Below are 41,961 nucleotides of genomic sequence, written 5' to 3'. Positions count from 1 at the left end.
GATCCCGACAACTGGAAGAACCGACAAGAGAACAAACTTTCCGGAGAGATTGGCATTAAGAGCAAGCTCAAAAACTTATCAGACGAAGACTTGCAAAACATTATAGATGGCAAAACTGAGTGACAGAGAGATACTCATAAGAAAAGCTAAAGCGGCCATCATACTGCGAAAGCGAGAGGCCCGGAGCGATTTCTGGGCTTATTGCTTATATATGGACCCTTCGTTTTTTGCTAAGCGTCACTTCTTAAAGAAAGTCGCTGCAGCATTTATGCGTGTTTATATGGCTTTCTCTAACAATATGATTTATCGACTGGCTGTGAGTATGCCACCTTGCGCCGGAAAGTCTTACATTTCGTCACTTTTCATCAGTTGGATATTCGGCCATTCCCCCGAATAATCAGTTCTGCGTAACTGTTGTGCCGATCCATTATATAATAAACTATCATATGATACAAGGGATATTGTCCGCTCTCGCAAGTTCAGCGAGATATTCCCGGAGATCAGGCTCAAAGGAGATAAACAAACGTACATGGTTGGAGTATAGAGAGAGCAAGACAGGTGTCTTATTTCGGTGCTGGTGTTGGCGGTACTGTTATCGGGTTCGGAGCTTCCATGCTTGCAATGACTGACGACTTGTATAAATCACTCGAAGATGCTTTGTCGGACAATAACAAAGAAAAGACCTGGAACTGGAAACAAGGTACGCACGATTCGCGTATAGAGGGTAATTGCTGTTCTATCGAATCGGTACTCGTTGGAGTGCAACTGATGTTCTCGGACGCCTAGAAGAATCAAGAGAGGGTAAGTACTACGACGAGATCATCCGTATTGCGGCACTTGATGAAAACGATAAATCTTTCTGTGAAGATGTATATACGACCGAATACTATCACGAGCTACGTAAAGAAATAGAAGACAGCATCTGGATGGCTGAGTATATGCAAGAGCCTATCGAAGCTAAGGGCTTGTTATTCCCTAAATCTGAGCTCAAACGATTTAAGAGATCGGATATCGAAGGGCGTGTGCCTGATGGTAAGATCGGAGCTACCGATGTGGCCGATGAAGGTAATGACGATTTCAGTTCACCTTTTGCCAGTGTATTCGGAGACCAGCTATTTATCACTGATGTACTATTCACCAAAGATGCTGTTGAGATAACCGTTCCTCGATTGGCTCAGATGATTATCGATATTTCACCCGATCGTATGCGCATCGAATCCAATAACGACGGTAAGATATTCTCTAATGATGTCAGACGCTTAGTCAAAGAGAATGATAGTTACAACAGGTGTCTTATTGAAGCTCGTCCAACCACCAAGAACAAAGAAACCCGAATCCTTATGAAATCGGGTTGGATAAAAGCACATTGTCATTTCTTAGCTGAATCAGAGTACGAAAAAGGTTCTGATTATTGGTGGTTTATTAAATGGCTTACTTCTAAGGTGGAAACGCTCATGACGATGCACCGGATAGTATGACAATCTTAGCCGAGTTCTTTGAATCGATAGCCGGAAATATTAAAGGTAATCGGGATGTGTCGGGAATATTTAGTTGGTAGAGAAGAGAGGGAATATATAATTTTGTATATTTGAGTAAAAAAATAAATATGGAAAACTTAAAGAATGAATTAGCTGAATATTGCGACTTAATCATTAAAGAAAGGATTGAAGAGAGTGTTAATACATCAGGTGGTTTACAAGGCTTGTCTGAAAAAATTCTATTCCTAAAAAATAACGTAGAATCTCTCCAAGAAGAAATCATACCATTAATAAATAGTAAAGCGAAAGAACTCTATGAGAAGTACCAAATTGAACCTACGGATGAGACGCAAAATGAGGTTAGAAATATAATTATGCCCAAATTAAGATCTATCATAAAGTTCTAATCGTTATTATTATAATCCGAGCAATTCTGTTCGAATTTTTTTATTGCGGAAAGGAAGAGATTCGAACTCTCGATACCCTTTAGGGGTATACACGCTTTCCAGGCGTGCCTCTTCAACCACTCGAGCACCTTTCCTTTTTTTTGGTTGTAGCGGGTGCAAAGATAGAATTATTTTTTCAATCCGAACAGTTTTATTGCATTTTCTGTTGTTATTTCTCCTACTTCGTTTAAACTGAGGCCGAATATTTCAGCCAGTTTTTCTGCAACCTTTATTGTATACGACGACTCATTTCTCCTACCCCGATAAGGTACGGGAGCCAGATAAGGAGAATCGGTCTCAACGATTATTTTTGACAAATCGGTCTGCTTCAGAACAGCCGACAGAGTGGAATTCTTGAATGTAACAACTCCGTTAATTCCCAATAAAAAGTTTTCTAATCCAAGTATTTCAGTTAGCTCGTTCTCACTTCCGCCAAAACTATGGAATACCCCTCTCAACTTTTCAGGGCCTACATTCTTAATACATTCTACACACTCCAATATAGCATCGCGTGAATGTATTGCTACCGGTAAATCATATTCTATACTCCAGCGAAGCTGCTCTTCAAAGGCCTGTCTCTGTTCTTTCTCATATGTCCTATCCCAATAGAGATCCAGCCCTATTTCACCAATAGCGATATAGGAACGTTTCGAAAATTGTTGTTTAATAATTTCTAATTGAAAAAGCCAGTCCTCACCTATACTTGTAGGATGCAGCCCCATCATAGGAATGCAATAATCTGTATATCTGTCGGCTATACTATGCAGACGCACTATTGAATCCACATCTACATTTGGAAGCAGAATACTTTCTACCCCCACTTGTTTTGCTCTCAGAATCACTTCTTCGATATCGTTATCAAATTCTTCGGAATAAATATGTGAATGAGTATCAATTATTTTCACGATTTTCTTTCTCTTTTTCGTCTTTTCTCAGATAATACACAACCCCGTATTCCTTACATCTTTCTAAACGTTCTTTAGCTGGAAGATTTGCAAAAGCCGATTCTATCTGGTTCCATAACGTAGACAAGACATTATCTATATCTTCCCTTTGTTCACCAAGTACGTCCAACTGGCGTGAAGTTGTATTCTGATATGTTTTTTGATTAAAATAGGCATCCTTAAATTGCGAAAAGGCTACGTTTACCCTCGCAATAGTAGGATTGTAAATAGGAGCCCCTCCTTGCCCCAATCTGGCTTGCTCTCCCTTCATAAGACTATCTCCCCAATATAGTAATGCATCATTACTCGTTAAATCGGGTACCGTGAAATTATCCGGATCGATATTATAAAGTTGCTTCTGCTCTTTTTTTATTTCGTTACGGATAACGCACAAATTCATAACCTGTATAAAATGCGATATATACAGTCTGGCATTCTTCACCAGTTTCTGAAATTTCCTATTCGATGCAGCCTGCGTCTCAAGGCTATCACGGTAACGAAGCTGTGCATTTTCAAAATTACGCAGCATCAGTTCCATTCTGCGGATATCAAGAGATATAACACCTTGCCCGAAAAGGGAATTATGCTTTTCAATTGCTGCTTTCAACGCCTTTATTCGTGCATTATCTGTATTTGGCAAACGACGATACGGCATAGTAGTTAAGGGTTAAAATTTAAAAATTCAAGATATTCGGGACGTCAGATTTTTCGCTAATTTATGCAATTCTGTCTTTCTATCATCACTTATACTGACTTTATCCAGACAGCCTACTGCTTTCTCATAATACTCACTGATAAGATTTTCAGACTTTGTTTTCAAGTCAAGCTTATCATATATCTTAGTTACTGCTTCTATTTTTTTATTTTCCTCAAAATCCGTTTTATCTATCCATGTCAGCAACTCTTTTCTGGTCAATGGCTCGGTTAATGCCGTAATTAACAGGAATGTCTTCTTATTACAAAGTATGTCGCCGCCAATTTTCTTACCGAAACTTTCACTGTTTCCGTATACATCGAGCAAATCGTCCCTCAACTGAAATCCCAGACCGACATTTATCCCGAAATCATACAGATTGTCCGCATCTGCATCCGAAGCGCCTGCCACAATAGCTCCTTCCTTTAAGGCACAACCTAACAATACTGCTGTCTTCAGCCGTATCATTTCCAGATATTCCGGAATGGTAACATCCAACCGTTGTTCAAACTCCATATCGTATTGTTGCCCACAACATATTTCTGTTGCGGTTTCAGAAAACAGGTCCAACACACGAGGCAATTGCTCCGGTTCTGTTTTTGCTATTTCCTTATATGCCTCAATAAGCATTGCATCACCCGACAGTACGGCCGTATTATCATTCCATTTAATATGAACCGTCGGTTTACCTCTGCGCATACCGGCCCTGTCCATAAGATCGTCATGCAGAAGAGTAAAATTGTGAAATACCTCTATAGCCAGCGCTATAGGGATAACCCGTTCCACATCCTCTTTATATAAATTATATGACATAAGGGCCAAAGCAGGGCGAACCCGTTTCCCACCCAGAGAAAGGATATAAGTTATAGGGTCAAAAAGTGACTGTGGCTTATTCTTATAATTTATCCGGGTGATTCGAGCATTTACAATATCTAAAACCTCATCGAAGTTATATAGGGACTTCTTCATTGATCTGTAGTTATTTATAATTACAATTAATATTCTATGAGACGGAGAACCTTTTCTTTTATTCGAGCACTCTAGCAAAGATAGTTTATTAACAACAAAAATCAAAATATTCAAAAATAGAACATTTTAATTTGAAATTATTCCTATTTTTATAGGTCATTAACAAAAAAGTGATTTTTTCAATGAAAAACAATTTACTCCTAATCATTGTAAGTATTCTTGCAATGCAAGCTTGTGCCCAAAACAAGCAATCAACCCAAAGTGTTAAAGAAACATCCGGGAATCCGATATTTGAAGGATGGTACGCCGACCCGGAAGGTATTATTTTCGACAACCAATATTGGATTTATCCAACTTACTCCGCTCCGTACGATGAGCAGGTCTTTATGGACGCATTCTCATCTTCCGATTTGGTTAATTGGACTAAACACGAACGCATAATTGACACATCAGCCGTAAAATGGGTTAAAAGAGCTTTATGGGCTCCGGCCATAATCAAAAAGGATAACAAATATTTCCTGCTCTTTGGCGGAAATGATATTCAGAATGATAACGAATACGGAGGTATAGGAATCGCCGTTGCTGATAAACCCGAAGGCCCTTTTAAAGATTATATCGGGAAACCCCTTATCGACAAGTTCTATAATGGAGCGCAGCCTATCGACCAATTTGTCTTTAAAGATAAAGACGGTAGTTATTATATATATTATGGAGGATGGAAACATTGTAATGTTGCCAAATTAAAGGATGACTTTACCGGTATTGTCCCATTCGAAGACGGGACGATGTATAAGGAAGTAACTCCCGAAAACTATGTAGAAGGCCCGTTTATGTTTATCAAAGACGGTAAATATTATTTTATGTGGTCGGAAGGCGGATGGACCGGTCCCGATTATAGTGTGGCATACGCCATTGCCGATAGTCCGTTCGGACCATTCAAACGTATAGGTAAAATACTGCAACAAGATCCGAATATTGGCAGGGGTGCAGGACATCACTCTGTGATCCACGAACCCAAATCAGATAAATACTATATCGTATATCACCGTCGCCCGCTGACAGAAACAGATGGAAATCATCGCGTAACGTGCATAGACGAAATGCACTTTGACGAAAACGGTTATATCAAGCCCGTAGTGATTACAAATGAAGGTGTAGAAATTAACTCATTAAAATAAAAGTAAATTATGAAAAGAATGTTTTTTGCAGCAATCGCTGCCAGCCTGCTTTTTGTAGGATGTAATGAAAAAGCCCCTGTAGGAAAACTTACGGAATCAGGCTTGGATAAAAAGAACTTTGAAACGGAAGTCAATGGAAAGAAAACAGATTTGTACGTACTTACAAATCCCGGAGGAATGGAAGTTTGTATAACAAACCTCGGAGGCCGTATCGTTTCTATTATGGTTCCGGATAAAGACGGAAACAAGAAAGATGTCGTATTGGGATTCGACTCTATTCAGGATTACATCAATGTACCATCTAACTATGGTGCTATTATCGGACGTTACGGTAACCGTATCGGAAATGGTACATTCCAAATCGATGATGTAAAATATGATTTACCAAAGAATAACTTCGGACACACTCTGCATGGTGGCGACAAAGGATTCCACACCGTAATTTTCGATGCTAAACTTGCGGCCGACAATGTATTGGAACTAACCTATCTATCGAAAGACGGAGAAGAAGGCTTCCCCGGCAACCTGAATGTAAAAGTAACCTATATTCTTGGCGACGACAACGCTCTTCAGATAAAATATGAAGCCGAAACAGACAAACCGACTGTAGTGAATCTGACTAACCATTCATATTTCAATATGGATGGCGACCCAACTTCTAAAAATACAGACTGGCTGCTGACATTGCATGCAGATCAATATACTCCAATTGATTCTACATTCATGACTACCGGCGAAATCCTTACCGTAGAAGGTACACCAATGGACTTCCGCACACCGACTGCTATCGGTTCAAGAATCGACGACGCATCTTTTATTCAACTGGTAAACGGTAAAGGATACGACCACAACTGGGTATTAAATACAGGAGGTGACATCAACAAAGTTGCTGCTACATTGGAATCTCCTAAAACTGGTATCGTATTAGACGTATATACCACCGAGCCGGGAATGCAGTTCTATGCAGGTAACTTCATGGAAGGCACAGATAAAGGGAAAAAGGGAATTGTTTACCAACATCGCACAGCCGTATGTCTTGAGACTCAGAAATATCCTGATACTCCTAACAAAAAAGACTGGCCGACAACTACACTCCGTCCGGGAGAAAAATATCAGAGTGAAACAATATTCAAATTTTCTGTAAAGAAATAATCCTGATATTGCAAAAAACAAAGCGGGAGGGCATCAAAATGCTCTCCCGCTTCTCTTTACAACTATTAAGGCTAGAAGACTACTTGTAGTCTGGCTTGTATCGCATTTATATTTTCACCTGCGGCAAGAGGATTATTGTTTCCCAAAGAAACATTCGAATAATCGAGCCTGAACATTATATACTTATTCAGGTAATAATTGGCAGCAAACGTCCAGTCACTCATCCGTCCACCGTTAATCCCTGAATTTTTATCATTAAGGTCTGTATAGTTATACCTCAACGCCAATTCCAGTGATTTAGGCTTAGGAGTCCCCATTCTTGCCCACGACGAAGAATATGTATAATTACCGCCTATCGCCAGAAAGCCAATCTGGGCATATGCACCACTAGCCTTATAGGCCGGAAGATCGTCTTTTCGTTCCACATTGCTGTGGAAATACTCTGCCTGAAGATGTACCGGGCCATAAGCTCCGATCAACTCAACCGCATATTTTGCCTGAAAATCGGCATTAGTAATAGGTGCATTTAAGAATTTACGCTTTTCAACATTGGTAATCAATGAACTACTATAGCCTATTGTCTTTGGTTTCTGATTGCCATCAGCATCGTATCCGCTGGCATCAGCCTTGCGATAAGACCCGGCCAAACCAATATGAAATATCTTTCCTTCCTGACGGATAGGATTGAATACCCAACGCCCTGTCACGGCATAACCATCATCGCCTTCTACAGAGTTGCTCATCGCATCCCCATCCCCAAAAACACCGCCACCTATCCACATATATTTATTCCATCCTATATATTCCACCCCTACTTTTCTTCCCGGTGAGAAGGCAAAGGAAGTGGCATTAGCCGTGATGAACTTAATATTTGCAGAACTTTCCATATGGTCGATACCGAAAGGTTCGGCAAAGTGACCTCCACGAATATATGACGATTTTCCCAGATTGTATTGCAGGAAAATATCCTTCGGACCTATCTTCCCCCCTGCAAACCCAATATCCGCCTTTATATCGAACATCTTGTATTTTGCTTTCAGACCCAGACGAAGGTCTGTCAATGCCACGCCATTACCCAAATCGGTTTCATCGTCAAGGTACATAGCCCCATCAAAGTAGAAACGCCCCATAGGAGTAATTTTTATTGTTTCATCTCCGACCTTTACGTCTACCGACTGAGCCGACAAAGATATAAATCCCAGCAACAACGAAGCTAAAGCAACACTCAATCTACGGGTAAACATAATTATTGCTTTTTATTGGTTTTATTTGCCTTCGTTCCCCATTCCTGAGTTACATACGTATGGTTTCCTTCAGGTACGTCATTGCAATATACGATTACGGCGTTAGAATCTTTGTCCCAGTATTGTTTTACGGTCATGCCCTCCATCTTGCCGGCATGCTCTTTTTCTATTTTTACATTGTCAGGATTAACCATCAGCTTAAGGCCAACCGATTCATCCATCATTTCCATATCTCCGCGACTGTTACCTCCAACAATTATCGGACGAGCCTTGATAAATGTATGGATTGTTTCGGCTTTCCCCCAGTCCTGAGGAGTAGGCAACACCAGTTCATCTGTCGTTTTACCGTCTCTTACAGCCGATTTTACGCCGATAATGCGATCTACCGGAATACCCAGCTGCTCATTCACAAAACGTTGATACAAGTATTCGGGAGAAGCGGTCAGCACCCAGATCTCGATGCCGTATTCTTCCAGATTAGCAAGAAATTCTTTCATTTCGGGATAGAATTTACCCTGAAATTTTTCATGGTAACAATCGTTACCGATATTGGATATCTCTTCTGGGGAAAGTCCTGCGAAAAACTTCACACGTTTCTGTACGTAGGCTATACCTACATTGTCTTTTCCATGAAGCATATCGTCTACTATAGCCATTTTATCTTTTGCTTCCTTATCCGTCCTGTTACCATATGTTTTCTTTGCATATGAATAAAGAGCTTCATCGGCAAGATAGTAAGGAACCTGGCCAAACAATGTACCATCACAATCAAAGATGGCCACTTTACGTTCTTTCATTGTTATTGTAGAGTTTAAGAAACTCTCTATACGGTCGTTAGCCTCTTTCGGCCATCCCTTGATATAACGGTAAGTCTGGGCTGTGAGAGCAAACGACGAAGTAAAAAGGATCACTACCGTAAGGCATAGGGCCTTACGAAAAAAACTGTTTTTTTTCATAATAAATAAATTTAGAAAGGGTTAGTACTTGTTTTTTCTCTGATTATTCGAATTTGTATATGTTTTTGGATTTCACATTAGCAGATTAGAAGAAATGACTATTTCACCACCAGATAAAGCAATGCCGCCAGGACAGCACCGACGACAGGCCCCAGAACGGGTATCCACGAGTATGCCCAATCGCTGTCCCTTTTGCCTTTGATAGGCAATATGGCATGAGCTATACGCGGCCCCAAATCACGTGCAGGGTTTATGGCGTAACCTGTGGTTCCGCCCAATGACATACCGATGGCGACTATCAATAATGATACAGGCAAAGGCCCGGCTATTTCAGCCCCGCCGACCATCAGGATTCCGAATACAAGGGCGAACGTACCTATGACTTCGCTCATGAAATTATAGAAGTACGCTCTGATAGCAGGCCCGGTGCAAAATACTCCTTTCTTGGCATCGGGGTTTTCTTCCGCATCGAAATGCGGTTTATACATAAGGTATACAAGGCTGGCCCCCACAATTGCCCCCAGAATCTGAGCAATAATATAACCTGCGATATTGCCTTTGAAACTCCCGGCAACAGCCAGTCCGATAGTAAGTGCCGGATTCAGATGCCCTCCCGAATACGGAGATGAAATAAATGCTCCGACAAACACTGCAAATCCCCAGCCGAAAGCAATCACCCCCCATCCTGCACCGTTTCCTAATGTCTTTTTAAGGGAAACATTCGCGCACACACCAGCACCGAACAGTATAAGTATGGCTGTGCCTATAAACTCGAATAGTATGTCTTTTCCCATGGTATCGTATTATTTTAGATTTAGATTGGTCTTACATTGTGGCGGATATACCCTTATTTTATCCAGCTTTGTGCACGGTATATCGCTTCAGACCACTTTCTCTTAGCCAGATGCATATCCACTTTCGGATCAGCTTCAAATCTGGCATCTGCATGCCATTGTTTTTTCACTTCTTCAATATTTTCCCAGAAGCCGACAGCCAATCCTGCCAGATAGGCTGCGCCTAAAGCTGTAGTTTCTGTTGTTTGCGGACGAATTACCGTTTGCCCAAGTACATTTGCCTGGAATTGCATTAACAAATCATTTTTTGCAGCACCACCATCTACCCGCAGCTCTTTAAGTCCAACTCCTGCATCCAGAATCATAGCGTTAATAACATCCATCGACTGATATGCAATACCTTCAAGTGCTGCACGTGCAATATGAGCAGCAGTTGTACCCCTCGATATTCCGACAATCGTTCCGCGTGCATACTGATCCCAGTATGGAGCACCCAGACCAGTCAGGGCAGGAACAAAATACACATCACCGTTGTCAGGTACCTGCATAGCCAGCTGCTCTATTTCGGAAGAGGAACTGATTATTTTAAGGCCGTCGCGTAACCACTGAACGATAGCACCTCCCACAAATATACTTCCTTCAAGCGCATAAGTCGTTTTTCCGTCAATTTGCCATCCGATAGTTGTTACCAGATTATTTTTCGATGCTACCGGTTTTTCTCCGGTATTCATCAGGATAAAACAGCCTGTACCGTATGTGTTCTTCACCATACCGGTATCTACACACATCTGCCCGAACAGTGCAGCCTGCTGATCTCCGGCAATACCTGCAATCGGTACTTTAGACGCGAAGATTGTGGTCTTGGTATGTCCGTAAACTTCGCTCGAAGCATATACTCTCGGCATCATACTTTTAGGGATATTAAACAGCTTCAGCAAATCATCATCCCATTCCAGCGTATGAATATTGTACAGCATCGTGCGTGAAGCATTGGAAACGTCAGTGGCATGTACTTCCCCTCTGGTCAGTTGCCAGACAATCCAGGTATCTACAGTGCCGAATACCAGTTGGCCTTTCTTGGCTTTTGCTCTGGCACCTTCCACATTATCCAGTATCCACTTCACTTTTGTTGCACTGAAATACGCGTCTACAATCAATCCGGTCTTGTCTTTAATATAAGGCAGAAGTCCTTCGTTTTTCAGCTTATCGCAATATTCGGATGTCCGCCTATCCTGCCACACAATTGCATTATAGACAGGCTCTCCCGTTTCCCTGTCCCATACAATCGTTGTTTCACGCTGATTGGTGATTCCTATCGCTGCAATATTAGTACCGTTGATGCCGATTTTAGTAATTGCTTCAGCCGCTACAGCAGCCTGCGAAGCCCATATTTCATGCGGGTTGTGCTCTACCCATCCGCTTTGTGGAAATATCTGTGGAAATTCCTTTTGTGCAACAGAGCATATTTCACCCTTATGGTCAAAGACTATAGCTCTTGAACTCGTAGTTCCTGCATCGAACGATAAGATATATTTTTCCATGTAGTTGATATTGATTAGGTTAAAAAAATGTGTCTTTTTACTTATCGGGATTATACGGAACCAGCAGATAATGTTGTGCAAGTTCCACGAACTCCTGCACCTGTCCTTTCTCCCATTCCATATCCTTTCCTGTTTCTTTTGCCATTATAGAAGCTACCTCCGGTGCAATATCGATGGCTGCGCGCGCATCCAGAAATGTGGCCCGTAACCTTCGGGACAAAACATCTTCGACTGTTATAGCCATTTCCTCCCTGACAGCCCACACAACTTCCGCCCCTGTATAGTCGAAACGCGGATGAAGCTTCCGTGCCAGCTCGGGTTTCTCTTGCTGTAGCTTCTGTATTTTTTCGTAATCACTGCCATATACATAACTAAAATTCGACCTGTCAACATTTTCTTTATAGCCATGTATTTTCAAGTCCCTTGTCACACACTCTTTCTGAGGCAGGTTTCCGATTGACAAGGCTCTGTTCACTACATCTTCGGCCATGTCGCGGTATGTTGTCCACTTCCCGCCGGTGATGGTAATCAGCCCGCTATCTGATATAACTATTTTATGACTGCGCGATATTTCCTTTGTTTTCTGTCCGTCGGTTCCTTTTTTAGGTGCCGCCAATGGCCTTAATCCCGCAAATACCGAAAGGACGTCTTCTCGTTTCGGTTGTTTTGCCAGATATTGACCGGCCGTTTTAAGAATAAATTCAATCTCTTCCTCCAACGCCTGCGGCTCAAGCACGAACTCTTTCAGCGGAGTATCAGTAGTACCCAGAACTACTTTTCCATGCCATGGCACACCAAACATCACCCGTCCGTCGCTGGTCTTCGGTATCATAATTGCGGTATCTCCTCCCAAAAAGGACTTATCTACAACAAGATGTACTCCCTGACTGGGACGCACAATATTATCTTTTTCCGGAGCATCCATCTTCATCAGGTCATCGACGAATATTCCGGTCGCGTTTATTACGACTTTCGCCTGAAGCGTATATTCCTGTTTACCTAATTCGTCATATACTTTCACCCCTGCAATCTTTCCGGTTTCGTTTTTCACCAAATCCGAAACTTTTACATAATTTACGACAGTAGCGCCCTGCTCCGCGGCAGTTTGCAGGAGGTTAATGCCCATACGGGAATCATCGAACTGACCATCATGATATACTACCCCGCCTCTTAGCCCACCGGTTGCTATTTGAGGTATTTCTTTAACCACAGATTTCTTACTCATCGGCAAGGATCGGCCCAATCCGCGTTTTCCGGCCAGTATATCATAGACAGTTAGTCCGATTGTATAAAATGGCTTCTCCCACCACTTGTAATTTCCTATAATAAATCGTTGATCTTTCACCAGATGCGGGGCATTCTGCTTCATCAGTCCCCTTTCCCGCAAAGCTTCTATAACCAGACTTACATCACCTTGTGCCAAGTAACGGACACCTCCGTGTACCAGCTTTGTACTACGGCTGGATGTTGCTTTCGTAAAGTCAGCTTGTTCTACCAACGCGACCTTAAACCCACGAGAAGCAGCGTCGATTGCTGTACCAAGACCAGTAGCGCCACCTCCGACAACAACAAAATCCCAGACGATGGATCTGTCTGCCATTTGTTTTATATAATTATTTCGATTCATAACTTTTAGCTTTAATATACACAAAGATAAATATGTATTTTAAATAAACAAACAAATTCGAAACTTTTTTTAAACAACAAACCAATAATTAATATATAATTCAAAACTAAATAAAATATTTCGAAACTATAAAATCAAAAACATTCCAAGGAAACAGTATCTATCAAACAATACACAATCCAAATCTACTTCATAAAATACAAAACGAAACTAAAATCTTTCAAGTTTTTAAAGCGTTCAGTTCTTAAAAATTTTTATATCTTTGTAATCAGTAATTGTAATCTTCAATTTGAAATATGGGAAATATTGCTAAACGACACAAGTTCATACTGGAACAGTTGAAGCAGGATGGATATGTAAAGGTTCAGGAACTTAGTGAGAAATTAGAAGTCTCGGAAGTTACGATTCGTAAAGATTTAAAATATCTCGAAAGCAAAAAAATGCTTTATCGTAATCACGGAAGCGCCAGCAGCCTGAGTTCTATTATTACTGATAAGCATATAGATGTAAAAGAGAAGATGCAGATGGAGGAAAAGACCAGGATTGCCAAAGCCGCCAATAGTCTGCTTGAGCCTAACGATAAAATAATCATAGCTTCCGGCACCACTCTGCTCACTTTCGCAAATGAGATTAACGTCGATCATAACATCACCGTTATCACATCTTCGGTAAAGGTATCCCTGACCCTGTGCTACAATCCGAATATTGAAATAGTGCAATTGGGCGGCAATATGAGAAAGAACTCTGTGTCGGTCATTGGCCACTATGCCGAAAATATACTGGAAAGCCTGTCATGTAACAAGCTGTTTCTGGGCGTGGATGGTATCGACCTCGATTATGGACTGACTACCAGCGACATGAGTGAAGCCCGCATAAACCAACAAATGATAGATGCCGCACAAAAGATAATCGTACTGACCGACTCTTCGAAATTCGGCAAACGAGGCTTCTGCAAGATATGTGATATAAATAAAATACACCATATTATTACAGATACCAACGCGCCTGCTCACATCATAGATATGCTCCGCGAACGCGATATAGAAGTTACCCTCGTATAAGGATATTTACACCATCGGCATTACCCGGCATATTTCCGCGGATAACGGAATATGATCGATGCCATTGCCGCAAGCCCTATCAGCAAAGGATAATACAGATAAGGCACAATCTGCATAGGACTTACATTAGCCAATCCTGCAGCTATAAGTAATTGTGCCCCGTAAGGTATCAAGCCTTGAACAAAACAAGAGAAAGTATCCAGCAGGCTGGCGATCTTCCTATTATCCAAATCGAATTTATCGCTGATATTCTTTGCTATCGGCCCGCTTATAATCAGGGCGATGGTATTATTCGCCGTACAAAGATTGGTTAACGAAATAAGTCCGGCGATAGAAAATTCAGCGGAACGCTTCGACCGTATATTACGTGTCATCTTGCCTATCAACCAATCGACTCCCCCATTGAAGCGTATCAGTTCGAACATACCTCCCGCCATCAACGATACAATAATCAGTTCTCCCATATCCACGACGATACCCTGACTCATGGCCGCAGTCCAGTCCCATACGCCAAAACCGCCTGTTATAAGACCTATCACACCCGAAAGAATAATCCCCAAAGCCAACACGACCATCACGTTAACCCCCACCAAAGCTGTAATCAATACCGCCAGATAAGGCAGCACCTTAACCCATTCTACCTGCTCTGCCGAAACAGACGCTCCGCCTGTCAGTTCCAGCCCCTGATAGATATAGAACAGAAGCATCAGAATGACAACAGGAAATACAATGCGGATATTTACTTTAAATTTGTCCTGCATCTGACAACCCTGTGTACGTGTAGCCACAATCGTTGTATCTGATATAAAAGAAAGATTGTCCCCGAACATAGCCCCGCCAACCACAATTCCCAGCATCATAGGTAAATCGAGCCCTGCCTGAGAGGAGACTCCTACTGCAATAGGTGCTAAAGCTGCAATAGTTCCGGTAGATGTACCCATAGACATGGATATGAAACAAGCTGCAATAAAGACGCTTGCCAATATAGATTGCTCAGGCAAGAGATAGAGAAGCATATTCACTGTAGCATCTACCGCACCCATCGCCTTGGCTGTACCGGCAAATGCTCCCGCCAGAATAAAGATGACAACCATCAGCATAATGGTTTCGTTGGCTGCACCCCGGCAAAACTGGGTGATACGATTTGCCAGCTTCCCCCCTTTCGAATATAAGACCGCCACCATGGATGCCGTCATAAATGCTACCGAAACAGGCATCTGATAAAGGTCTCCTGTAAAAATAAAGGTAAGGACATACAGCAGGAAAAATACTGCCAACGGCATCAATGCCCAGCCTTTTGAATGATGCCACTTTTTATCTTGATCCATTTGTTTAATCTTTTTTAATAACCGGATGCAAAGATAATATCATTTAATTAATTACAGCCCTCTTAAAACCTTCATAATTTTAACCTACATTCACAATATAAAGTTAAAAAGTAACAGATGTAACACATTTTCCTGATTTTACCATTGTTACTTTTTCTATTCTGTTTACCTATTGAATATTCCCATTCCAATATAAGCTGCAAAAAGTAACACCTCTTATCCTTTCCGATAATCCGGTTCACATCCGTATAGTATAGATAAAATATCTTTAATATCTTCAGAGAGAAAAAATAAAAATGATTCAATCAACGTAAACAAAAAAAGGGCATAAAGACACACAATTGCTTATGCACTTTACGCCCTCAATAATATTGACTGACTAAACTCAATTCACATCACTATCCTCATTATTAAAAGCAGATACCGGAGGAATCTCTTTCCTTTCATTATCTTGTTCTTCATCCTTATACCAATTCACCTTTCGCAGAACATACATCACTATGGCAAGGGCGACAAATAATCCGACCGCGCCGAATAATAAAGCCATATTTTCCTGTTGCAGGATAATATACAAATAAGTATAAAGCACCGTAAGGAAAAGCGCCATAATCGCCGTCTGTTTCACATTGCGGAACATGGTAGTGGAATAAGCCGTTATCAGCAATGTGGTTGCCGCCCCCGAAATCAGGTAAGAAAAGCCAAAGCCAAGATGCTCCGATATTGCCAGTAACAAGGTATAGAACAACACCAACGCACAACTGACAAGCAAATATTGCACCGGGTGAATCCGCTTCTTGCTTAGTAATTCTACAAGAAAGAATACTACAAATGTGAGAACAATAAACATAATCGCATATTTCACCGAACGCATTGTCATCTGATATTTATCTACCGGATACCGTAAGTCTACACCCAAAGAAGACGTTTTGATTACATCGTTACTCCCTGTCCACATCTGCACATAGTTCCGGTTGTAGTCGAAGACATTCCAGCTGGCATCAAATCCCTCATTATTAATTACACGGTCGGCAGGCAAAAAATCCCCATTGAAAGAAACCGTACTCCACGACGACTTCAGATGAATGCGATTTTCTTTACCTATCGGAGCAAAATAAAGACCTCCGCTACCATTAAGCCCCAGATCGAAACTAAACTCATAACTCTGTACCGACGGATCGACAGGCATACCGATCGTCACACCGGAATCGATAAGTGTGTTACTTTTCACACCGGGCTGTACGGGCAACGATTTGCCATTTACATTAAATTCGATCTTATTCTTTACACCTTGCAGGTATGGAATGCCGATCAGGACAAAAGCATCCTGCCATCTCACCTGTTCCTCTTTTATATTCAGTTTCGCATAATCAGGCAGGCTAAACTTTCCACTGATTTTCATATCCGACTGGTACACCAGCGTATGGAACAATGTCCGTGCACGCTCTTCCGCAGTGATATTGCCGTCTACATGGAAATCATCCGGAAGGTAGTAAGAGTAAGCGATAAGCGGATTACCGTTTTTATCTATACCGCTCTGATAAGGCAATACGAGTACAGGACCTGTCACTTGCTGGGCTCCTCCCCACTTGCTCACAATATCGTCCTGAGCTGCCTGCTGATTCTGTTCCCTCTCTTCAATCAGGCTTCTAATCATAGTAATAGGTAGTAGCATTACCACTACAAGGACAGCGACAACAACGATTTTGACGATAAGCATGTCTACATTTGTTCCAAAGTTTGTTTTCATAAGTTCTAAGTTAATATTTAAATAAAAGTTCTTTGAATTTCAAAGTATATAAATAAAAAAATTTACGGCAAGGGATTAATTAATTTTTCAAGCGCGTCGATATGTTCTTTAAACAGCTTTCGCCCCAAGGGGGTAACCTGATAAGAAGTATTAGGTTTGCGTCCTATAAACTGTTTCCTGACTTCTATAACTTTTTCTTTTTCCAATGCTTTGAGATGGCTTGCCAGATTGCCGTCGGTAACATCAAGCAACTCCTTCATCATATTGAAGTCCACGCTGTCATTTACCATCAGCACCGACATTATCCCCAAGCGTACACGGCTGTCGAAGACCTTATTCAATCCTGATATAATATCTTTCATAATCAACCGTTTTTTACAGATTTCATGTCATATTTATAATAAATAAGGATACCATATACTATATGTAAAACACCAAATCCAAGAGTCCAGAACAGCAACCCATTATATACAAATATACCGGCCAGAAGTCCCAGTATGATTTCACAGGCACCTAAAACCTTTATATCACGATAGGTACGAGATCCGGCCGCTATCAGCGCCAATCCGTAAAAAATAAGCATAGATGGGGCAACCATTCGGATTGCATGCTGAAAAATAAGAACTATACAAAACAATCCGCCTATACACATTGGCACCGAAAAATCTTTAAGTATCTGGATTGTTACAGGCATCCATAGTTTCGAGCCGTTCTTTTGGGCTTTACGCATACAGAAGTATAATCCTGAGCCTCCTGCACAAATAAGAACAAGTACTGCAAGGATAATAAAATCATACAGCAGACTATTGGTAAATGTAAATTGCCCCGACATAATAAGATGTCCTATCAATGCGCCAATCAATGCAAATGTTCCAGCCGATATGCCCGACATTCCACTCAACGACAAGAACTTGCTCGACCGCTCCATCATGGAACGGATGTGTTTTATATCATCCAGATTTGTATCCATAACATTTCACTTTGAAACACAAAGTAAACTGTTATATTTGGGATATGCAATAAGTTGAGGTAATATTTTTTCAGGAAACAGGTAAACTAATACGAATTACTTAGCAGCCTGTCAAATGGCAAGGCTCCCATATAAAATCGGCAGGTTTGTATAGCGTAAAGTAGTTATTAAAATGGTGATATATAAAGATGTTATTCTTTCAGCAACTTATCGAGAAATTCATCGAATTCGCGATCAAACTTTTCCATCAGGTCATTGTCTATTTTCACAACATCGTCTTCACTGATAAGCAGAAGTTCTTCCATCACAACAAAGTTTTCATCGGTATAATTGACAGAAAACGGTTTAAACAAATCCAGAGAGTCAAACATATTTTCTTCATCCAAGCGTTCGGTTACCTTACGCAAGACGGAAACTATGGTTTCATCTGTTAATTCGTCGACTTTGTCTACCCAATTGAAAATAACGATCTCGGCTATCTTGTTTTCCTCATCGTCATAAAACGCTACTTCCCCACTCTCTTTATCCACTGTGATAAAGATATCGGTCAGAGAACTGCCTTTATAATCCTTTGCTAAACTGTCGATCGCCTGTTTGAATGTATCTTTTATCAGAGTAGATGTGTCTCTGTTCGCTCCTGTTCCCATATAAATGATAGATATTAAGGCCACAGACCTATTTTATTACTTTGGTAAGTAAAGCAGCGATAATGGATTATGTTTTTTATAATATATCATTAACTACTCTCTTTTGCTTACTTATGCAAAGTTAGAAAAATATTGCATTATTTCCTGCTTTCTTCTATTTCTTTTATAAAATGTAAGGAGTAATAAATCGATGATAATCAAAATAGTTCTTCGATCTATGCTTTCATATTTTTCGTACCCATGATGAGATTTATATATTGAAATCGATAATATGCTCTCCCGCATTAAGTGTATTGTGTATCTTTATCTCTGAATTCTGCTGAACAAGCGAATAGGGTACCACACTTTTTGTCAGCCAGGCATTACCCCCGATTGTGGAATCGTGGCCAACAACTGTTTTCCCCCCCAATATAGTCGCTCCGGCATAGATAACCACATTATCCTCGATGGTCGGATGCCGTTTTTCATTGGCAAGGCCTTTGGTTACAAATAATGCTCCGAGAGTAACCCCCTGATAAACTTTCACATTATTACCGATAACCGTGGTCTCCCCTATCACAATACCTGTCCCGTGGTCAATATAGAAGGCCCGTCCTATCTCCGCTCCCGGATTTATGTCTATACCCACTTTCGAATGAGCATACTCGGAAAATAACCGGGGAATAATAGGCGTATTCATCTTATAAAATTCGTGGGAAATACGATAGACGACCTGTGCGAAAAAACCGGGATAGGTAAGAATAACTTCCTCTATCGATTTGGCGGCTGGATCATTTTCAAAGTAGACAGCCGCTTCGTCATACAGCTTATCCTGAAGTTCCGGTAACCCGGATATGAATTTATCAACCATCGACTCCGCAGTTTCGCGATCCGACAATGCGGCAATGTTTTCCACCAGAATGGAGTAAAAATAATACAGTTTTTTCTCCCTCGATTTCTCCTGATCGCAGATGGGGAACAGTACTCTGTGGATCAGTGTATTGAGCGCATCTTCCAGTTCAATTCTATTGATCGGCAAGTGCTTTGACTCGGCTCTCAGTTTATTCGCAATTTCGTATATATTAGTCATAACTTTAGCTTTGAAAACAACAAATGTAATAATTAAATACAGAAAATCAGGAATTATGATTCTCCTTAATTTTTGTATGTTTTAAATCATGTATTTCTATGTGAAAAATAAAACAAAATATTACCTAAAATCGTTGTTTATTTATACATTTGTATAGTCAAGAACCGATTTAATAGTTAAATCATGAAAATAAATAACATTTTATCAGAGCTGGAGGCGAAACACCCCGGCGAGCATGAATTCCTGCAAGCTGTAAAAGAAGTGCTTGTATCAATTGAAGATGTATATAACCAGCATCCCGAGTTTGAAAAAAACCGTATTATCGAACGTCTGGTGGAACCCGACAGGATTTTCACATTCCGTGTAGCATGGGTAGACGACAAAGGCGATATTCAGGTAAACCTGGGATACCGTGTACAATTCAATAACGCTATCGGCCCTTACAAGGGAGGCTTGCGGTTCCATGCATCTGTCAACCTATCCTCACTCAAATTCTTAGGATTTGAACAAACTTTCAAAAATGCATTGACGACACTGCCTATGGGTGGCGGCAAAGGAGGTTCGGATTTCAGCCCGAGAGGTAAGTCGAATGCCGAGATTATGCGTTTCTGTCAGGCTTTCATGCTTGAACTCTGGCGCAATATAGGCCCCGATACGGATGTTCCTGCCGGAGACATCGGCGTAGGCACACGCGAAATCGGTTATTTGTATGGCATGTACAAAAAGCTGGCAAGAGAAAATACAGGGACTTTCACAGGCAAGGGACTCGAATATGGAGGTTCGCTAGTCCGTCCTGAAGCTACAGGTTTCGGTGCGCTATACTTTGTGAACGAAATGCTCAAAGCCAAAAATATAGACCTGAAAGGAAAAACCGTTGCCGTTTCGGGATTCGGCAATGTAGCATGGGGTGCCGTCACAAAAGCGACAGAACTCGGAGCTAAAGTAATTACCATTTCCGGACCTGACGGATATATTTATGACCCGGATGGCGTTAGCGGCGATAAAATAGAATACATGCTCGAACTTCGCAACAGCGGTGACGATATTGTAGCCCCATATGCTGATAAATATCCTAATTCTAAATTCTTTGCAGGTAAGAAACCATGGGAACAGAAAGTAGATATTGCTTTGCCATGCGCCATACAGAATGAACTGAATCTGAAAGATGCGGAAACATTGGTTGCCAACGGTGCTACCTGTATAGCCGAGGTATCTAATATGGGATGTACTGCCGAAGCTGTGGATTTCTTCATCGAGAAGAAAATCCTGTTTGCTCCGGGTAAGGCTGTAAATGCCGGAGGTGTTGCCACATCGGGACTGGAAATGAGCCAGAATGCGATGCATCTGCAATGGACAGAGGAGGAAGTAGATCAGAAGCTACACCAGATAATGAAAAATATACATTCTCAAAGCCTGAAATACGGAAAAGAGGATGGAGGATATATCAACTACGTGAAAGGTGCTAATGTTGCCGGGTTTATGAAGGTAGCCCGGGCAATGATTGCGCAGGGAGTTGTATAACTTAATTTAATCAATCAAGAGAAAAGCCCTTTGGACAGAGAAATCCAAAGGGCTTTTTGAATTATAAAGAGACTGGCTATATACTACAATATTTATCCGATTTTTTACACCATATATTTTTGCATATCTCAAATAATTGTCATTAACTTTGTGTTTCAAAGTAAAATATATAATCTTCCCTTTTTTATATAAAGAAATATGCTGAAAAAGATTTTTAAATGGATAAAGAGAATCGTAATATTTTTGTTTATATTCAGCATATTACAGGTTATCGTATTCAAATTTGTCCCTGTGTATTACACCCCGCTCATGATATGGAACAATGCAACACAACTCTTTTCGGGAGAGGAGGTTGTTTGCAGGCATACATGGGTTCCTCTCAATGAAATATCGAAATACCTGCCACTGGCTGTAGTAGCCTCTGAAGACAACTTATTTTTAGACCATTCGGGATTCGATTTCGATCAGATAGAAAAGGCTATGAACGAAGCCGAAAAGGGCAAGCGCCAACGGGGAGCAAGCACAATCAGCCAGCAAACGGCAAAAAACGTTTTCCTTTGGTCCGGCCGTTCCTATGTCCGCAAAGGACTCGAAGTCTACTATACATTTCTCATAGAAACCATCTGGGGCAAAGAGCGCATCATGGAGGTATATCTTAACTCCATAGAAATGGGTAAAAATATTTATGGCGCGGAAGCCGTTGCACAAGCTCACTTCAAAAAGACAGCGAAAAAACTGACTGCAGGCGAATCTGCTCTGATAGCCGCTACATTGCCCAATCCCATCCGGTTCAGCTCGGCAAAGCCGTCGCCTTATATAATAAAGCGCCAGACAAAGATACTGGATTTGATGGGAAAAGTAAATCCTGTCGATTTTGACAAGGAACCCGAGCCGAAGAAAGATGTGAAGAAAAGTACTAAAAAGAACTCTAAAAAATAGCATCGTTATGGAAACACAAACAGAAAGAAATTGGAGAAGCTAACCGGATACGTATCTTCTAAATATTGAGGTTTCTCTCAAATTTTACTGACAGGAATATATATTTCTGTCAGTAATTCACTTTCAGTAACCAGCACGGGGCTATTCAGGAATTTGCAGAAAGACATATTGTCCCTTAGCTCATATTCACTCTTCGGTATCCAATACCGGTAAATATTACAATACACCTTATCCATATACTTATATGCTCCCCGGTAAGTAAAAACCGCATACAAGCCGCCTTCTATTGTTTGCCGCCCCAACCGCCCTTTGGGTTTAATTGCACTCTCAGCGTTTATGCATGTGTATATCCTGCAATTTTGGGGACTTGTTATGGTCGAAATATCCCGGCTCAATAACAGATATTCATGATCTCTATCCGGTATCCCACTCACACCGACAATACTAATCAGTTTATCCCACGATTTGAGAAATGCATCTGACTGCTTGTAAGGATTTCCCACACGCAGGTAGAACACTTCTTTCGATGCTATTTGAGTTATTTCAGGTTCCAAAAAAAGGTTCTCCACGGGGCTATTGATCCCCACCGTAAGATCGTCGGGCTGTATGCGATACGCCGATGGTGTAATTCCATATCTCTTTTTAAAAGCTTTAGACAATGCCTGAGGACTTTGATAACCTGTTTGTTCTGCAATATCAGCCAGAGAAAAACGTGTAGTATGTAATTTAAACGCAGCCTTTTCTAATCGCAAACGCTGTACATAATCGCCGGGACTCTCATTCATCACAGCCTTAAATATCCGGTGAAAATGAAAATCAGAAATACCGGTTACCCTTGCTAAATCAGACAGGTTAATAACCCTGGACAAATTATCATTTATATAGTCTACAGCCTTATTTACCGATTTGTAATATTCCAGATGTGTAAACTGATGAGATTGCCAGCGCTTTAAACCGGGCAGTTTTACAGTTGTTTTCAAGCTCACCTCATCCAGCGTAAGAGTACGGCCATCTAGTTTTTCGGCTTCGTCATAATATTGCAAAGAATCCTTGACAAATTCATCAAAACTGAAATCATCGGTATATTTTCCATTCTGGAAGCAAAAACAACAAAAATCTTCATTCGGACTTTTATCTCCATTTGTACCAAAATGCTCTGCTGCTGCCATCGGCATACCACAGCTTTGACATATGTCGTTTCTCATATCAGACAGACTTTTTTATTCAACGCCCAAAATTTGTATTACCTTACATTACACAAAGATAATTCCAAATAAGCAGGATATATGTTTATAACTTGGTTTATTCAACTATATATCCGGATAGAGCACTCTTCAGACAAAAGTATAAGATATACTAGCATTTTCATTTGTCCATTCTTGCGAAATATGAAGGTTAGCAACAAAAATTTCAAGCAATAAAGTTAAATAAAGTTAATTAATAAGACTTTCAATAAACTCAACGTATTGATTACAAATAAAATACATATATGAATTACAAATAATATAGTATTATGTATTGCATAGTACTAATATTTATTTATATATTTGCAATACAAATAACAATGCATAGTATAATAAATGGCATAAAACAATAGTAGGTTATGAAAAAAGTTATAGAAGTTAGCATAGGAGGAATCAACTTCACAATGGAAGACGATGCCTATTACAGACTAAAAGAATACCTGAGACGTTTCGAGGAAACTATTTCCGACAAAAAAGAAGCGCGTGAAGTAATGGAAGATGTGGAAGCGCGTGTTGCCGAAATATTCCAGAAAGAAATGAAATTTTCGAATCAGGTGGTAGACATGAGGCTTGTACAAGTTGTCATTGACCACCTGGGCGAAGTGGAAACTAAAACCCAAAATGAAAATCAAAGTTCATCACAAAGCAACTACGATCCGGGAGAGGAATACACCAGGGGAAATAAAAAGTTTTATCGTGATATGGATGACAAAATGCTGGCTGGTGTATGTAGCGGAATTGCAACATATACAGGAGTAGATGTTACCATCATAAGACTAATATTTGTCGCACTGGCTTTTGCCTATGGCAGTGCCATTCTTGCTTATTTCATCCTGTGGATTGTATCACCGAGGGCCGAAACCATAGCGCAGAAGCTTGAACTAAGAGGGTACGCCCCGACAGCAGATAATATCAGAAAATTTACATCACAACGCAAATAATATACAATATGGAAACAATAAATGTAGACAACATAAAAGCCCAGATGCGCAAAGGAATACTGGAATACTGTATCCTCAGCATCCTGTCGAAAGGCGACGCTTATGTATCAGCCATTATCAACGAACTGAAAGAATCGGAAATGATCGTTGTGGAAGGAACACTTTACCCTCTGCTTACACGCCAGAAAAATCAGGGTTTGCTCAGTTATCGCTGGGAGGAATCAACACAGGGACCTCCGCGAAAATATTATACAATCACAGATAAAGGCCGTGCCGTATTAGATGAACTCGATACCGTATGGACAGATCTGGTCAGGGTTATAGACAATATCAGAAACAAATAAAACCTAAATACGATGAAACCAACTGTAAGAGTGAGCATAGGCGGATTGGCATTCAATCTTGAAGAAGATGCTTTCCATGTTCTCGACAGCTATCTGAAAGCTTTGAGAAGGCATTTCAGCGGAAATCCGGAAGCAGATGAGATTATTGCAGATATAGAGTCGCGCCTCAGCGAGTTACTGCAAATGAGAGTCAATGGAAGTGACGGCGTGGTATCGATAACCGATGCTCAGGAAATCACAAAGATAATGGGTAATCCGAAGGATTTCGATGAAACCGTATCCGGAGAAACGGAAGAAGGCATGCCTAAAAACGAACCCTACCATGATACTGAAAGCAGAGATGATTCTTATAATTTCTTTAAAAAGAAACTGTACAGGGATGAAAATAACAAGCTCATAGGCGGTGTATGTAGCGGCTTCGGTCATTATTTCAAAATCGACCCTACGGCAATACGAATCCTTTTAGCAGGCATCGTATTCCTATTCAGCTTCCTTTCGTTCAAGGTAGTAGGAACAATCATACTGGCATATATTGTACTATGGGTAGTCATGCCGGTGGCAAGGACATTCAATCAGAAATTATCCATGACCGGAGCCGACCCCTCGATTGAAAATATAGAGGATCGTTCACAGCCTTCTCCCAAGAAATATAAAGGAAGCGCTATAGGAACCATACTTAATGTATTAATAAACATTTTTGTAGGAATTATTGCCGTTGCCGTTTTTCTCACCATGCTGGGTATTATCACCACACTGGTATGGCTCTACATGGATACAGAATTATTTGGCCTGAACAATTATCTCGTCCTGCTCGGGTACAACTCAATCAATCTGAAAATAGCCTTCGTTCTGGCAACTTTAATTCCTATAGGAGCCTTATTCAGCCTGTTGCTAAAAATATTACGTCGCTCATCATTCACATCACAAACGCTGGTCAGTTTCATTATCGGACTGGTGATCTGGATAGGGGCAGTAGTATATATCAGCAACAAAAGCATCAAATTTGCCCAATTACACAAAGAGCGGGCAGAAGCGGTAGAGAATCTGCCTGTTAATACGAAATCCGACACCCTGATTATAAAGCTTGGGGATGAATACCTGACTGCAAATCCTCAACCGCAAAATCCGATTATGTTTTACAAGGGGGAAAGAATGAGGGACAGACAGGTATGTATCCTTCCATATGTAAAAGTCAGACAAGATACATCTTTGACGGATTACAAAGTGGAAATACTCAAAAAAGACTATGCCGACAACAAGATCACAGCAAAAAGAAAAGCTGAGGCATTACACCTGGATTATAATGTAACCGACTCACTGATTACCGTCAACCCGAAATGGTATAATAATAAGGATAAGTGGAACCTGGAATCATTTGAGATTATTGTTACAACTCCGAATAATAAGAAAGTGGTCATGGAAACACCCCTTAAAGAGTCCTATCATATCAATTCTATAAGATTCAACCGCTATGATTGCTTTGGTTATCATTATGATTTTGATTTTGATTGAGCTGCTCGACAAAATCCTCCGGTGAGATATTTTTTATTTCGATGATAAGCAGGATTTAGTTCCATCTGTTAAATCGGGCAAAAAGTGGAAATTTTTGTCCGATTTTCATTAAAAAAACACAACAAAATTCGAGTTTTCTCGTTTATAATATATAATTTTGTGAAATAACCTTAATTATTTGGGTTATGGAAGGTAAATATCTAGCGTACATTTTAATATCAATATTGACTCTGGGGTTTCTGCTATCGTCGTGCGACAGAGAAGACAATGCCTATACCAAAAGCATAGAAGGGCACTGGGTATATACAGAAACAAAGGCCGAAATATATGTCACTGAGCCTTCTCTAAAGAAGACAATAGAAGATTACATCAATGACAGAAACAAGGCTTATAAGGTAAGTTATGAGTTTAAAAATGATAAAACCTATTATTACTATAAAAACTATGCCGAACCACTAAAAGGCATATACAAAATAATAGATAAGAACTATTTTACAATGGATGATCTGCAAGGAGTAAAAACTCTTTCCTACAAAGACTCTGTTATTTATATAGTATCTGACATCAAAGACGAAGTAGCCCAGGAATTGAAAATAGACAAAAACAAGATACTGAAGGCCAATACCATGGATATTTTTGAACGTGGATTGTTTTCCCATTAATACCCTGAAAATATTTCCGGTTTATTACAAGATAAAAAAGGTTATAAACAGACCTCTTTTTCCTCTTCATGGTAAATACTTAAATAATTAAGTAACAATAAGACTTTTATTAAAAAATCACAAATAATATATCTGACGTAACACTTCCGTCTTTTTTACGTTAAATATATAAAGAGCATAATACACATATTACTTTTTATTTTAGATAAAAATAACACTACTAATCAGAAAGCATTTATCCGAGAGGATAGATGCTTTCACTTTTTATACATCCCCGTACAATAGTAAAAATCCGTATAATGAAATATTTGGCTCCACCGATCTTCAGTTCAAAGAGCGATTAGCTATCAGCGAATGGCTCACAGATTTATGGTATAGATAAAGTTTCTGAAATATCATTTATAGATACGATAATATCATTATTATCACATTATACATTTTTTTTAATATCTTTGTTCTGCAATATATCGGATAAGGCATGCTTATTAATTTCAGGTATGAGATATGATAAAGATAATAAACGCAACATTACAAATATTCTTAAAATCACGTTTGACTATCGCGATCCTTCTGTTTTCGGCATGTGTATCATCATGTGGGCTTTTCGATAAGGAAATTAAGCAGGACAAACATATAGCTGAATTCAGATACCGGATGAACCGGATTATGGACAGTCTGGATAATCACAAGGAACGCATAAAGGCCTTCGAGAAAATTATCGAACATATAGAGGCTGATGAAGACCTTATTACCCCCCGGAAAAAAAATATATTACTAATAGAAGGAAATACTTTCATTAGCAATGAATACCTCAGTCTGGAGAACTATAAAAAGGCAATTAAATACGCCAATATCATAATAGGGATAGACTCCACATCCCCCAAAGGATTCTATAACAGGGGTTGCATATACCAGATACTGGATGAGGACAGCTTAGCCATACTTGACTATAACAAAGCGCTAAAGCTAAACTCCGATTATTCAGATGCCTATTATAACCGCGGTATTATCTACGAAGAGTCAGGCAATTATGACAAAGCCCTGGAAGATTATAACAGAGCCATTAAACTGAATCCATCCTATATTATCGATATATATACTAACCGCGGAAATACTTATCTGGCTAAAGAAGCATATGATAAAGCCATCTCCGATTATGATAAAATATTAAGTATAGACTCCACCAATATAAAGGCATATAGCAACAGGGCCGGAGCGTATATAGTGCAAAAAGAATACGACAAGGCATTGATAGACTGCAATAAGGTCATAACCCTAGACTCTACAAATATAAATATTTACAAAAAGCGTGCATCGATCTTCGAAGCACAGAAAAAATACGGCGAGGCATTAGATGACTACGAAAAAATTCTTGCTCTTGACCCGCATAATAAGTTTGACACACACGAAACCGTAAGAAAAGCAATAAAAAAACTACGACCTCTCTCTAAGCGCAAATAATCCGGTTATTTATATCGGTAATGCCCTGTTATCTTAAAACTAAAGAGACAATCTTCCAAAATCTGGCCTCTCCCTATATTGTGAACAATCAGGGGGCGTTTACTATCTGAAGACATGCGGTCGGTAACTATTCCAATATGCGTGATACCTCCTCCCAGATCCCATGTAACTAAATGCTTTTTATATTTCATTATCAGGATAATCCATAGGAAGACTCAACCTTATTTAGTATAGAACACGGGTGCAAAGTAAGGCCTGTTCACCCATTTTCCGTTAAATGGATTCAGTTCGCGTATTACTCCGCCTTCAATTCCAATGTTTTTGGTTATTTTCACTTCTATAGTGCCTCCATAATAAGTTTGCGGATACATATTCATCAACGGCCCGGCTACTCCGTTACGATCTCCATTGACAGAATATCGTCCGTAACCGTTCAGGCGAATCCGGTCATGTAGAATAAATTTGACAGCACCATTAACACCCACATCGTTATAAGTAGCACCAAACAGATTATACTTTGCCCCGTAAGGTCCGGCCGAAACAACCAGCCAGTCGAGAGGCTGATAATTAAAATTCATTCCGACATTTCTTGTTGCCCCTACCAGAGGATATGTATTATAAGATGATGATGAAGATAACCACATCTGATCTGAAATAACCTGGCCTCCGTAAAAGCTAAAATCATTAGCGAACGGGAAACTTGTGAATGTATTGCTTTCGAGTGGAGGCCCCAGATAAACATCTAATGGGGGTAAACTTATGTCCGGCAGCTGGTACATTTCATCCTCATTTATCAGAGGATAATAAAGTGAGGCTTTTGTCTTAGCTTGATTAGTTGCATTCTGATTGTTAAGCTGCAAATAATTATCAAGCTTTTCATTCAGGTTCAGCGACTCTTTTTTCAAAGGAGGGAAACTATCTTTGGGCACTTCTGTCTGACTATACGCAGTAACTGAAATTGCCAGTAGTAATATAAAAACCAGTTTTTTCATAACCTTCCGTATTTAATTACTTTAACTGTAAAATTAATAATTTATTGTTGTTAAAAAAAGGCTATTTATTATTAAATATCATAGTACATGACAAAAAATCAGCAACCCAATCGTCGCATTGCGAGAACGGCCTTTGTTTCTAAGGCGGGCACCCAATCGGCAAGTGTAGGCGAAGAGCAAAATACGGTAGCTGCTATACAAACCGGATGATGAGCCGGTATTTATTTTGCTCCGCCGAAGCTGCGGTTTTGGGTCGCCGTGAAATGCAGCCTTGAGTTTTTGTAACTTTTTGGTCAAGCAAAAAGTTAATAAAATAATTTAATAACAAGGTATACAAAGCATTACGCAAATAATACAAAGAGAATAAGAAATTTTTACCATGTATTATGATTAAATATATGTTTTTCATATTTCCGGAAAATTCAAAAAGTGACAAAGGAAAATTTTCGCACACAAATATAAATATATCAATACATGTATATAATTTTTATTATTTTACAAATACATAAATAAGCCTTATCTTTGTAGTGTAAAAAAACATTTTACAATTTAAGATGTTTATATTCAAAAGATTTACACAATAAACAGAAAGGATCATTTTATGAAAACAACATTATACCGTGCATCTTCGAGAGGACATGCTTATCATGGATGGCTGGACACCTACCATACATTCAGTTTTGCTAATTATTACAATCCTGAACGGATCAATTTCGGTGCACTTCGTGTAGTGAACGACGATATAGTAAAAGGAGGTGAAGGCTTCGGCACACATCCCCACGACAATATGGAAATCGTATCCATACCCTTATACGGTGATCTTGAACATAAGGATAGTATGGGACATACCGAGGTTATACGCGCCGGAGAAGTACAGGTAATGAGTGCGGGAACAGGTATCACCCATAGCGAATATAATTCGAATGAGGACAAACCTGTCAATTTCTTTCAAATCTGGGTTTTCCCTGATAAGAGGAACGTAACACCACGCTACGACCAGAGGGCTTTTGACTACATACATAGCAAAAATCAGCTTGTACAGATAGTAGGGCCAAAGGATGACGCCAATAATAGAGGTTTGTGGATACACCAGAATGCCTGGTTCAATATCGGTACATTCGAAAAAGGAAAAGAGATTGAGTATAAAATAAAAGGAAAAGGCAACGGTGTTTTCGCTATGGTAGTAGAAGGTGAGTTCACAGTCGAAGGACAGAAGCTGCACCACCGCGACGGTTTTGGTATACAGGATACCGATACGGTTAAAATAACAGCCAATTCTGATAATGCACGCATCTTACTAATAGATGTGCCAATGGAATTTTAATGGTAGGTAATGTATAAGTAAGCGAGATGAATAGCCCGGAAATAAAACTCCGGGCTTTTTTTTATTTATCCTTATCCGACGCTATATAATCATCATTCAGCCTTTTTACCTTACTTGTCTTTACTTTCGCATCATGGCAATAGACCAGCGTATATCCTTTTTTTTCGGCATCAGCCAGAAACCGCTCTTTCTCAGACAATGATGTAAGCGCACAAATATCATAAGCCGAAATCCATTCCAGCGGCACATGAGCCGATGTCGGTACCAGATCGCCGGGAAAGGCATATACTCCGTCATCAGTATTGATACATACAACCAGCTGCCCTTCGCTATGTCCGTCGAAAAGTTGCAACTCAACCCCATCGCATAATAGCGTATCTTCATCTATTAAATGTAATTGCCCCGAATCGTATACAGGCAGGATATTATCTGCAAAAACAGAATCTTTCTCCAAACGGTTAGGCTTCAGGAAATTTGCCCATTGTTTACGGCTAAGCCAGTAACGTGCATTTGGAAAAGATGGGACAAGCCGTCCGCTCTCATTCTTACGGGTAGCGCCTCCGCAATGATCGAAATGAAGATGCGTAAGTACAACATCTGTTATTTCACCGGTCGTATATCCTAATTCTTTTACAGACTCGTCTGCACACTTCATATCATATGGACGGTAATAAGAGACCTTGTCGAGATGCTTATCTCCCATACCGGCGTCTATCAATATCCGGCGGTCAGCTGTGGTTGCCAATACACACCGCATAGCCAGCGGACACAGGTTATCTGCATCGACTGCATATTTTCGCAGCCATGCACGTTTAGGTATGGCTCCGAACATGGCCCCACCATCGGCCATAATGTATCCTGCTTCTATAATCTTTATATCAAACATATGCCTAAAGATATAAAAAAGAAAGAGACGGTTCTCACAACCACCTCTTCCAGACCTTAACACTAATATAAAACTAACATATACTATGATTAAAAAACAGGTAATAAAAAATCAACTAAACAATCTATCTAACACACTATGAAAAAAGTAAGAACCTGTTTTGTAGATAGAACACTGATTAAGATATCTTTGTTCAATCTTACTCTTATATATTTTATTTATTAAAGAATAAATCCTGTCTGCACACATATTTAGGCTATTTATTTAACATTCGCCATATATTATTTACCTTTGTACTGAATTCATAAAATTGAAAACTGCAATAATATCAGCACTCAATTCATAACTTATAATTCATAATTACCATACAATGCTTATAGCTAAAAAACTGAAAGAGGAAAATATAGGCGAATACCTTTTATATATGTGGCAGGTAGAAGATATGATACGTGCCAACGGACTCGATATAGACAAAATAGATGAACAGATTATATCCCGTTTCGGTCAGCCGGACCATGTAAAAAAAGAAATCAGGGAATGGTACCAAAACCTTATCGAGATGATGCGCCGGGAGAATGTTGCTGAAAAAGGGCACCTGATTATAAACAAAAATGTGATTTCGGAACTCACCGATCTGCATCTCCGCCTGTTGAAAGCACCGGGTGAAAGCGACTATTCGGCAACATATTACAAAACATTGCCATTCATTGTGGAATTGCGGTCTAAATCCCCTGACAAGACTATTCCGGAACTGGAAACATGCTTTGCAGCATTATACGGCTATTTGCTGATGAGATTACAGAAGAAGGAGATTTCAGGAGAAACGCAAGCCGCTATATCACAAATATCTTCATTCCTCCGCATCCTGTCGCAGAAATATAAGAGTGACAGGGATGGCAGTCTGGATATTTAGCAATCTAATCCTTCTGTTTTTTCTCCCATATACGCCGGCGGATCAGCGTGTCGCTGATTAAAAGCAGTAATACTACGAATGCTATAGAGATAATCAGCGGATCGAATTTCATCTCGGGCATAGTAAACGTCAAATCGATTTCTACCGGTTTCAGTTCCGGCTCGAATGCAAAACCTAATTTCCAGAAGATAAAAGCCGGAATACCGAGCATCCCCATAATGCCTCCGGCAATTGCCAAAATCGATTTAAGGCTTCTTCTTTTAGTTTGCTTTGCAGCGGCTATATGTATATGCTTCATCAAGTGGCTTTCGAAGTCTGCCGATGGTTCGTCTAATTTCACTTCCTGAAATAAACTCCTGAGCTTATCTTTTTCTTCTGCTTTCATAATCGTATGAGTTTATTTATTTCAAAGTTCATAAATTTTCTTATTCTGTGCAACTTTACTTTCACATTTGCGATGCTGTTGTTCGTTATATCACTTATCTGCTGTATGCTCTGATCGTTCAGATAAAACATCGAAATCAGCAAAGCATCGTCGGGAGGCAGCTTTTTAAGCACTATATCCAGACAATGTAATTTATCTTCAACACTTATTTCGTCAATTGTATCAGCTATCTCCGTGTCGGGCATATTGGCAAAATTATCTTCTATAGCCGTAAATTCATGTTTTCGCTTCCGCAACTCCGATATCGTTGTATTATAAGCAATGCGGTAAAGCCAGGTAGCAAATTCAGATTCTTCACGAAATTTATTCAGGGACTGAAATGCCTTGATAAATACTTCCTGCGTAATATCTTCAGCCTCTACCTTGCGGGAAACGATTTTGCTGACAATGGTAAATACCATTCTCTGATAGCGGCGTACTATATGCACGAAAGCATCAGTATGACCATCTTTGATCCGGCGTACATAATAAATGTCATCAAAATCTGCCATACCCGTATGACGCAACAAGGTTGAATAGGTTACAAATGTAAATGAAAATATTTCAGAAAAATATATTAAAGTTTATAGCCTCCATTCAAGTATAACAATTATTACCCAATATAATATTGAAATCCAACAGTAAATATTTTTTCATTTATTTTGTAACCTTTCTGTAACCCCTGCGTCAAAATGGACAAACAAACAAAAACAAAAATGTTTAACTTCTAAAAATAGAAAATTATGGAAATGATAGGAATTGTATGCGTAGTAGGCATAATCACTTATGGAGTCTACCGCTTATTCGAACTGTTTGCACGCCGCCGTGAACGTATGGCAATGATAGAAAAACTTTCGTCGGGTATAGATCCGCAGATATTAAATAATCCTCTGCATATACAGAAATACAGGGATATTATGGTTGGTTCATGGGCTATCCGCATCGGATTGCTGCTTGTGGGTGTGGGACTAGGCGTAGTGACCGCTACTGTTGTAGATCTCCTAGCTGTAGCGCCGGCTGACACCGACAGCAGAATATATCACGAGTTCAGGAATACCATATCAGTACTTTATCCTGCATGTGCAGCTGTTTTTGGTGGTATAGGGCTGGTTATAGCTTACTTTGTAGAGCAAAAGAGCGAGAAAAAATCGAAGAAAAATGATGAATAAGCTGAAAATTGAGTATCTAATGATATAATTCCAATATAACCGCTTGTTGCATTCAATCTTAACAAAGTAATAAACAGGTCTGCGACCTTAATATCTATTGACAATGAAAGATAGATTATCTCCGATATTATTCACTCTCATTATTCTGGCAATCGTTTTCGGCGCATGGTTTGCTGGAAACCGTCAGGGCTGGTTTATCCGCAAGACGTCAGATGACTTCAAAGTCTCCTTCAATAGAAATGATACCGTTATATGCATCCAATGCAAGATTCCCGGATATGGCATTACAGGTTGGAGTACAAGCAGGTACAATGATAATATACTGCATATCGACCTGAATGTATCCAGGGACTACCGGAACGATATGACATTTAAGATTGATACGGTAAACGTTCAGTATCTTGAACTTTACGGCAAAATGTATCCGGTCAAAGAACTACCTGCCTGTCAATAACATTTATAACTATATAATACTTAAAGCGCCAAACTTTGTTTACGGGCGCTTTTTTTATATAACAATTGCATTATTTTGTTAAAAAGAATAAAATAAACCGGCGCTTAGTGATAAAAATATAATTATTACGACAAATTCGTAGAAGGTGGATCGATAAGTAAAATCAATTTATATCTTAGCCACCCGGAAAAAGAACTAAAAAAACAATAAAAATCTTTGTATGAAAATCCGTATCTTGCTAATCGCCCTGTTTATCACAGGTTTTTCATTTGTTTCGGCACAAACGAATGCCCCGACTGCCAATATCGTAAATGTTCTTGTGAAAGGGCAACTGGTAGATTCCCTGACAAATGAGACAGTACCTTATGCCACAATTAAAATAACAGACAAAGGAACGACTCCCCAGCTGCTAAAAGCCGTAGCTACCGACGACAATGGAAAGTTCCAGTTGACTATGAACAAAAAAGGCGAGTATCTTTTCACGGCCGAATTTATTGGCAAAAAAACAGTTACAAAAACGATTGAGATTGGAAATGCAAAAACACTTGACCTCGGCACAATCCTTATGCCTGATGATGCCCAAGCTCTGTCAGAAGTGGTCATATCGGCTCAGAAACCATTGGTGAAGGTAGATCTGGATAAAATCACTTATAGCATGGAAGATGATCCGGAAGCTAAAACCAACAATGTATTGGATATGTTGAAGAAAGTACCTATGGTGACTGTCGACGGAGAAGAAAATATTCAGCTTAAAGGTTCTTCTAATTATAAAATATACCTCAACGGCAAACCATCGAATATGATAACAAGCAATCCGAAAGATGTGCTGCGCAGCATGCCGGCGAGCTCTATAAAGGATATAGAAGTTATCACTGATCCGGGGGCGAAATATGATGCGGAAGGCGTTGCAGGGATTATTAATATTATAACTCAGAAAAACTCTTCTATGGGTGGCTATACCGCTACATTAAACGGACGTGTAGATGATCTGGGCGGATTCGGAGGCGGCCTTTATTTGCAAATGAAATATGGGAAATTAGGATTTACAGGAGGGTATAATTATTATGAGTATAAGCGCCCATGGGGAAGCTCAAACTCATTTACAGAAGATTACACGAGCACCAATAATAAATACCTGTATCAGGACGGAGCCTCGAAAAACAATGGAAACGGCCAGTACGGAAATGGAGAGATAAGCATTGAACTGGACACTCTCAATCTCATCAATGTCGGTTTCAACCGATATTACGGGAATGGTAAATCCCAATCGGATCAAGTCGTGGAAATGCTGAATAAAGATCGTGATTCTCAATATAAATACAACAACGACAGTTATTCGAAGCAAAACTACGGAGGCACTGATATCAATGTCGATTACCAACGTACCTTTAACAAGAAAGATCAGCTACTGACCGCATCTTACAGGTTCAGCCTCAGTCCCAACGATCAGGAATCGAACAGCGATATAAATCTCATAAGCGGGACAAAACCAGCAACGGCGGTTACTAACCGTCAATATACTGATGCCGATATGAAAGAGCATACTTTCCAGGTAGACTTTGTCTCACCGTTCGGCAAAATACACAATCTTGAAGCAGGCGCTAAATATATCATACGACTCAACCAGAGTAACAGCGGCTATGATATCCTTAATGGATCAGGTCAATGGGTAAATGTGCCACAGACCTATGACGAATTCAGACACGAACAGGATATCCTTGCCGCTTATGGTGGTTATAGCGCTAAATTCCAGAAATGGGGAGTTAAAACAGGTCTGAGATACGAAGCTACTTGGTTGGACGCAAAGTTCCCCCAAAAAGACGATATGGACTTCAAAGTAGATTATTCCAATCTGGTTCCGTCTGCAACCCTTACATACCAAATAAAACCGGCGCAGAATATTCGCTTCGGATATAATATGCGTATACAGCGTCCGGGGATTTATCAACTGAATCCTTATGTAAATACAACAAATCCCAATTATATCCAGCAAGGGAACCCAGCACTGGATGCCGTAAAGAATCATAACTTCAGTTTAAATTTTGGTTCATTTAGCCAAAAGTTAAATTTCAATGCAAATCTGTCTTATGATTTCGAAGACAACGGCATTGAGAATATTACTACACGCGAAGATGGAGTTTCTACAACAACCTATGAAAACATAGGCGAACGAAAAAATCTTGGTTTGTCGGCTTATGTGAATTGGAGTCCGAATGACAAGATCCGTATATACAGTAACATGTCGGGCAGGTATGTAGATATAAAATCGAACAGGACCTCTATTCTCAATGAAAAAACAAGCAATAACGGTTTTGCAGGTAATATATTCGCCGGAGGACAATACTCATTCCCTCAAAACTTTAAAGCTTATTTAAACACCGGATTTTTTAGCCGTCAAATAAACCTGCAAGGTGAAGGCCCGTCTTTCTTCTTTCACAGCATTTCCTTCTCGAAAGGATTTATGCAAGATAGATTGCAATTCCGTGCCTATGCACAAAATCCATTTAAGAAAGACAATGAGTTCAAAACTAAAACCATCACAGATACATTCCATACAGAGTCAATAATGAAGGGCAGGATGCGCCAGTTTGGAATATCGGTTTCGTTCCGTTTCGGGGAGATGAAAGCCCAGATAAAAAAAGCTCAACGAAGCATCAATAATGATGACAACATGGGCGGTGAACAAGGTAATCAGGGTGGTCAAGGCGGACAAGGCGGCGGTCAGAACTAATCAAAAATCTTAATAATACAGATCAGGGGTTCTTCAGGTTCGGAGAACCTCTTTTTATTTTATGGCAAATTATGCGAATCGAGGGTTAGAACCACATAAATTCAGTTTTTTATATTTAGCGGTGTAAATAAAAAGTAACATCTTTATATCTGACATCTCCTCAACTTTAACAACATATCTGCCATAAACGATATAAAATTAACCTGTATTTACATTACATAGTTAAAAAGTAACAGAAGTAACACATGTTTCAGCTTTTAGCTGATAGCTATTAGCCGTTAGACTTTTAGTCTTGTAACTACCCGAAGGGCGCAGTAACTTGTAACTATTAAAAAGGTAACAAAGGTAACACAAATCAATATGCCGATTGACTAATATACCAATATGTCAATGGCGCGAAGCGACTTTACAGTTAACAGTTAACAACTCGTAACCCGTAATTGCCCAAAGGGCGAAATAACTCGTAGCTATTAAAAAGGTAACAAAGGTAACAACTTTTCCAGCTTTTTTATTTTTCATTCTTCTTTCGTTTCCCCCTTCGGAGACCATGGAGCTTATTCAATACTTCAAAGAACTATAAGCTAATGGCTGATAGCTTACTCTATAGATAAAATCTTTGATAAATTATACTAAAAAAGCAGAACCAAAGCCCTGCCGAATATTTATACCTACCATTAACCCGCATTTCCCATCGTTATAGTGTACCGTATTACACGATAAAAGTATTAATTATTTGTAAAATTCAAAGTAATTTTACCGTTTTACTATAAACTTGTATGTAATAACCTAAATACGGAACGGGGGCGATAATATTCGTCCCTTTTATTTAGGTTAGGGCATACATATTCCCCGGCAGGTTCTTTATCAGGCCTTTCATTTCCAACTCCAGAAGAGTGGTAAATAATTGATAAGCCGGAATGTTCAGTTCTCTGGCCAGCTGGTCTATATGAAGTGATTCTATTGTAGCCAGCTTATCCGTAACAACCTGTTCTTCATCTGTCAGAACGACAAATAAGTCTTGCTGACGCGGCATTTTCTTCTTTTTCTGCGATTCATCGTCCCAACCCATTTGCTGAAGAAAGTATTCTGTCGATTGGAACAAATCCGCTTTATGCGAAGCTATCAGCTTATTGCATCCACGCGAATACCTGTCCGACATCCGGCCGGGCACAGCGAATATATCTTTACAGTATGAGCCGGCAATCTCAGCAGTTATCAGCGAACCTCCTTTTTCGTCCGATTCCACGACTATAACAGCATCAGCCATACCTGCCACAATACGGTTGCGGCGAACAAAGTTATAACGATCCGGTTCAGTCTTGCTCGGGAAATCGGAAAGCAGTCCTCCTTTTTCCAACATCTCTACCGCGGTTTGCCTGTGTACAGCCGGATAAATCATATCCAGACCATGCGCCAGCACTCCCACCGTGGACAGATTATATTTGAGAGCCGCCCTGTGGGCATGTATATCTATCCCATAAGCAAGTCCGCTAACAATAAGTGTATCGGGTAATACTGCGGATACTTTCTCTAAAAATGTATCGCAAAAGCTATTACCATAATTCGTTGAGTTGCGGGTACCGACAATACTTATTATCTTATCTGCATTAAAATCAGCTTTTCCTTTGAAATAAAAGAGTACCGGAGCATCAGCGCAATCTTTCAGACGATGGGGATAATACCTATCACTGATAAAGTAGGTAGAAATATCATTCTTTTCTACAAATTCCAGCTCTTTCTCCGCTTTATCCAGTACTTCGGGATTTAATATCTCCCCTACAAGTTTGGACGAAAGCCCCTGAATACTTAACAACGATTTTCTGCCCGACCTGAATATTTCTTCTTCATCACCAACTACCTGCAACAGATTACGCGCGGTAATATCCCCTACTCCCAATATTCGGGTAAGGGCAATCTGATAAAGACGTTTATCAGCAGATATACTCATTTATATTTATAATATTACAGGCTGATTTTCCAATATTATACCATCTTTCATATGAATGGTACGGTCTGTTATAGAAGCCAGGTGTTCATCGTGGGTCACAATAACGAAAGTCTGACCAAGTGTATCACGCAGTTTAAAAAACAGTTGGTGTAGTTCGTCTTTATTCTCAGTGTCAAGACTACCTGACGGCTCATCCGCAAGTATCACCGCCGGATCGTTAATCAGCGCACGCGCAACGGCTACCCGTTGTTTTTCCCCTCCCGACAGCTCATTTGGTTTATGCTCCGTACGGGACGATAAACCGAGCATATCAAGAAGTTCTTTCGCCTTGGCTTTGGCCTGCGATTCTTTTACTTTACCGATAAGAGCCGGGATCATTACATTTTCCAATGCTGTAAATTCCGGTAATAGCTGGTGAAACTGAAATACAAATCCGATATTCTTGTTACGGAAATCCGAAAGACGGGAATCATTCAGCCTGCTCAGGTTCTCATTATTAATATAAACAGTTCCGCTATCGGCTTTATCCAGTGTTCCCATGATTTGCAACAGAGTAGTTTTGCCTGCACCACTTGCTCCCACTATAGAGATTATCTCACCTTTTTCTACACGCAAGTCTATCCCTTTCAATACTTTCAGAGAGCCAAAGCTTTTAGTAATTCCTTCTACTGCAATCATTTTATCTCGAATTTGCTAATTTCCGAAACAACGTTCGGCGGAGCCAATTTGCTAATCTGCTTATTATAATCAGATGCCTATCCCGAAATAATCGAAACCGGCATCGTTCATTTCCTGTTTATTATAAATATTACGCCCGTCAAAAACAACAGGTTTATTCATCGTTTTTTTAATCACTTCCCATGTCGGCAAACGGAATTCGTTCCATTCTGTTACCATCAGTATAGCATCAGCATCAAGCGTTGCATCATAAATATCTTTTGCATACACGATAGTATCACCGAGCCTCTGATGTTTCGCTTCCTCCATCGCCACCGGATCATATGCCCTTATTTTACCTCCTGCTTTTAATATCTTATCTATCAAGACAAGAGACGGAGCTTCGCGCATATCATCTGTTTTTGGTTTAAATGCTAATCCCCATACAGCGATAGTTTTCCCTTTGATATCCCCATTGTAATATTTCATTAGTTTATCAAAAAGAATATTTTTCTGACGTTCATTCACATTTTCTACAGCTTCAAGTATTTCCATTTTATACCCGAGCTTATTAGCTGTTTTAATAATCGCTTTTACATCCTTAGGGAAACAACTGCCCCCGTATCCACAACCGGAATATAAGAATTTAGAACCGATACGGGCATCTGAACCGATACCCTTACGTACCATATTTACATCCGCGCCTACAATTTCGCAAAGATTCGCTATATCGTTCATAAAACTGATGCGCGTGGCAAGCATGGCGTTAGCTGCGTACTTAATCATCTCCGCGGAAGGAATATCTGTATAGATAATACGGTAGTTATTCAATGTGAATGGCTTATATAGTTTCTCCATCAATTTCCGCGCTTCTTCCGACTCTACACCCACAACCACCCGGTCGGGCTGCATAAAGTCTGTAATAGCGGCTCCTTCTTTCAGAAACTCGGGATTAGAAGCCACATCAAATTTCAAATCGGACAAACCTCTTTTATCCAATTCTTCCTGTATAGTCTTTTTTACCAATTTAGCTGTACCCACAGGTACAGTACTTTTGGTAACGATCACCATATATTTATTCAGATTCTCACCTACTGTACGGGCTACATCGAGTACATATTTGAGATCGGCACTACCATCTTCGTCAGGAGGTGTACCCACTGCTGAAAACACAATATCAACATCATTAATTATAGAGCTCAGGTCGGTAGTGAATTGCAAGCGTCCTGCTTTATGATTACGTTCCACCATTTCATCCAGTCCGGGTTCGAAAATAGGTATAATGCCGTTCTTCAGATTATCTATTTTCTTCTGGTCTATATCCACACAATAAACTTCTGTTCCCATTTCAGCAAAACAAGTTCCTGTAACAAGACCCACATACCCCGTACCTACAATTGCTATTTTCATTAATGATATTTTTTTACTTCTGTTTTATAAATACTTGTGATAATATACAAACTTAACCGGTTTGATTTTCTGGCACAAAGATAATATATTTTTAGTAAATCCGTACGCATAATGATTAATGTACAAATTCAATTAGCCAATCAGCTAATTTATATTATGCCCACTTGTAACTTTCCCAAAAAGGTAACAAAGGTTACTTATTTCAATTAACAGTTAGCAGTCATCAGTTAACAACTAGCACTCCATGTCTTATCTACTTGTAACTCGTAACTATTAAAAAAGTAACAAAGGTAACACTCTTTACAGTCAACAGTTATCAGTCAACAACTGGTAAGATATAAAACCTTTGCGTCTTTGCGTGAAACAAAATAAACAGGCAGCCTTTCCCGCAACTTGTAACTACCCGCAGGGCGAAGCAATCCGTAACTATTTCAAAAAAGTTACAAAAGTTACACTTTTTCCACTATTTTTTATCTGTTACTTTTTTCCCTCTCTGTAAGTCCACCTTGGGTCTGTCATCCTGAGTGGAACGAAGGATCTCTTTCGATTAAAGAGATGTTTCACTTCGTTCAACATGACAAAGA

At 39.9% G+C, this 41,961-nt stretch carries 43 protein-coding genes and 1 tRNA gene; 20 read left to right on the top strand and 24 right to left on the bottom strand.

The annotated features are described in order from the left end of the window. Nucleotides 1–106: 106 nt before the first annotated feature. The 4 genes from B3317_RS02970 to B3317_RS02955 all read left to right on the top strand — a co-directional run bounded on the left by B3317_RS02970 (nt 107) and on the right by B3317_RS02955 (nt 1,885). Complete coding sequence (locus tag B3317_RS02970) at nt 107–397, top strand: hypothetical protein (protein WP_291108462.1); 291 nt, start codon at nt 107–109, stop codon at nt 395–397. A gap of 161 nt (nt 398–558) precedes the next feature. Continuing rightward, on the top strand, nt 559–786 hold the full coding sequence (locus B3317_RS02965) for a hypothetical protein (protein WP_291108461.1): 228 nt from the start codon (nt 559–561) through the stop codon (nt 784–786). Further along, on the top strand, nt 729–1,478 hold the full coding sequence (locus B3317_RS02960) for a hypothetical protein (RefSeq protein WP_291108460.1): 750 nt from the start codon (nt 729–731) through the stop codon (nt 1,476–1,478). The genes B3317_RS02965 and B3317_RS02960 overlap by 58 nt, the downstream gene beginning before the upstream one ends. Before the next feature lie 128 nt (nt 1,479–1,606). Then, on the top strand, nt 1,607–1,885 hold the full coding sequence (locus B3317_RS02955; RefSeq protein ID WP_291108459.1) for a hypothetical protein: 279 nt from the start codon (nt 1,607–1,609) through the stop codon (nt 1,883–1,885). A gap of 46 nt (nt 1,886–1,931) precedes the next feature. Here the strand turns inward: B3317_RS02955 and B3317_RS02950 are convergent. From B3317_RS02950 to B3317_RS02935, 4 genes are all read right to left on the bottom strand, one after another. After that, nucleotides 1,932–2,019: transfer RNA gene (locus B3317_RS02950), tRNA-Ser, on the bottom strand. 33 nt (nt 2,020–2,052) lie between these two features. Then, complete coding sequence (locus B3317_RS02945) at nt 2,053–2,829, bottom strand: TatD family hydrolase (RefSeq protein WP_291108458.1); 777 nt, start codon at nt 2,827–2,829, stop codon at nt 2,053–2,055. After that, a complete protein-coding gene (locus tag B3317_RS02940) occupies nt 2,816–3,523 on the bottom strand; it encodes a hypothetical protein (protein WP_291108457.1) in 708 nt (235 codons plus the stop codon). Before B3317_RS02940 ends, B3317_RS02945 begins: the two co-directional genes overlap by 14 nt. Before the next feature lie 27 nt (nt 3,524–3,550). After that, nucleotides 3,551–4,531, bottom strand: coding sequence for a polyprenyl synthetase family protein (locus B3317_RS02935; protein ID WP_291108456.1), 981 nt, complete (start codon nt 4,529–4,531; stop codon nt 3,551–3,553). A 182-nt stretch (nt 4,532–4,713) separates the two neighbouring features. Between B3317_RS02935 and B3317_RS02930 the strand changes: the two genes are divergently transcribed. Together B3317_RS02930 and B3317_RS02925 are read left to right on the top strand one after the other, a co-directional pair. Beyond that, nucleotides 4,714–5,709, top strand: coding sequence for a glycoside hydrolase family 43 protein (locus B3317_RS02930; protein WP_414647425.1), 996 nt, complete (start codon nt 4,714–4,716; stop codon nt 5,707–5,709). Nucleotides 5,710–5,718: 9 nt separating this feature from the next. Then, the gene (locus B3317_RS02925) at nt 5,719–6,861 is read left to right on the top strand and encodes an aldose epimerase family protein (protein WP_414647423.1); all 1,143 of its coding nucleotides are present in this window, start codon (nt 5,719–5,721) and stop codon (nt 6,859–6,861) included. Nucleotides 6,862–6,932: 71 nt separating this feature from the next. Here the strand turns inward: B3317_RS02925 and B3317_RS02920 are convergent, their stop codons facing one another. The 5 genes from B3317_RS02920 to B3317_RS02900 all read right to left on the bottom strand — a co-directional run bounded on the left by B3317_RS02920 (nt 6,933) and on the right by B3317_RS02900 (nt 13,023). Then, nucleotides 6,933–8,105 (bottom strand): OprO/OprP family phosphate-selective porin, encoded by a 1,173-nt coding sequence (locus tag B3317_RS02920; protein ID WP_291108455.1) that lies wholly within the window; start codon nt 8,103–8,105, stop codon nt 6,933–6,935. A gap of 2 nt (nt 8,106–8,107) precedes the next feature. Beyond that, entirely contained in the window at nt 8,108–9,061 is a 954-nt protein-coding gene (locus tag B3317_RS02915; RefSeq protein ID WP_291108454.1) for an HAD family hydrolase, read from the bottom strand. A gap of 98 nt (nt 9,062–9,159) precedes the next feature. Next, a complete protein-coding gene (locus B3317_RS02910; protein ID WP_291108453.1) occupies nt 9,160–9,855 on the bottom strand; it encodes an MIP/aquaporin family protein in 696 nt (231 codons plus the stop codon). 53 nt (nt 9,856–9,908) lie between these two features. Beyond that, nucleotides 9,909–11,396, bottom strand: coding sequence for a glycerol kinase GlpK (gene glpK / locus B3317_RS02905; RefSeq protein ID WP_291108451.1), 1,488 nt, complete (start codon nt 11,394–11,396; stop codon nt 9,909–9,911). A 37-nt stretch (nt 11,397–11,433) separates the two neighbouring features. After that, the gene (locus B3317_RS02900) at nt 11,434–13,023 is read right to left on the bottom strand and encodes a glycerol-3-phosphate dehydrogenase/oxidase (protein ID WP_291108449.1); all 1,590 of its coding nucleotides are present in this window, start codon (nt 13,021–13,023) and stop codon (nt 11,434–11,436) included. Nucleotides 13,024–13,319: 296 nt separating this feature from the next. Between B3317_RS02900 and B3317_RS02895 the strand changes: the two genes are divergently transcribed. Beyond that, complete coding sequence (locus tag B3317_RS02895; RefSeq protein WP_291108447.1) at nt 13,320–14,084, top strand: DeoR/GlpR family DNA-binding transcription regulator; 765 nt, start codon at nt 13,320–13,322, stop codon at nt 14,082–14,084. A 20-nt stretch (nt 14,085–14,104) separates the two neighbouring features. Here B3317_RS02895 and B3317_RS02890 read toward each other — a convergent pair whose 3' ends face one another. From B3317_RS02890 to epsC, 6 genes are all read right to left on the bottom strand, one after another. Further along, nucleotides 14,105–15,412 carry a Na+/H+ antiporter NhaC family protein gene (locus B3317_RS02890; protein ID WP_291108445.1) on the bottom strand — a complete coding sequence of 436 codons (1,308 nt, stop codon included), beginning with the start codon at nt 15,410–15,412 and terminating at the stop codon, nt 14,105–14,107. A gap of 385 nt (nt 15,413–15,797) precedes the next feature. Next, the gene (creD, locus tag B3317_RS02885) at nt 15,798–17,159 is read right to left on the bottom strand and encodes a cell envelope integrity protein CreD (RefSeq protein ID WP_291108443.1); all 1,362 of its coding nucleotides are present in this window, start codon (nt 17,157–17,159) and stop codon (nt 15,798–15,800) included. Between the two features lie 62 nt (nt 17,160–17,221). After that, a complete protein-coding gene (locus tag B3317_RS02880) occupies nt 17,222–17,521 on the bottom strand; it encodes a winged helix-turn-helix domain-containing protein (RefSeq protein ID WP_291108441.1) in 300 nt (99 codons plus the stop codon). 2 nt (nt 17,522–17,523) lie between these two features. Continuing rightward, nucleotides 17,524–18,129 carry a hypothetical protein gene (locus tag B3317_RS02875; RefSeq protein ID WP_291108439.1) on the bottom strand — a complete coding sequence of 202 codons (606 nt, stop codon included), beginning with the start codon at nt 18,127–18,129 and terminating at the stop codon, nt 17,524–17,526. A 191-nt stretch (nt 18,130–18,320) separates the two neighbouring features. Beyond that, nucleotides 18,321–18,800: a hypothetical protein gene (locus B3317_RS02870; RefSeq protein ID WP_291108437.1), complete on the bottom strand. Its 480-nt coding sequence runs from the start codon at nt 18,798–18,800 to the stop codon at nt 18,321–18,323. Nucleotides 18,801–19,026: 226 nt separating this feature from the next. Then, nucleotides 19,027–19,845 (bottom strand): serine O-acetyltransferase EpsC, encoded by an 819-nt coding sequence (gene epsC, locus B3317_RS02865; protein ID WP_291108435.1) that lies wholly within the window; start codon nt 19,843–19,845, stop codon nt 19,027–19,029. A gap of 183 nt (nt 19,846–20,028) precedes the next feature. On the opposite strand from epsC, the gene gdhA reads away from it, so the two are divergent. Both gdhA and mtgA read left to right on the top strand, forming a co-directional pair. Beyond that, entirely contained in the window at nt 20,029–21,366 is a 1,338-nt protein-coding gene (gene gdhA, locus B3317_RS02860) for an NADP-specific glutamate dehydrogenase (RefSeq protein WP_291108433.1), read from the top strand. A 198-nt stretch (nt 21,367–21,564) separates the two neighbouring features. Beyond that, entirely contained in the window at nt 21,565–22,305 is a 741-nt protein-coding gene (gene mtgA / locus B3317_RS02855; protein WP_291108430.1) for a monofunctional biosynthetic peptidoglycan transglycosylase, read from the top strand. Nucleotides 22,306–22,382: 77 nt separating this feature from the next. Here the strand turns inward: mtgA and B3317_RS02850 are convergent, their stop codons facing one another. Beyond that, on the bottom strand, nt 22,383–23,510 hold the full coding sequence (locus B3317_RS02850; protein WP_291108428.1) for a GyrI-like domain-containing protein: 1,128 nt from the start codon (nt 23,508–23,510) through the stop codon (nt 22,383–22,385). Nucleotides 23,511–23,908: 398 nt separating this feature from the next. Here B3317_RS02850 and B3317_RS02845 point away from each other — a divergent pair, with 398 nt between their 5' ends. The 5 genes from B3317_RS02845 (at nt 23,909) to B3317_RS02825 (ending at nt 28,469) form a co-directional block, all read left to right on the top strand. Next, on the top strand, nt 23,909–24,490 hold the full coding sequence (locus tag B3317_RS02845) for a PspC domain-containing protein (protein ID WP_291108426.1): 582 nt from the start codon (nt 23,909–23,911) through the stop codon (nt 24,488–24,490). Between the two features lie 8 nt (nt 24,491–24,498). Further along, the gene (locus tag B3317_RS02840) at nt 24,499–24,834 is read left to right on the top strand and encodes a PadR family transcriptional regulator (RefSeq protein WP_006798402.1); all 336 of its coding nucleotides are present in this window, start codon (nt 24,499–24,501) and stop codon (nt 24,832–24,834) included. Between the two features lie 12 nt (nt 24,835–24,846). Then, entirely contained in the window at nt 24,847–26,346 is a 1,500-nt protein-coding gene (locus B3317_RS02835; RefSeq protein WP_291108423.1) for a PspC domain-containing protein, read from the top strand. 185 nt (nt 26,347–26,531) lie between these two features. Beyond that, nucleotides 26,532–27,008 (top strand): hypothetical protein, encoded by a 477-nt coding sequence (locus B3317_RS02830; protein ID WP_291108421.1) that lies wholly within the window; start codon nt 26,532–26,534, stop codon nt 27,006–27,008. A gap of 504 nt (nt 27,009–27,512) precedes the next feature. Then, nucleotides 27,513–28,469: a tetratricopeptide repeat protein gene (locus B3317_RS02825; RefSeq protein WP_291108419.1), complete on the top strand. Its 957-nt coding sequence runs from the start codon at nt 27,513–27,515 to the stop codon at nt 28,467–28,469. 5 nt (nt 28,470–28,474) lie between these two features. Here B3317_RS02825 and B3317_RS02820 read toward each other — a convergent pair whose 3' ends face one another. Together B3317_RS02820 and B3317_RS02815 are read right to left on the bottom strand one after the other, a co-directional pair. Then, nucleotides 28,475–28,660, bottom strand: coding sequence for a DUF1287 domain-containing protein (locus tag B3317_RS02820; protein ID WP_291108417.1), 186 nt, complete (start codon nt 28,658–28,660; stop codon nt 28,475–28,477). A 30-nt stretch (nt 28,661–28,690) separates the two neighbouring features. Further along, nucleotides 28,691–29,461, bottom strand: coding sequence for a hypothetical protein (locus tag B3317_RS02815; protein ID WP_291108415.1), 771 nt, complete (start codon nt 29,459–29,461; stop codon nt 28,691–28,693). 87 nt (nt 29,462–29,548) lie between these two features. Between B3317_RS02815 and B3317_RS02810 the strand changes: the two genes are divergently transcribed. Then, the gene (locus tag B3317_RS02810) at nt 29,549–29,671 is read left to right on the top strand and encodes a hypothetical protein (RefSeq protein ID WP_291108413.1); all 123 of its coding nucleotides are present in this window, start codon (nt 29,549–29,551) and stop codon (nt 29,669–29,671) included. A 391-nt stretch (nt 29,672–30,062) separates the two neighbouring features. Continuing rightward, a complete protein-coding gene (locus B3317_RS02805; protein ID WP_291108411.1) occupies nt 30,063–30,785 on the top strand; it encodes a pirin family protein in 723 nt (240 codons plus the stop codon). A gap of 61 nt (nt 30,786–30,846) precedes the next feature. Here the strand turns inward: B3317_RS02805 and B3317_RS02800 are convergent, their stop codons facing one another. Continuing rightward, nucleotides 30,847–31,671 (bottom strand): MBL fold metallo-hydrolase, encoded by an 825-nt coding sequence (locus tag B3317_RS02800; protein WP_291108409.1) that lies wholly within the window; start codon nt 31,669–31,671, stop codon nt 30,847–30,849. Nucleotides 31,672–32,041: 370 nt separating this feature from the next. Here B3317_RS02800 and B3317_RS02795 point away from each other — a divergent pair, with 370 nt between their 5' ends. After that, nucleotides 32,042–32,584, top strand: coding sequence for a DUF4924 family protein (locus tag B3317_RS02795; protein ID WP_291108407.1), 543 nt, complete (start codon nt 32,042–32,044; stop codon nt 32,582–32,584). 4 nt (nt 32,585–32,588) lie between these two features. Here B3317_RS02795 and B3317_RS02790 read toward each other — a convergent pair whose 3' ends face one another. Both B3317_RS02790 and B3317_RS02785 read right to left on the bottom strand, forming a co-directional pair. Next, nucleotides 32,589–32,969, bottom strand: coding sequence for a hypothetical protein (locus B3317_RS02790; RefSeq protein ID WP_291108405.1), 381 nt, complete (start codon nt 32,967–32,969; stop codon nt 32,589–32,591). Next, nucleotides 32,966–33,520 (bottom strand): RNA polymerase sigma factor, encoded by a 555-nt coding sequence (locus B3317_RS02785; RefSeq protein ID WP_291108403.1) that lies wholly within the window; start codon nt 33,518–33,520, stop codon nt 32,966–32,968. Before B3317_RS02785 ends, B3317_RS02790 begins: the two co-directional genes overlap by 4 nt. A 231-nt stretch (nt 33,521–33,751) precedes the next feature. On the opposite strand from B3317_RS02785, the gene B3317_RS02780 reads away from it, so the two are divergent. From B3317_RS02780 to B3317_RS02770, 3 genes are all read left to right on the top strand, one after another. Then, nucleotides 33,752–34,177, top strand: coding sequence for a DUF6249 domain-containing protein (locus tag B3317_RS02780; protein WP_291108401.1), 426 nt, complete (start codon nt 33,752–33,754; stop codon nt 34,175–34,177). A 103-nt stretch (nt 34,178–34,280) separates the two neighbouring features. Beyond that, nucleotides 34,281–34,631, top strand: coding sequence for a hypothetical protein (locus B3317_RS02775; RefSeq protein WP_291108399.1), 351 nt, complete (start codon nt 34,281–34,283; stop codon nt 34,629–34,631). Between the two features lie 220 nt (nt 34,632–34,851). After that, entirely contained in the window at nt 34,852–37,362 is a 2,511-nt protein-coding gene (locus B3317_RS02770; protein WP_291108397.1) for an outer membrane beta-barrel family protein, read from the top strand. A gap of 826 nt (nt 37,363–38,188) precedes the next feature. Here the strand turns inward: B3317_RS02770 and dprA are convergent. The 3 genes from dprA to B3317_RS02755 form a co-directional block, all read right to left on the bottom strand. Beyond that, nucleotides 38,189–39,310: a DNA-processing protein DprA gene (dprA, locus tag B3317_RS02765; protein ID WP_291108395.1), complete on the bottom strand. Its 1,122-nt coding sequence runs from the start codon at nt 39,308–39,310 to the stop codon at nt 38,189–38,191. 6 nt (nt 39,311–39,316) lie between these two features. Then, nucleotides 39,317–39,988 carry an ABC transporter ATP-binding protein gene (locus tag B3317_RS02760; protein WP_291108394.1) on the bottom strand — a complete coding sequence of 224 codons (672 nt, stop codon included), beginning with the start codon at nt 39,986–39,988 and terminating at the stop codon, nt 39,317–39,319. Nucleotides 39,989–40,057: 69 nt separating this feature from the next. Next, nucleotides 40,058–41,377 carry a UDP-glucose dehydrogenase family protein gene (locus tag B3317_RS02755; RefSeq protein WP_291108392.1) on the bottom strand — a complete coding sequence of 440 codons (1,320 nt, stop codon included), beginning with the start codon at nt 41,375–41,377 and terminating at the stop codon, nt 40,058–40,060. Nucleotides 41,378–41,961 lie beyond the last annotated feature (584 nt).

It is taken from the genome of Dysgonomonas sp. UBA7710, from assembly GCF_002482385.1.
In the GTDB taxonomy this organism is placed as follows: domain Bacteria; phylum Bacteroidota; class Bacteroidia; order Bacteroidales; family Dysgonomonadaceae; genus Dysgonomonas.
This window is presented reverse-complemented; position numbering and strand designations above follow the sequence as displayed.

Bases quoted from the DNA above. Each gene is read 5' to 3' on its own strand.
- B3317_RS02795 (WP_291108407.1), top strand. From the start codon at position 32,042: ATGCTTATAGCTAAAAAACTGAAAGAGGAAAATATAGGCGAATACCTT.
- B3317_RS02800 (WP_291108409.1), bottom strand. From the start codon at position 31,671: ATGTTTGATATAAAGATTATAGAAGCAGGATACATTATGGCCGATGGT.
- gdhA (WP_291108433.1), top strand. From the start codon at position 20,029: ATGAAAATAAATAACATTTTATCAGAGCTGGAGGCGAAACACCCCGGC.
- B3317_RS02880 (WP_291108441.1), bottom strand. From the start codon at position 17,521: ATGAAAGATATTATATCAGGATTGAATAAGGTCTTCGACAGCCGTGTA.
- mtgA (WP_291108430.1), top strand. From the start codon at position 21,565: ATGCTGAAAAAGATTTTTAAATGGATAAAGAGAATCGTAATATTTTTG.
- epsC (WP_291108435.1), bottom strand. From the start codon at position 19,845: ATGACTAATATATACGAAATTGCGAATAAACTGAGAGCCGAGTCAAAG.
- creD (WP_291108443.1), bottom strand. From the start codon at position 17,159: ATGAAAACAAACTTTGGAACAAATGTAGACATGCTTATCGTCAAAATC.
- B3317_RS02895 (WP_291108447.1), top strand. From the start codon at position 13,320: ATGGGAAATATTGCTAAACGACACAAGTTCATACTGGAACAGTTGAAG.
- B3317_RS02815 (WP_291108415.1), bottom strand. From the start codon at position 29,461: ATGAAAAAACTGGTTTTTATATTACTACTGGCAATTTCAGTTACTGCG.
- B3317_RS02930 (WP_414647425.1), top strand. From the start codon at position 4,714: ATGAAAAACAATTTACTCCTAATCATTGTAAGTATTCTTGCAATGCAA.
- B3317_RS02820 (WP_291108417.1), bottom strand. From the start codon at position 28,660: ATGAAATATAAAAAGCATTTAGTTACATGGGATCTGGGAGGAGGTATC.
- B3317_RS02805 (WP_291108411.1), top strand. From the start codon at position 30,063: ATGAAAACAACATTATACCGTGCATCTTCGAGAGGACATGCTTATCAT.
- B3317_RS02835 (WP_291108423.1), top strand. From the start codon at position 24,847: ATGAAACCAACTGTAAGAGTGAGCATAGGCGGATTGGCATTCAATCTT.
- B3317_RS02915 (WP_291108454.1), bottom strand. From the start codon at position 9,061: ATGAAAAAAAACAGTTTTTTTCGTAAGGCCCTATGCCTTACGGTAGTG.
- B3317_RS02935 (WP_291108456.1), bottom strand. From the start codon at position 4,531: ATGAAGAAGTCCCTATATAACTTCGATGAGGTTTTAGATATTGTAAAT.
- B3317_RS02920 (WP_291108455.1), bottom strand. From the start codon at position 8,105: ATGTTTACCCGTAGATTGAGTGTTGCTTTAGCTTCGTTGTTGCTGGGA.
- B3317_RS02775 (WP_291108399.1), top strand. From the start codon at position 34,281: ATGAAAGATAGATTATCTCCGATATTATTCACTCTCATTATTCTGGCA.
- B3317_RS02910 (WP_291108453.1), bottom strand. From the start codon at position 9,855: ATGGGAAAAGACATACTATTCGAGTTTATAGGCACAGCCATACTTATA.
- B3317_RS02830 (WP_291108421.1), top strand. From the start codon at position 26,532: ATGGAAGGTAAATATCTAGCGTACATTTTAATATCAATATTGACTCTG.
- B3317_RS02810 (WP_291108413.1), top strand. From the start codon at position 29,549: ATGACAAAAAATCAGCAACCCAATCGTCGCATTGCGAGAACGGCCTTT.
- B3317_RS02925 (WP_414647423.1), top strand. From the start codon at position 5,719: ATGAAAAGAATGTTTTTTGCAGCAATCGCTGCCAGCCTGCTTTTTGTA.
- B3317_RS02840 (WP_006798402.1), top strand. From the start codon at position 24,499: ATGGAAACAATAAATGTAGACAACATAAAAGCCCAGATGCGCAAAGGA.
- B3317_RS02760 (WP_291108394.1), bottom strand. From the start codon at position 39,988: ATGATTGCAGTAGAAGGAATTACTAAAAGCTTTGGCTCTCTGAAAGTA.
- B3317_RS02825 (WP_291108419.1), top strand. From the start codon at position 27,513: ATGATAAAGATAATAAACGCAACATTACAAATATTCTTAAAATCACGT.
- B3317_RS02790 (WP_291108405.1), bottom strand. From the start codon at position 32,969: ATGAAAGCAGAAGAAAAAGATAAGCTCAGGAGTTTATTTCAGGAAGTG.
- B3317_RS02850 (WP_291108428.1), bottom strand. From the start codon at position 23,510: ATGAGAAACGACATATGTCAAAGCTGTGGTATGCCGATGGCAGCAGCA.
- glpK (WP_291108451.1), bottom strand. From the start codon at position 11,396: ATGGAAAAATATATCTTATCGTTCGATGCAGGAACTACGAGTTCAAGA.
- dprA (WP_291108395.1), bottom strand. From the start codon at position 39,310: ATGAGTATATCTGCTGATAAACGTCTTTATCAGATTGCCCTTACCCGA.
- B3317_RS02770 (WP_291108397.1), top strand. From the start codon at position 34,852: ATGAAAATCCGTATCTTGCTAATCGCCCTGTTTATCACAGGTTTTTCA.
- B3317_RS02890 (WP_291108445.1), bottom strand. From the start codon at position 15,412: ATGGATCAAGATAAAAAGTGGCATCATTCAAAAGGCTGGGCATTGATG.
- B3317_RS02900 (WP_291108449.1), bottom strand. From the start codon at position 13,023: ATGAATCGAAATAATTATATAAAACAAATGGCAGACAGATCCATCGTC.
- B3317_RS02845 (WP_291108426.1), top strand. From the start codon at position 23,909: ATGAAAAAAGTTATAGAAGTTAGCATAGGAGGAATCAACTTCACAATG.
- B3317_RS02875 (WP_291108439.1), bottom strand. From the start codon at position 18,129: ATGGATACAAATCTGGATGATATAAAACACATCCGTTCCATGATGGAG.
- B3317_RS02970 (WP_291108462.1), top strand. From the start codon at position 107: ATGGCAAAACTGAGTGACAGAGAGATACTCATAAGAAAAGCTAAAGCG.
- B3317_RS02785 (WP_291108403.1), bottom strand. From the start codon at position 33,520: ATGGCAGATTTTGATGACATTTATTATGTACGCCGGATCAAAGATGGT.
- B3317_RS02755 (WP_291108392.1), bottom strand. From the start codon at position 41,377: ATGAAAATAGCAATTGTAGGTACGGGGTATGTGGGTCTTGTTACAGGA.
- B3317_RS02940 (WP_291108457.1), bottom strand. From the start codon at position 3,523: ATGCCGTATCGTCGTTTGCCAAATACAGATAATGCACGAATAAAGGCG.
- B3317_RS02780 (WP_291108401.1), top strand. From the start codon at position 33,752: ATGGAAATGATAGGAATTGTATGCGTAGTAGGCATAATCACTTATGGA.
- B3317_RS02955 (WP_291108459.1), top strand. From the start codon at position 1,607: ATGGAAAACTTAAAGAATGAATTAGCTGAATATTGCGACTTAATCATT.